This window comes from Nocardioides sp. (assembly GCF_036493135.1).
In the GTDB taxonomy this organism is placed as follows: Bacteria; Actinomycetota; Actinomycetes; order Propionibacteriales; family Nocardioidaceae; genus Nocardioides.
In genome coordinates this window covers 1-55,123 of sequence record NZ_DASXQG010000082.1, presented here as the reverse complement: position 1 = coordinate 55,123, position 55,123 = coordinate 1, and the positions used below count along the sequence as shown (strand labels likewise).

The 55,123-nt window shown below is 70.7% G+C and carries 63 protein-coding genes (1 of these 63 cut by a window edge); 38 read left to right on the top strand and 25 right to left on the bottom strand.

Annotated elements, in window-relative coordinates; genetic code table 11:
• Both VGJ24_RS15675 and VGJ24_RS15670 read left to right on the top strand, forming a co-directional pair.
• Positions 1-619, top strand: partial view of a YihY/virulence factor BrkB family protein gene (locus tag VGJ24_RS15675; RefSeq protein WP_331501567.1) — the 3' portion only. The gene continues 488 nt to the left of window position 1, outside the view; only the last 619 of its 1,107 coding nucleotides appear in the window; its start codon lies off the left edge, out of view; it ends in the stop codon at positions 617-619.
• On the top strand, positions 620-916 hold the full coding sequence (locus VGJ24_RS15670) for a DUF4235 domain-containing protein (protein ID WP_331501566.1): 297 nt from the start codon (positions 620-622) through the stop codon (positions 914-916).
• A 339-nt stretch (positions 917-1,255) separates the two neighbouring features.
• On the opposite strand, the gene VGJ24_RS15665 is transcribed toward VGJ24_RS15670, so the two are convergent.
• Complete coding sequence (locus VGJ24_RS15665) at positions 1,256-1,474, bottom strand: hypothetical protein (RefSeq protein WP_331501565.1); 219 nt, start codon at positions 1,472-1,474, stop codon at positions 1,256-1,258.
• A gap of 859 nt (positions 1,475-2,333) precedes the next feature.
• On the opposite strand from VGJ24_RS15665, the gene VGJ24_RS15660 reads away from it, so the two are divergent.
• From VGJ24_RS15660 to VGJ24_RS15635, 6 genes are all read left to right on the top strand, one after another.
• On the top strand, positions 2,334-2,951 hold the full coding sequence (locus tag VGJ24_RS15660) for an alpha/beta hydrolase (protein WP_331501578.1): 618 nt from the start codon (positions 2,334-2,336) through the stop codon (positions 2,949-2,951).
• Positions 2,952-3,230: 279 nt separating this feature from the next.
• Entirely contained in the window at positions 3,231-3,578 is a 348-nt protein-coding gene (locus VGJ24_RS15655; protein WP_331501564.1) for an isoprenylcysteine carboxylmethyltransferase family protein, read from the top strand.
• A 139-nt stretch (positions 3,579-3,717) separates the two neighbouring features.
• Complete coding sequence (locus VGJ24_RS15650; RefSeq protein WP_331501563.1) at positions 3,718-4,917, top strand: acyl-CoA dehydrogenase family protein; 1,200 nt, start codon at positions 3,718-3,720, stop codon at positions 4,915-4,917.
• A gap of 9 nt (positions 4,918-4,926) precedes the next feature.
• Positions 4,927-6,144, top strand: coding sequence for an MFS transporter (locus VGJ24_RS15645; RefSeq protein WP_331501562.1), 1,218 nt, complete (start codon positions 4,927-4,929; stop codon positions 6,142-6,144).
• Between the two features lie 58 nt (positions 6,145-6,202).
• On the top strand, positions 6,203-6,325 hold the full coding sequence (locus VGJ24_RS15640; protein ID WP_331501561.1) for a hypothetical protein: 123 nt from the start codon (positions 6,203-6,205) through the stop codon (positions 6,323-6,325).
• Positions 6,326-6,362: 37 nt separating this feature from the next.
• Positions 6,363-6,893 carry a GtrA family protein gene (locus tag VGJ24_RS15635; RefSeq protein WP_331501560.1) on the top strand — a complete coding sequence of 177 codons (531 nt, stop codon included), beginning with the start codon at positions 6,363-6,365 and terminating at the stop codon, positions 6,891-6,893.
• On the opposite strand, the gene VGJ24_RS15630 is transcribed toward VGJ24_RS15635, so the two are convergent.
• Positions 6,890-7,486 (bottom strand): nucleoside triphosphate pyrophosphatase, encoded by a 597-nt coding sequence (locus tag VGJ24_RS15630; RefSeq protein WP_331501559.1) that lies wholly within the window; start codon positions 7,484-7,486, stop codon positions 6,890-6,892. The genes VGJ24_RS15635 and VGJ24_RS15630 overlap by 4 nt on opposite strands.
• A gap of 60 nt (positions 7,487-7,546) precedes the next feature.
• On the opposite strand from VGJ24_RS15630, the gene VGJ24_RS15625 reads away from it, so the two are divergent.
• Both VGJ24_RS15625 and VGJ24_RS15620 read left to right on the top strand, forming a co-directional pair.
• Positions 7,547-8,296 carry a class I SAM-dependent methyltransferase gene (locus VGJ24_RS15625; RefSeq protein WP_331501558.1) on the top strand — a complete coding sequence of 250 codons (750 nt, stop codon included), beginning with the start codon at positions 7,547-7,549 and terminating at the stop codon, positions 8,294-8,296.
• On the top strand, positions 8,293-10,458 hold the full coding sequence (locus tag VGJ24_RS15620) for a hypothetical protein (protein WP_331501557.1): 2,166 nt from the start codon (positions 8,293-8,295) through the stop codon (positions 10,456-10,458). Before VGJ24_RS15625 ends, VGJ24_RS15620 begins: the two co-directional genes overlap by 4 nt.
• Here the strand turns inward: VGJ24_RS15620 and VGJ24_RS15615 are convergent.
• The 4 genes from VGJ24_RS15615 to VGJ24_RS15600 form a co-directional block, all read right to left on the bottom strand.
• Positions 10,450-10,878, bottom strand: coding sequence for a hypothetical protein (locus VGJ24_RS15615; RefSeq protein WP_331501556.1), 429 nt, complete (start codon positions 10,876-10,878; stop codon positions 10,450-10,452). The genes VGJ24_RS15620 and VGJ24_RS15615 overlap by 9 nt on opposite strands.
• Positions 10,879-11,097: 219 nt before the next feature.
• Positions 11,098-11,283, bottom strand: coding sequence for a hypothetical protein (locus tag VGJ24_RS15610; RefSeq protein WP_331501555.1), 186 nt, complete (start codon positions 11,281-11,283; stop codon positions 11,098-11,100).
• A 211-nt stretch (positions 11,284-11,494) separates the two neighbouring features.
• Entirely contained in the window at positions 11,495-11,734 is a 240-nt protein-coding gene (locus VGJ24_RS15605; protein WP_331501554.1) for an acyl-CoA carboxylase subunit epsilon, read from the bottom strand.
• Complete coding sequence (locus VGJ24_RS15600; RefSeq protein ID WP_331501553.1) at positions 11,731-13,344, bottom strand: acyl-CoA carboxylase subunit beta; 1,614 nt, start codon at positions 13,342-13,344, stop codon at positions 11,731-11,733. Before VGJ24_RS15600 ends, VGJ24_RS15605 begins: the two co-directional genes overlap by 4 nt.
• Before the next feature lie 19 nt (positions 13,345-13,363).
• On the opposite strand from VGJ24_RS15600, the gene VGJ24_RS15595 reads away from it, so the two are divergent.
• The 7 genes from VGJ24_RS15595 to VGJ24_RS15565 all read left to right on the top strand — a co-directional run bounded on the left by VGJ24_RS15595 (position 13,364) and on the right by VGJ24_RS15565 (position 18,612).
• Positions 13,364-14,167: a biotin--[acetyl-CoA-carboxylase] ligase gene (locus tag VGJ24_RS15595; protein ID WP_331501552.1), complete on the top strand. Its 804-nt coding sequence runs from the start codon at positions 13,364-13,366 to the stop codon at positions 14,165-14,167.
• Between the two features lie 12 nt (positions 14,168-14,179).
• Positions 14,180-14,692, top strand: coding sequence for a PH domain-containing protein (locus VGJ24_RS15590; protein WP_331501551.1), 513 nt, complete (start codon positions 14,180-14,182; stop codon positions 14,690-14,692).
• Positions 14,679-15,662 carry an adenylate/guanylate cyclase domain-containing protein gene (locus tag VGJ24_RS15585; protein WP_331501550.1) on the top strand — a complete coding sequence of 328 codons (984 nt, stop codon included), beginning with the start codon at positions 14,679-14,681 and terminating at the stop codon, positions 15,660-15,662. The genes VGJ24_RS15590 and VGJ24_RS15585 overlap by 14 nt, the downstream gene beginning before the upstream one ends.
• A gap of 114 nt (positions 15,663-15,776) precedes the next feature.
• A complete protein-coding gene (locus tag VGJ24_RS15580; protein ID WP_331501549.1) occupies positions 15,777-16,133 on the top strand; it encodes a winged helix-turn-helix domain-containing protein in 357 nt (118 codons plus the stop codon).
• Between the two features lie 22 nt (positions 16,134-16,155).
• Positions 16,156-17,364, top strand: a complete 1,209-nt coding sequence (locus VGJ24_RS15575) for a 5-(carboxyamino)imidazole ribonucleotide synthase (protein WP_331501548.1) — start codon at positions 16,156-16,158, stop codon at positions 17,362-17,364.
• 46 nt (positions 17,365-17,410) lie between these two features.
• Positions 17,411-17,929, top strand: coding sequence for a 5-(carboxyamino)imidazole ribonucleotide mutase (gene purE / locus VGJ24_RS15570; protein WP_331501547.1), 519 nt, complete (start codon positions 17,411-17,413; stop codon positions 17,927-17,929).
• A 62-nt stretch (positions 17,930-17,991) separates the two neighbouring features.
• Complete coding sequence (locus VGJ24_RS15565) at positions 17,992-18,612, top strand: TetR/AcrR family transcriptional regulator (protein WP_331501546.1); 621 nt, start codon at positions 17,992-17,994, stop codon at positions 18,610-18,612.
• A 19-nt stretch (positions 18,613-18,631) separates the two neighbouring features.
• Here VGJ24_RS15565 and VGJ24_RS15560 read toward each other — a convergent pair whose 3' ends face one another.
• Entirely contained in the window at positions 18,632-19,081 is a 450-nt protein-coding gene (locus tag VGJ24_RS15560) for a CoA-binding protein (protein ID WP_331501545.1), read from the bottom strand.
• Between the two features lie 101 nt (positions 19,082-19,182).
• Between VGJ24_RS15560 and VGJ24_RS15555 the strand changes: the two genes are divergently transcribed.
• The 3 genes from VGJ24_RS15555 to VGJ24_RS15545 are packed head-to-tail and all read left to right on the top strand — an operon-like array spanning position 19,183 to position 22,380.
• Positions 19,183-20,367, top strand: a complete 1,185-nt coding sequence (locus VGJ24_RS15555) for an acyl-CoA dehydrogenase family protein (protein ID WP_331501544.1) — start codon at positions 19,183-19,185, stop codon at positions 20,365-20,367.
• A gap of 13 nt (positions 20,368-20,380) precedes the next feature.
• On the top strand, positions 20,381-21,256 hold the full coding sequence (locus VGJ24_RS15550) for a hypothetical protein (RefSeq protein WP_331501543.1): 876 nt from the start codon (positions 20,381-20,383) through the stop codon (positions 21,254-21,256).
• Positions 21,253-22,380: a hypothetical protein gene (locus tag VGJ24_RS15545; RefSeq protein WP_331501542.1), complete on the top strand. Its 1,128-nt coding sequence runs from the start codon at positions 21,253-21,255 to the stop codon at positions 22,378-22,380. The genes VGJ24_RS15550 and VGJ24_RS15545 overlap by 4 nt, the downstream gene beginning before the upstream one ends.
• On the opposite strand, the gene VGJ24_RS15540 is transcribed toward VGJ24_RS15545, so the two are convergent.
• On the bottom strand, positions 22,355-23,347 hold the full coding sequence (locus VGJ24_RS15540) for an FkbM family methyltransferase (protein ID WP_331501541.1): 993 nt from the start codon (positions 23,345-23,347) through the stop codon (positions 22,355-22,357). The genes VGJ24_RS15545 and VGJ24_RS15540 overlap by 26 nt on opposite strands.
• A 94-nt stretch (positions 23,348-23,441) precedes the next feature.
• On the bottom strand, positions 23,442-23,576 hold the full coding sequence (locus VGJ24_RS15535; RefSeq protein ID WP_331501540.1) for a hypothetical protein: 135 nt from the start codon (positions 23,574-23,576) through the stop codon (positions 23,442-23,444).
• Positions 23,577-23,760: 184 nt separating this feature from the next.
• Between VGJ24_RS15535 and VGJ24_RS15530 the strand changes: the two genes are divergently transcribed.
• The gene (locus tag VGJ24_RS15530; RefSeq protein ID WP_331501539.1) at positions 23,761-25,011 is read left to right on the top strand and encodes a cysteine desulfurase-like protein; all 1,251 of its coding nucleotides are present in this window, start codon (positions 23,761-23,763) and stop codon (positions 25,009-25,011) included.
• Entirely contained in the window at positions 25,004-25,522 is a 519-nt protein-coding gene (locus VGJ24_RS15525; RefSeq protein WP_331501538.1) for an SET domain-containing protein, read from the top strand. The genes VGJ24_RS15530 and VGJ24_RS15525 overlap by 8 nt, the downstream gene beginning before the upstream one ends.
• Positions 25,523-25,780: 258 nt before the next feature.
• On the opposite strand, the gene VGJ24_RS15520 is transcribed toward VGJ24_RS15525, so the two are convergent.
• The 3 genes from VGJ24_RS15520 to VGJ24_RS15510 form a co-directional block, all read right to left on the bottom strand.
• Positions 25,781-26,311, bottom strand: coding sequence for a hypothetical protein (locus VGJ24_RS15520; RefSeq protein WP_331501537.1), 531 nt, complete (start codon positions 26,309-26,311; stop codon positions 25,781-25,783).
• On the bottom strand, positions 26,308-26,853 hold the full coding sequence (locus tag VGJ24_RS15515; protein WP_331501536.1) for a sigma-70 family RNA polymerase sigma factor: 546 nt from the start codon (positions 26,851-26,853) through the stop codon (positions 26,308-26,310). Before VGJ24_RS15515 ends, VGJ24_RS15520 begins: the two co-directional genes overlap by 4 nt.
• Before the next feature lie 207 nt (positions 26,854-27,060).
• A complete protein-coding gene (locus VGJ24_RS15510; protein ID WP_331501535.1) occupies positions 27,061-27,987 on the bottom strand; it encodes an undecaprenyl-diphosphate phosphatase in 927 nt (308 codons plus the stop codon).
• A gap of 133 nt (positions 27,988-28,120) precedes the next feature.
• On the opposite strand from VGJ24_RS15510, the gene VGJ24_RS15505 reads away from it, so the two are divergent.
• The 3 genes from VGJ24_RS15505 to VGJ24_RS15495 all read left to right on the top strand — a co-directional run bounded on the left by VGJ24_RS15505 (position 28,121) and on the right by VGJ24_RS15495 (position 29,792).
• Positions 28,121-28,849: a dienelactone hydrolase family protein gene (locus VGJ24_RS15505; RefSeq protein WP_331501534.1), complete on the top strand. Its 729-nt coding sequence runs from the start codon at positions 28,121-28,123 to the stop codon at positions 28,847-28,849.
• A gap of 91 nt (positions 28,850-28,940) precedes the next feature.
• A complete protein-coding gene (locus VGJ24_RS15500; RefSeq protein ID WP_331501533.1) occupies positions 28,941-29,267 on the top strand; it encodes a plasmid stabilization protein in 327 nt (108 codons plus the stop codon).
• A 159-nt stretch (positions 29,268-29,426) separates the two neighbouring features.
• Positions 29,427-29,792, top strand: coding sequence for a hypothetical protein (locus tag VGJ24_RS15495; protein ID WP_331501532.1), 366 nt, complete (start codon positions 29,427-29,429; stop codon positions 29,790-29,792).
• 30 nt (positions 29,793-29,822) lie between these two features.
• Here the strand turns inward: VGJ24_RS15495 and VGJ24_RS15490 are convergent, their stop codons facing one another.
• Positions 29,823-30,362 (bottom strand): type 1 glutamine amidotransferase domain-containing protein, encoded by a 540-nt coding sequence (locus VGJ24_RS15490; protein WP_331501531.1) that lies wholly within the window; start codon positions 30,360-30,362, stop codon positions 29,823-29,825.
• A gap of 163 nt (positions 30,363-30,525) precedes the next feature.
• Here VGJ24_RS15490 and VGJ24_RS15485 point away from each other — a divergent pair, with 163 nt between their 5' ends.
• From VGJ24_RS15485 to paaK, 7 genes are all read left to right on the top strand, one after another.
• Positions 30,526-32,007: an MFS transporter gene (locus VGJ24_RS15485; protein WP_331501530.1), complete on the top strand. Its 1,482-nt coding sequence runs from the start codon at positions 30,526-30,528 to the stop codon at positions 32,005-32,007.
• 41 nt (positions 32,008-32,048) lie between these two features.
• Positions 32,049-32,285, top strand: a complete 237-nt coding sequence (locus VGJ24_RS15480; RefSeq protein WP_331501529.1) for a hypothetical protein — start codon at positions 32,049-32,051, stop codon at positions 32,283-32,285.
• A gap of 172 nt (positions 32,286-32,457) precedes the next feature.
• Entirely contained in the window at positions 32,458-33,279 is an 822-nt protein-coding gene (locus VGJ24_RS15475) for a SigB/SigF/SigG family RNA polymerase sigma factor (protein WP_331501528.1), read from the top strand.
• Between the two features lie 75 nt (positions 33,280-33,354).
• Positions 33,355-34,299 (top strand): cation diffusion facilitator family transporter, encoded by a 945-nt coding sequence (locus VGJ24_RS15470; protein ID WP_331501527.1) that lies wholly within the window; start codon positions 33,355-33,357, stop codon positions 34,297-34,299.
• A 9-nt stretch (positions 34,300-34,308) separates the two neighbouring features.
• Positions 34,309-34,785 carry a hydroxyphenylacetyl-CoA thioesterase PaaI gene (gene paaI / locus VGJ24_RS15465; RefSeq protein WP_331501526.1) on the top strand — a complete coding sequence of 159 codons (477 nt, stop codon included), beginning with the start codon at positions 34,309-34,311 and terminating at the stop codon, positions 34,783-34,785.
• Positions 34,786-34,823: 38 nt separating this feature from the next.
• Positions 34,824-34,961, top strand: a complete 138-nt coding sequence (locus tag VGJ24_RS19565; RefSeq protein ID WP_349257102.1) for a DUF6855 family protein — start codon at positions 34,824-34,826, stop codon at positions 34,959-34,961.
• Positions 34,927-36,219: a phenylacetate--CoA ligase PaaK gene (gene paaK, locus VGJ24_RS15460; protein ID WP_331501525.1), complete on the top strand. Its 1,293-nt coding sequence runs from the start codon at positions 34,927-34,929 to the stop codon at positions 36,217-36,219. The genes VGJ24_RS19565 and paaK overlap by 35 nt, the downstream gene beginning before the upstream one ends.
• An 18-nt stretch (positions 36,220-36,237) precedes the next feature.
• Here paaK and alc read toward each other — a convergent pair whose 3' ends face one another.
• From alc to VGJ24_RS15400, 12 genes are read right to left on the bottom strand one after another with little or no spacing between them, the layout of a single operon-like run.
• Positions 36,238-37,209 carry an allantoicase gene (alc, locus tag VGJ24_RS15455; protein ID WP_331501524.1) on the bottom strand — a complete coding sequence of 324 codons (972 nt, stop codon included), beginning with the start codon at positions 37,207-37,209 and terminating at the stop codon, positions 36,238-36,240.
• A complete protein-coding gene (gene allB, locus VGJ24_RS15450; protein ID WP_331501523.1) occupies positions 37,206-38,558 on the bottom strand; it encodes an allantoinase AllB in 1,353 nt (450 codons plus the stop codon). The genes alc and allB overlap by 4 nt, the downstream gene beginning before the upstream one ends.
• Positions 38,559-38,569: 11 nt before the next feature.
• Complete coding sequence (locus VGJ24_RS15445) at positions 38,570-39,814, bottom strand: DUF6986 family protein (protein ID WP_331501522.1); 1,245 nt, start codon at positions 39,812-39,814, stop codon at positions 38,570-38,572.
• An 18-nt stretch (positions 39,815-39,832) separates the two neighbouring features.
• The gene (gene aceB, locus VGJ24_RS15440; protein ID WP_331501521.1) at positions 39,833-41,380 is read right to left on the bottom strand and encodes a malate synthase A; all 1,548 of its coding nucleotides are present in this window, start codon (positions 41,378-41,380) and stop codon (positions 39,833-39,835) included.
• The gene (pucD, locus tag VGJ24_RS15435; RefSeq protein ID WP_331501520.1) at positions 41,377-43,680 is read right to left on the bottom strand and encodes a xanthine dehydrogenase subunit D; all 2,304 of its coding nucleotides are present in this window, start codon (positions 43,678-43,680) and stop codon (positions 41,377-41,379) included. The genes aceB and pucD overlap by 4 nt, the downstream gene beginning before the upstream one ends.
• Positions 43,677-45,038 (bottom strand): 8-oxoguanine deaminase, encoded by a 1,362-nt coding sequence (locus VGJ24_RS15430; RefSeq protein ID WP_331501519.1) that lies wholly within the window; start codon positions 45,036-45,038, stop codon positions 43,677-43,679. The genes pucD and VGJ24_RS15430 overlap by 4 nt, the downstream gene beginning before the upstream one ends.
• Positions 45,035-45,499 carry a (2Fe-2S)-binding protein gene (locus VGJ24_RS15425; protein ID WP_331501518.1) on the bottom strand — a complete coding sequence of 155 codons (465 nt, stop codon included), beginning with the start codon at positions 45,497-45,499 and terminating at the stop codon, positions 45,035-45,037. Before VGJ24_RS15425 ends, VGJ24_RS15430 begins: the two co-directional genes overlap by 4 nt.
• Entirely contained in the window at positions 45,499-46,359 is an 861-nt protein-coding gene (locus VGJ24_RS15420; protein ID WP_331501517.1) for an FAD binding domain-containing protein, read from the bottom strand. The genes VGJ24_RS15425 and VGJ24_RS15420 overlap by 1 nt, the downstream gene beginning before the upstream one ends.
• Entirely contained in the window at positions 46,359-47,213 is an 855-nt protein-coding gene (gene pucL / locus VGJ24_RS15415; RefSeq protein WP_331501516.1) for a factor-independent urate hydroxylase, read from the bottom strand. The genes VGJ24_RS15420 and pucL overlap by 1 nt, the downstream gene beginning before the upstream one ends.
• A 1-nt stretch (position 47,214) precedes the next feature.
• Positions 47,215-47,535 carry a hydroxyisourate hydrolase gene (uraH, locus tag VGJ24_RS15410; protein WP_331501515.1) on the bottom strand — a complete coding sequence of 107 codons (321 nt, stop codon included), beginning with the start codon at positions 47,533-47,535 and terminating at the stop codon, positions 47,215-47,217.
• Positions 47,532-48,017: a 2-oxo-4-hydroxy-4-carboxy-5-ureidoimidazoline decarboxylase gene (gene uraD / locus VGJ24_RS15405; RefSeq protein ID WP_331501514.1), complete on the bottom strand. Its 486-nt coding sequence runs from the start codon at positions 48,015-48,017 to the stop codon at positions 47,532-47,534. The genes uraH and uraD overlap by 4 nt, the downstream gene beginning before the upstream one ends.
• Positions 48,018-48,066: 49 nt before the next feature.
• Positions 48,067-49,296, bottom strand: coding sequence for an LCP family protein (locus VGJ24_RS15400; protein ID WP_331501513.1), 1,230 nt, complete (start codon positions 49,294-49,296; stop codon positions 48,067-48,069).
• A 118-nt stretch (positions 49,297-49,414) separates the two neighbouring features.
• Here VGJ24_RS15400 and VGJ24_RS15395 point away from each other — a divergent pair, with 118 nt between their 5' ends.
• The 6 genes from VGJ24_RS15395 to VGJ24_RS15370 all read left to right on the top strand — a co-directional run.
• The gene (locus tag VGJ24_RS15395) at positions 49,415-50,848 is read left to right on the top strand and encodes an LCP family protein (protein WP_331501512.1); all 1,434 of its coding nucleotides are present in this window, start codon (positions 49,415-49,417) and stop codon (positions 50,846-50,848) included.
• A 9-nt stretch (positions 50,849-50,857) separates the two neighbouring features.
• Positions 50,858-51,145, top strand: a complete 288-nt coding sequence (locus VGJ24_RS15390; RefSeq protein WP_331501511.1) for a DUF1905 domain-containing protein — start codon at positions 50,858-50,860, stop codon at positions 51,143-51,145.
• A 276-nt stretch (positions 51,146-51,421) separates the two neighbouring features.
• Positions 51,422-52,753, top strand: coding sequence for an HNH endonuclease signature motif containing protein (locus VGJ24_RS15385; protein WP_331501510.1), 1,332 nt, complete (start codon positions 51,422-51,424; stop codon positions 52,751-52,753).
• A 46-nt stretch (positions 52,754-52,799) separates the two neighbouring features.
• Positions 52,800-53,717 (top strand): glycosyltransferase family 2 protein, encoded by a 918-nt coding sequence (locus tag VGJ24_RS15380; RefSeq protein WP_331501509.1) that lies wholly within the window; start codon positions 52,800-52,802, stop codon positions 53,715-53,717.
• A complete protein-coding gene (locus VGJ24_RS15375) occupies positions 53,714-54,619 on the top strand; it encodes a glycosyltransferase family 2 protein (protein WP_331501508.1) in 906 nt (301 codons plus the stop codon). Before VGJ24_RS15380 ends, VGJ24_RS15375 begins: the two co-directional genes overlap by 4 nt.
• A 28-nt stretch (positions 54,620-54,647) precedes the next feature.
• Positions 54,648-55,123 (top strand): NAD(P)-binding protein (locus VGJ24_RS15370; protein ID WP_331501577.1); only part of this gene is annotated, 476 nt, incomplete at its 3' end.

Genomic DNA, 55,123 nt, shown 5'->3' with positions numbered 1-55,123 from the left:
TGTCTGGAAACTCCGCCCCACGATGCTGCTGGTCACGCTGATCACCGTCGTCCTGACCGCACTCATCGCGGTCGGCCTGGTACTCACCGGCCCCGCGGCTCGGGCGGTCGGCAATGCGATCGGGCTCGGCTCGACGGCAGTCACCGTCTGGAACATCGCCAAGTGGCCGGTGCTGCTGGCCTTAGTGGTCCTCATTGTTGCGCTGCTGTACTACGCCACCCCGAACGTCAAGCAGCCCAGGTTCCGGTGGATCAGCGTGGGCGCCTTGGTCGCCATCCTCACCTGGATCATCGCATCTGCCCTGTTTGGCTTCTACATCGCCAACTTCTCCAGCTACAACAAGACCTATGGCTCCCTAGCCGGCGTCGTCGTCTTCCTCCTGTGGCTGTGGATCACCAACCTGGCACTGCTGTTCGGCGCCGAGCTCGACGCCGAGCTCGAACGCGGCAGAGAACTCCAGGCCGGTCTGCAAGCTGAGGAGACCATCCAGCTACCCGCGCGCGACACCAGGCAGAGCGACAAGGCCGCGCGCAAGGAACGAAAAGACATCGAACGGGGCCGTCGGCTCCGCCTCACCCACAACCAGGACCGAGATCAGCCCGAGGGGAAGGACAGTTAGATGCCCCAGGAGCACAAGTCCAGCAAGGCCGCGAAGATCCTGTATCGCCCCTGGGGACTGGTCGCCAGCCTTCTGGGCGGCCTGATCGCAGGGCAGATGGTCCAACTCCTCTGGAAACATCTGGACCCAGGCAGCCCCGACGACCCGCCGACGCCCTTGCAATCGGAATACCGGCTGCCAAAGATCCTCATCGCCGCCCTGGTTCAAGGCGCCATCTTTTCGGCAGTGCGGGCGCTCATCAACCGCGGCGGGGCTCGAGCCTTCGAACGCTGGACCGGAGAGTGGCCGGGAGACTGAGCACCCGGAATACGCGCCCGGCCTGGTCACGCCTCGGAGGCCGTTCCGTCGTTGTCTGGGTCGAGGTTCTTGTGACTGGCCCGGTAGACGTTCCGTGCGTGCTTGCCGTACGCCAACATCCCCTACCCCCACGCGCCGCTTCTTGACTGACTCGCTTCACACCCGCGTCCTGATCGAGACCTGTCAAGGACGACGCGAGCTCACGGCCTCTGGCGAGGCAGGTCCCCATCTCCTCCTGCGAGCACACGGCGACAAGCCACCAGCGAGTGGATGCAGGCCGTCATGCCGAGCGGGCATCTCAGCGGCAGATCCGGCGGTGCGGGCGTGGCATCGGGGGCTCTAGGAAATGTTTCCGATCATCAGCACTTGTGTGTGCTCATCGGCGAACGTTTCGCGAAAGCCGATCACCTTGACCTGGGTCCCGTCAGGTAGGACCAACCGGTCCCCCAGGTCATAGATCCGGTCGCTCTCAAACTCGTGGAGGACTTCCCCGCCCTCTCCAGTCACGAGCGCCGGATCGGGGCCAAGCCGTGCGTCGCGCACTATCACTCGGCCCACGCCTCGCTCCTGGTGGTAGGTGTGCCCCACGGCCTCATGCGGTGACCCGGCGGGCACCGCCACACCTCTGGCGGGGGCGTAGGTCGACGGTAAGCCCGGGCCGTCAAGGGTCGCCTCACCCATGCAGGCGGATTGCCCGTTCCACGAGTCTCGGACCTCGTCAGCGGGAGGGGGCTCTCATCGGTGCGGGCTCGTTGGCCGAGGACGGAAGAGACCCAATGCGCCTGGATGGGCTCCCACGCCCGCTGCCGAAACGCCAGGGCGTCTTTTGGCGTTGGGTCGGGGACGAGCCAGGCGGTCACAAGCGTCAGCCAAGAGTCGAATCCACTCTGCGTGATCGCCTGTGTAGCCCTCCGGAGCATCAACGGGCACCCGGCGATGAGCAGACGTCGGGTGACCTGGACGGCCCTCTGACACAGGAGTTCTCAAGCCTCCGATGCGTCGCGCTCGTCATCCATTCGCCGCACAAGGGAATCCTCGCACTGGATGCCCGCTCATGCCGCTGTCCGACGGACGCTGAGGGTGGCCGGATCTTCCCCTGAACGCCGAGGTCGACGTGATGGGTGGAACTCGATCGGTTGTCGTCGCGAGCTGCGCTGACGCTCAAGATACGGTCACCGGATGCCGAAGACGATTGACGTACCCCCGGACCGGTTCGTCACCCTCGACGGCATCCGCTTCCACTACCTGGACTGGGGCGGCGACGGAGGCCCGATGCTGTTGCTGGCCGGCCTGGGGTGCACTGCCCATGTGTACGCCGAGCTGGCCCCACACCTGACCGACCGATTTCGGGTGCTCGCCCTGAGCAGGCGCGGGCACGGGCTGACCGACCAGGTCCGGAGCGGTTACGCGCTCGCCGATTGCTGCCGAGGACGCGCGAGGGCTGCTCGATGTGCTCGAGATCGAGCGGGCCCACATGGTCGGGCACTCGATGGGAGGTGGCGAGGTGTCGGTCCTGGCCGTTCGCCATCCCGATCGGGTCGCCAGCGTCGTCTACCTCGACGGGGCCTACGACTGGGCTGACCGCACCGAGTCCGGGGAGGTGGAAGAGGACGAGCCCGCGAGCCCGGATCGGTTCGCGTCGTACGAAGAGTTCGCCGAGTTCGTACGTTCGCTGGATCCCGAGTTCGAGAAGATCTGGGGACCCGCCTTTGACGCGATGTGCCGCGCCCTCGTGGACACCCATCCGGACGGCTCTGTGACAGAGAAGCTCTCCGACGCAGAGGCGGCACCGTTCGACGAGGCCCTGCGAGAGTTCCGGCACCCATACGCCGACATTGCCGCACCCGCCCTTGCCATCTACGCCGTCGGTGACTCATCGAAGAGCAGCGCGGCGACGTGGCGGGCCGACTGCCGTCACCGCTTTGCTGCGGAGATCGCCAACGGCCAGGTCCTCGAGATCCCGGACGCCACCCACTACCTGTTCCTCGACCACCGTGACGACGTGCTCCTGGCGATACGGACGTTCCTCTCCTAGGCCACCGGTCGCATGGGAGGCGGAGAACATGTGTACGAGTGCGCCGCCGACTCCGCCCCAGGGGAGCAAGCCAGCACTCGTATGGTCACCAACGCAAATTCCCTGAAGCGAGCTTGCGGGGCGCACGGCGAGCTGTCCCACCCACGGTGATACCCATGACTCGTGACATCCGACCGCGGTCCGGCTTTCCGGATGTGGCCGCCCGTGGCGGTAGGCGGGCCCCTCGCGCTGGGCCTCCTCATCTCAGCGCTGGCGGGCGATCCACTCGACGCTTCGCCGGTGACGGCCGCGTTGGGGTGGCTGCTCGTCGCCGTCTTCGTGGTCTGGAACGGATGGGCCCTGGTGATGATCGCGAGGCACCGGACCGCGCTCCTGCCCGGCGGCGCGAGCACGACCGTGATCGAGACCGGGCCCTTCGCCCTGTCGCGCAATCCGCTCTACGTCGGTCTGCTGGTCGCCTCCGCGGGCGTGGCGCTCCTGGCTGGATCGCTGTGGGCCCTGATCGCGCTGCCCCTGGAGTGGGCGCTGCTCACCTGGGGCGCGGTCCTGCCCGAGGAGCACTACCTGGAGGCGAAGTTCGGGTCGGGGTACACCGACTACGCCGGCCGGGTCCGGCGCTGGCTCTGACCGGGCACACCCCCAGGTGCGTGGACCAGAAGTCCTGGGGGACGTCGGGCACCGTCGAGACCCTGCCCCGCGGAAGCAGGACGGCCAGCTTCCCCAGCGATGGTTAGCGATCGTTAACCAACGCCGCTACCATGTGCGCATGACGTTCGAGCTGTCGCGCGAGCACGAGGAGTTCCGGCGCGTGGTCCGCGAGTTCGCCGAGGGCGAGATCGCGCCGCACGCCGCGCAGTGGGACCGCGAGCACCACCTCCCGACCGACGTGGTGCAGAAGATGGGCAAGCTCGGGCTCATGGGCCTGACCGCACCGGAGGAGTACGGCGGTGCCGGCGAGGACGGCGACTTCACCAGCCTCTGCGTGGCGATCGAGGAGATCGGCCGGGTCGACCAGTCGATGGGGATCACCCTCGAGGCGGCGGTCGGTCTCGGGATCAACCCGATCCTGACCTTCGGCGACGCCGAGCAGAAAGAGCGGTGGCTCCCCGACCTCGTCGCGGGTGAGGCGTTGGCCGGCTTCGGCCTCACCGAGCCCGGTGCGGGCTCCGACGCCGGCGCCACGCGGACGCGGGCCGAGCTGGTGGCCGGCGAGTGGGTCGTGAACGGCGCGAAGCAGTTCATCACCAACTCCGGTTCCGAGCTGACCTCATGCGTCACGGTCACGGCGCGCACCGGCACCACCGTCGGCTCGTCCGGCGACGAGCGGGCGGAGATCTCGGCCTTCATCATCCCCGCGGACGCACCCGGGTTCACCGTGGAGCCGGCGTACGACAAGCTCGGCTGGCACGCCTCCGACACGCACCCGCTCACCCTCGAGGACGTCCACGTCCCTGAGGAGAACCTGCTGGGGGAGCGGGGCCGTGGCTTCGCCCAGTTCCTGGCGACCCTCGACGACGGTCGGATCGCGATCGCCGCGCTCGCGGTCGGCTGCATCCAGGCCTGCCTCGACGCGTGCCTGAAGTACGCCGGGGAACGGCAGACGTTCGGCGTACCCATCGGCCGCAAGCAGGGCGTCGCGTTCCAGGTCGCCGACCTCGACGTGATGCTCCAGGCGAGCCGGCTTCTGGTCTACAAGGCGGCGTCGATCAAGGACGCCATGCGCGACGGTGCCGGACCGAAGCCCAGCGAGCTCCGGCAGGCGGCCTCCGTCGCCAAGCTGTACGCGACAGAGTCGGCCGTGACCGCGACCCGCATCGCCACCCAGGTCTTCGGCGGCTACGGCTTCATGGAGGAGTACCCCGTGGCCCGGCTCTACCGCGACGCCAAGGTGCTCGAGATCGGTGAGGGCACCTCCGAGGTGCAGCGGATGCTGATCGCACGCGGTCTCGGCCTGCCGGTCGAGTAGCGTCGCGGGGTGCGCCTGTTCCGCGACCTCCCACCCGAGGTTCGGGCGCTGACGGGGGTCGCCTTCATGGTGGCCCTGGGCTTCGGTCTGGTCGCGCCCGCGCTGCCGCTGTTCGCGGCCGAGTTCGGAGTCGGCAGGGCGGCCGCGGGGGCTGTCGTGAGTGCCTTCGCGCTGATGCGCCTGCTGATGGCGCCGTTCGTCGGCCGTCTCGTCAACGCCTTCGGGGAGCGCCTGCTGCTCGCCGCCGGCATCGGCGTCGTCGCGGTGAGCAGCGTGCTGGCCGGTCTCGCCCAGTCCTACTGGCAGCTGCTCGTCCTGCGCGGCGCCGGAGGCGTCGGCTCGATCATGTTCAGCGTGAGCGCGGCCAGCCTCCTGGTCCGGGTCACGCCCAACCATCTACGCGGCCGGGCCCAAGGGGTGTGGGCGGGCGCCTTCCTGATCGGCCTGGTCGCCGGGCCGGCGGTCGGCACCGTCGCCACCTTCTCGCTCCGCCTCCCGTTCTTCCTGTACGCGGGCACGCTCGTCGTCGCCGGCCTGCTCGGTCTCGGTGCGCTGCGACACAGCGAGCTGGCCGCCCGCCAGTCGGACCGGTCCGAGCCGTTGGCGCTCAAGGTCGCTCTGCGCAACCGGGCCTACCTGGCCGCCCTCGCGGCGGCCTTCGCCGGCGAGTTCGCGCTGATCGGCGCCCGGTCGGCGATGGTGCCGCTCTACGTGCGGGACGCGCTCCACCTGTCGGCCAGCTGGGCCTATGCCGCGTTCCTCATCGTCAGCGTGGTCAGCGGCGCACTGCTGCTGCCGACCGGCAAGATCGCGGACACGGTCGGGCGGCGGCCGGTGATCGTGCTGGGTCTGCTCGTCGGGGCGCTGGCGTTCGTGCTGCTCCCGACGCTGCCGGCCATCGCCGGGCTGGTGACCGCGACCGTACTGATCGGTGTGGCGGCCGCGTCCGACTCGGTGGCGCCGGGTGCGGTGATGGGCGACGTCGTGGCCGGCCGGGGCGGGACCGTGGTCGCGGTCTTCCAGATGGCCGGCGACCTCGGCCTCGTCCTCGGTCCGATCGTGACCGGCTGGGTCGCGGACGCGGCCGGGTACTCGCCGGCCTTCATCCTCTGCGCGGTGGTCTGCGCTCTGCCGGTGCTCGTCGTCCTGGCTGCACCCGAGACGCTCCAGCCGGACCGCTCGGTCTCGGCCCTGGCCGCGGAGGACGCAGCCCGCGACGCCACCTGACGGCAACCGTGGGTACGGCGACCCGTTCGCCCACCAGGATTCCCCTACCTTCGACCCGATGTCCCTGGACGTGGCAGTGACCACTCGGTCGGTGACGAGCTACGCCCAGACGCCCGACGAGTGGGACATGGTGGCCTCGGCCGACGGCGGCGCGACCTGGATCTCCGTACCAGCGCGCTGATCGCGGATCGCGCGGGTCCCTTCCTTAGACTGCCCTCGTGCCCTCCCGTCTGCCCCATCTCGTCGTCGAGATCGGGCGCTTCATGGTCACCGGCGGGTTGTCGACGATCGTCTCGATCACGATCTTCAACTTCCTGGCCCACGGCCTCTACCTGACCAGCGACCCGTGGCTGGGGGAGCAGCCCCTGTCGGCCCTGGTCCTCGCCAACCTCGTGGGCATGATGGTCAGCTATCGGCTGAGCAGATCCTGGACGTTCCGGCACCGACCCCCCGTGCACGCGGACGGCGGACGCACGGCCTTCTTCCTGATCAACCTGGTCACCCTGCCGCTGTCGGTCGGGTCCCTGTGGTTCAGCCGCCACGTGCTGCACCAGACCGATCCGCTCGCCGACAACCTCGCCGGCAACGTGATCGGCGCGCTGATCGGGCAGGTGGCGCGCTTCTACCTGTTCCGCACCTACGTCTTCCGGAAGCCGGTCACCGCGACCGAGGTCGCGCACCACCCGGTGTCGTTGCTCGGGCCGGCGGGTCTGGTGATCGACCCCGAGGCGACCTCCGAGGCGCCCTAGCGTCGGCTCCAGAGGTCGGTCCAGCGGTGGCCGAGCTCGATCACGAGGTCGCGCAGCAGCGGCAGGCTCAGGCCGACCACGTTGTGGTGGTCGCCCTCGATACGGGTGACGAACGCGCCGCCCAGGCCGTCGATGGTGAACGCGCCCGCGACCTGCAGCGGCTCGCCGGACTCGACGTACGCCGTGATCTCGTCGTCGGTGACGTCCGCGAAGTGCACCACGGTCGACCCCGTCCCGGTCGCCTGAACGCCGGATGTGGTGTCGCGCAGGCAGTGGCCGGTGTGGAGGATCCCGCTGCGCCCGCGCATCGCCCGCCAGCGGCGTACCGCACCGTCCGGGTCGCCGGGCTTGCCCAGCGCCTCTCCGTCGAGCTCGAGCACGGAGTCGCAGCCGAGCACGAGTCGACCGCTCCCGACCTCGTCCGCGACGGCGGCGCACTTGAGCTCGGCGAGGCGCTGGGCCAGACCGGCCGGGGCGAGGCCGGTCACCTGCGACTCGTCGACGCCGGAGACGACGACCGACGGTTCCAGGCCCGCCGCCCGGAGGGTGGCCAGGCGCGCAGGAGAGGCCGACGCGAGCACCAGCGAGATCACCGGGCGAGTCTCGCAGAGCCGGTGGGCGAACGATCAGGGAGCGGCCGTTACCCTTCCCCGGTGCCCGGCCCGACGCCTGCGACCCCGCACGGCGGCTCCCCGTCGATCCACCAGCCCGACTACTGGTGGTACCGGGCGCGGGCGGAGATGCTGCGCACCGTCCTCGAGCCGTACGTCGGGTCGCCGCAGCGGATGCTCGACGTCGGCAGCGCCGACGGCCCCAGCGTCGGTTGGTTGACGGCGCCACAGAAGATCTCGCTGGACCTCGACCCGCGCGGTCTGCGCCCGCCCGAGGGCGTCTGCGGATCGGTACTGGCCCTGCCGTTCGCGGAGAACAGCTTCGAGGTGGTCGGCGCGTTCGACGTGGTCGAGCACTGCGACCCGGAGGACCACGCCCTCGCCGAGCTGCGGCGGGTGCTCCGGCCCGGCGGACGGCTGCTGCTCTCGGTGCCGGCGTACCAGTGGGCCTGGTCCGACCACGACGTCGCGAACGGTCACGTCCGACGCTACACCAGGCCGCGTGCGGTCTCGGCGGTGGAGGACGCCGGGTTCGAGGTGCTGCGCGCAACGTACGGGTTCACGGCCGTGTTCCCCGCCTTCGTCGCCGAACGAGTCGTGCGGGGCGTGCGCCATCGACTGGCGCGCGACGACAGCTCCGCGGGCCGACCCGCCGACGTCGTCGACGTACCCCTGGTCGGGCCGCGCGTCGAGCGCGTGCTGCTGGGCCTGTGCCGGTGGGACGAGCGCGTGCTGGGACACCGCGACCTGCCGTTCGGCTCCTCGGTCTTCCTCGCGGCGGCCAAGCGGTGACCCGACCCGAACTCGGCGGCGCCCGCGCCGACGTGGCGTGGTCCGGGGCGGCCGTCGGCACCGTGCTGGTCGCGCTCGGGCTGCTGCTGGTCGGGAACCACCACTACTTCTGGTACGGCGACACCCCGGCGGCGTACTACGGCTGGTGGTACCACCTCGGCGAGCTCGTCCGGCACGGGCAGTGGAGCACCCTCGACCCGCACGCCTGGCGGGCCGGGAACCTCGCCGCCGAGGGCCAGTGGGGGCTCTGGTCGCCGCTGACGATCGGGATCGGCTTGCTGGCGACGGTCGTCTCCGACCTGCTCCTGGTGACCGCCGTGGTCAAGCTGGGACTGGCCGTCGTCGGTGTGCTGGGCGTCTACCTGCTGGTCCGCTCGTACGACGCGCCCCCGGCCGCGGCGTACGTCGCCGCCCTGCTGGCGCCGATGGGCGGCATGACCCAGTACCTCGACCTGCCGTCGTGGGCGGCCGCGGAGATGATCTGGGCGCTCTTCCCCTGGGTCTGGTGGGGGCTGCGGCGGATAATGCTGCGCGGCGCCAACCCACTGCCCGCCCTGGCTGCCGGCTACCTGCTGGTGACCGTGGGCTACGTCTTCGGCACGATCATGCTGGTCGTCGCGATCGTGGCCTGTCTCGTGGACGGGTTGCTGGCACGCGACCGGGGCGCCGTCCTCCGGGTGCTGGGGGCGGGCGTCCTGCTCGGGCTGGTGGCGGTCACCGTCTACCTCCCGGGCGTGCTCACCGCGTCGGTCACGGCACGTGAGACCGGGTACGGCGGCTTCGGCGGCAAGTTCACCACGGACCCGCTGGCCCTGTTCGCGTCGGTGCTGCCCACGGCCGCCGTGACGGGCACGAGTGATCACGTGCTGCCCTACGCCTACCTCTTCTGCCTGCTGCCGGTCTTCTGCTGGGTGGACCTCCGCCGCGCCCGCGAGGGTTGGCGGCCGCTCGCGGGGCTGCTGCTGTTCACCGTGGTCGTCCTCGCGATCGTCGACGGGCCGTCCCAGGTCGGTCCGCTGCGGTGGCCCCTGCGGCTGCAGCCTTTCCTGGTGCAGGCACTGGCGGTGCTGCTGGTCGTCGCCTGGACGCGGTTCGGGCTCGCGCGACCGTCTCCGTTCCGGCTCGGGCTGTCGCTGGGGTGGGTCGTCCTCGCCGGAGCCCTGACGATGATGCGGACCTCGTCGGAGCGGGCGGGGGACCTGTGCTCGGTGGCACTCGTGGCCGCGGCCCTGACGTTGCTCTGGTGGCTGGTCCGTAGCGGGAGGCGCACGTGGCTGGCGCCGGTCGCGGGAGCGGTCACCCTGGCGGCGTTCGGGGTGCAGCATGCGTTCTACCCGACGCCTCCCTCACCCCAGCGCAACGCGCCGACGGATCTCGCGGCCTACCAGAGCCTCTATCCCGGGGCCGCCGGTGACCTGCTCAAGGTGGGGGCGACCGACCTGCTCGTGCAGTCGGACCCGGCCGCGGCCCGGCAGCTGCCGATCGGGTCGGCGTGGTACCTCACCGGCCTCCGGTCCCAGAACACCTACACGGCCATCAGCCAGGCCGTGTACAAGTCCCGCTACTGCATCTACTACCAGGGCGACACCTGTCCCGCGCTGCTCACCGAGCTGTTCAGCACCGAACCCACCACGGGGGAGAAGCGGGTCGACCTGCTGGGCGTGAGCTCGCTGCTCCTGGTGCGCCACGACTTCAGCAGCGCCCGGCTGTCCCAGCCGCCGGCGGGGTGGCGAGTGGCCGAGCGCACGCCGTACGTCGTCCTGTGGACGCGGCGGACGTCGCTGCCCGGGGCAGGGAGTGTGGCCTGGACGTCGCCGGGAACGTCGGTCTCCGCGGTCGACGCCGGGGCGACCGGTACGTCGTTCCGTGTGGACCGGGTTCCCGCTGCGGGTGGGACCGTGGTGCTGCGGCTGCTCGACTGGCCCGGCTACTCGACCTCGCCCGGGTCGATCGGGGATCCGGTCGACGGGTACCTGCTGACGGTCCACGTACCGGCGACCGCCACCGGTCAGACGGTCGACGTCGCGTTCCACCCGCCCGGCTGGACGACCGAGGTGGCTGCGTGGCTGCTGGCCGTGGTCCTGGGTGCCGCCTGGTCGGTGGTCGCCGCGGTCGGCCGGTCGCGTCGTACCCCCGTGAGCAGGACCGGTGGCTCAGTGTGAGACGAACGTGGCGACCGGGTCGCCGTCCTTGTCCTTGAACGTCAGCTCCTGGCCGTTGCCGTGTGCGTCGACGTCGACCCGAGTCGCGTCCGTCAGCGACGCGCGCAACGACCGACCCGGGCAGTGGGCCTTGATCCGCGTGGTCGTCCTCTCGAACGCGAAGGCGTGGTCGACGTGGATCGAGTAGCCGCCCAGCGTCTCGTGGCAGCGCACCGTCATCAGGCGGCCGTCGTCGAAGCGCACGCGGTCGGCCCGCATCCGCCGGCCGTGGTCGAGAGGGGCCCAGGTCTTCGCCTCGACCTTCGCGGGAAGCCCCGTGTCGATGGCGTGGTGGATGACCGAGTCGGCCTTCTCCTTCGCCCAGCTGACGCCGAACCCGGCGACGACGGCCACGACGACGAGCGCCAGGATCACCTTCATGCCTCTGAACCTTTCCCGGACGGATTCGAGGAGAGGCTAGGCGGTCGCGGCGCGTGCCGTCCGGCGAACGCGCCCATCGGCCACCAGGACGAGCGCACGGCGGTCATCGCGCGACAGGCAGGCGGTGAGAGGAAGGGGTCACGCGGCCCCTTCCTCGCAGTGGACGTCAGGCGGTCTCGAGGAACCGGATGCCGGTGCCCAGAGGTGCGCGGGTCCTGCTCAGCTGGCGACCGAGGTCTGTTCGGCGTCCGCCGCCGCGCTGAGCCGGTGACGCGGCTCGTACTCCTCGGCGTGGATGCGCGCGATCTGACTGAGGACGCGGAATCCCCGGCCACGCGGGTGTGCCTGCACCGGTCGCTCGGCCGGCGTCTCTCGGGCGAAGGTGTCGAGCGAACGATCGTCCATCACCATTGAGCTCATCGCGATCCCCCCGGAATCGTCGTTGGCGGCCCCCCATTGGCCCGCCGTGACGGTGGCCCAGTCCACCGTTGTCGACCATGGTGAGCCGTCGGCGGGGCACAATCCAGGCTTTCTCCGAGATTTTACGCAGTCGTCAGCCACGGATCCGAGCGCCGACGGGTGCCGACGCCACCGGTTCCGTCAGCCGGGCCGACGTTCAGCGGGGCAGTCCGGACGCTCGCCAGCCCCCGGGTCCGTGCGGGTGGACGACGCGGTGGAGCCGGCGCGGTGCGTTCCACTCCGGCGTACGCCGCAGCGGTGACGGGGCCGGGCCGCCCAGCGACGCGAGTACGCCGACCAGCGCGGCCAGCTCCTCGGGCGTCGGGTCACCCTTGACCACGCGCAGGAACGGCGTGGTCCCGACCGACGCCACCACCGGTCGATCCGGATCGCTCACAGCGGGATGTTCCCGTGCTTCTTGCTCGGCAGCAGCTCGCGCTTGGAGCCGAGGAGGCGCAGCGCCTTGACGATCTCGATGCGCGTCTCGTGCGGCGGGATGACACCGTCGACGTACCCGCGCTCAGCGGCGACGTACGGGTTGGCGAGCGTGTCCTCGTACTCCGTGATCAGCTCGGCCCGCCGCGCCTCGGGATCGGCGGCGTCCTTGAGCTCGTTGCGGTACAGGATGTTCACCGCGCCCTGGGCACCCATCACCGCGATCTGCGCGGTCGGCCAGGCGAGGTTGAGGTCGGCGCCGAGGTGCTTGGAGCCCATCACGTCGTAGGCGCCGCCGTAGGCCTTGCGGGTGATGATCGTGACCAGCGGGACCGTCGCCTCGGCGTAGGCGTAGATGAGCTTCGCGCCCCGTCGGATGATGCCGTTCCACTCCTGGTCGGTGCCGGGCAGGAAGCCGGGTACGTCGACGAACGTCAGCACCGGGATGTTGAACGCGTCGCAGGTGCGCACGAAGCGGGCGGCCTTCTCCGACGCGTCGATGTCGAGCGTGCCGGCGAACTGCATCGGCTGGTTGGCCACGACACCGACCGACCGGCCCTCGACGCGGCCGAACCCGACGACGATGTTGGGCGCGAACAGCGCGTGCACCTCGAGGAACTCGCCCCTCTCGTCGTCCTCGGTGTCGAGGACGGCGGTGATCACCTCGTGCATGTCGTAGGGCTGGTTGGCACCGTCCGGGATCACCGTGTCGAGCGTGCGGTCGAGGGCGGTGATCTCGAGGTCCGCCGGGCTGTCGTACGCAGGCGCCGGGTCGAGGTTGTTCTGCGGCAGGTAGGAGATCAGCGCCTTCACGTACTCGATCGCGTCCTCCTCGTCGGCGCCCATGTAGTGGGCGTTGCCCGACTTGGTGTTGTGGGTGCGCGCGCCGCCGAGCTCCTCCATCGTGACGTCCTCGCCGGTGACGGTCTTGATCACGTCCGGGCCGGTGATGAACATGTTCGAGGTCCCGTCGACCATCACCGTGAAGTCTGTGACGGCCGGGGAGTAGACGTGCCCGCCGGCGCAGGAGCCCATGATCAGGCTGATCTGCGGGATGACGCCCGACGCGTGCACGTTGCGGCGGAAGATCTCGCCGTACAGCCCGAGGGAGACCACGCCCTCCTGGATGCGGGCACCGGCCCCCTCGTTGATGCCGATGATCGGGCAGCCGGTCTTCATGGCGAGATCCATGACCTTGGTGATCTTCTCGCCGTACACCTGGCCCAGCGAGCCGCCGAAGATCGTGAAGTCCTGGCTGAACACGCACACCTGACGACCGTCGACCGCGCCGTAGCCCGTCACCACCCCGTCGCCGTACGGTCGCCGCTTCTGCAGGCCGAACGCCGTCGAGCGGTGTCGCGCCAGCTCGTCGAGCTCCACGAACGTCCCGTCGTCGAAGAGCATCTCGATCCGCTCGCGGGCGGTCTTGCGGCCCTTCGCGTGCTGCTTCTCGACCGCCTTCTTCGACGACGCGTGCACCGCCTCGTCGAGCCGCCGGTGGAGGTCCTCCAGCTTCCCGGCCGTGGTGTGGATGTCGATGCCGGAGCCGGGGTCGGGGACGTCTGCGCTCACCTGCACGACACTAGTGCCCGTGAACGCCCCCTCTCCACGGGCTCCGCTCGACCTGGCCGCCCTCCAGGTTGCCGCCGGTCCACCATGGACCGTCCGCCTGCACGAGGCGGCCGGATCGACGAACGCCCTGGCGGCAGCGGCACCCGAGCGCGGCCTCGTCCTGGTGGCCGACCACCAGACCGCGGGACGTGGTCGGCTCGGCCGCGAGTGGGTGACGCCGCCAGGAGCGGCCCTCACGTTCTCGGCCGTGGTCGACCCGGTCGTCGACGACGAGTGGTGGCCGCTGGTGCCGCTCGTCGCGGGGTACGCCGTGGCCCGCACGGTCCGCGGCTCGCTGAAATGGCCGAACGACGTCCTGCTCGGTGAGCGGAAGGTCTGCGGGATCCTGGTCGAGCGGGTCCATGTCCGGGCTCACGGGGGCGAGAAGCCCCTCGCTGTGATCGGTATCGGCATCAACGTCGACCAGGCCGAGGGCGAGCTGCCGGTGCCGACCGCGACGTCCCTGGCCCTGGCCACCGGTCCGGTGGACCGGACCGTGCTCCTCGGCGACGTGCTCCGTGAGCTGAGGCGGTCCCTGGGCGTCCTCGCGTCGTCCCCACACACCTTCGTGGCGGGCTACCGGCCCCTGTGTACGACGCTCGAGCGCGACGTGCGGGTGGACCTGCCGGACGGCTCCGTGCTGGAGGGTCGGGCGACCGGGATCGACGACCACGGCCGCCTCGTCGTGAGTCCGCCGTGGGACGGGAGCCCCGCTGAGCCTGGAATGGTCACCGGGGTGGCCGTCGCCGCGGGCGATGTGGTGCACGTGCGATCCCAGAAGTGACAGACTCACGCCGTGGCCATCTCACCCAAGCTGCTGACCGACGGCGAGACCGTGGTCGTCGACACCCGCACGCACCCCAAGGCACTCATCCTGCCGATCGTCGTCCTGGTCGTCCTGCTCGCGGCGGCGATCTACCTCGACCGCAAGACCGGCAACGGCACCGTGAGCCTCGGCTACTGGATCGTGGCGTTGCTCGTGTTCTTGTGGTTCGTGCTGCGCCCGTTCCTCACCTGGCTCACCGCGACGTACACGATCACCACCAAGCGGCTGATCACGCGTGAGGGCCTGGTCGCCCGACGGGGGCACGACATCCCGTTGAACCGGATCAGCGACGTCGCCTACGACCAGGGCATTCTCGACCGGATACTCGGCTGCGGCACCCTCGTGATCAGCGACGCCAGCACCCATGGCTCGGTCCGGTTGCACGACATCCCGCGGGTGGAGCAGGTGCAGCGCCAGCTCACCGAGCTGCTCGGTGGGTCCGGTGGGCACAGCACCGACCGACGGGACGATGACGGAACCTGAGGAGAACCCCGCCCAGCAGCTGGAGCAGGCCATCCTGGGCGAGGACGTCGTCTTCAACGCCCTCGAGGTGGCCGCCGAGACCGGCGCGAGCATCGAGCAGGCGCAACGTCTGTGGCGCGCCCTCGGCTTCCCCGACCGGGGCAGCGAGCGGGCGTTCACGCACGCCGACGCCGACGCGGTCTCCACCCTGCTGCGGCTGGTCGACGAGGGCGCGATCGACTTCGACATGGCCGTCGACCTCACCCGCGCGGTCGGCCAGACCATGGCCCGCCTCGCCGACTGGGAGGTGGCCACGCTCGTGCACCGCGTCCAGGAGATGGAGGCGGGTGACGACGCCACCGGCTCCCGCGCGACCGCCGCGCTCCGGCTCCTCGACGCGCTGAACGGGCCGTTCGAGGGCCTTCTGGTCTACGTCTGGCGCCGTCACCTGGCGGCGGCCGTCGCCCGCGTGGAAGCGCTCGGAGCCGACGACGCCGACCTGCACACCACGCAGCTGACCGTCGGCTTCGCCGACATCGTCCAGTTCACGGCGCTCACCAACCGCCTGGACCACGACCGGATCGGCGACCTGGTGGAGATCTTCGAGTCCCGGTGCGCCGACGTCGTCGCGGGTCAGAACGGACGAGTCATCAAGAGCCTGGGCGACGCCGTGCTGTTCGTGAACGAGGACCCGATCCGCGCCTACGACACCGCTGAGGGCATCATCGCCGTGGTCGGCCGCGACCAGCGGATGCCCGACGTCCGCGTGGGCCTGTCGACCGGATCGGTGGTGATGCGGCTCGGTGACGTCTTCGGGCCGCCCGTGAACATGGCCGCCCGCCTGACGGCCGTCGCACGGCGTAACCGGATCATCGTCGACGGCGCCACGGCGGGCCGCCTCCCCGAGGACCAGTTCGAGGCTCGCGCCCTCCCGGCGCGGCCCGTCAGAGGGTTCGGGCTGGTGGAGCCAGTGGCCGTTCGACGTCACTAGCGGATGGCCCGAATGGCCTATACGGGCGACAAAACCCGAGGAATTTACCCTCGTGGACCCGCGAGTTGAGCCATTCCCCGGCGCGAGAGGGTGTTCGCTACCTATTTTCAATGTGTGCTCAAGGTCCAGGACGTCGCCGTCGACCCGGTTACCCGCCGGGTCTGGCGTGATGAACGCGAGATCGTGTTCTCGCGCAAGGAGTTCGACCTGCTGCATTTCTTGATGCAGCGGGCTGGTTCTGTCGTGTCCCGCGACGAGCTGATGCTGACCGTCTGGAACACCACCTTCTGGACGTCGTCGAAGACGATCGACGTGCACCTGGGCTGGGTGCGGCGCAAGCTCGGCGACGACCCCAGCTCACCGAGCCTGATCACGACGGTCCGAGGTCACGGTCTCCGCTTCGAGCTCCACGCGCCCGGCACCCCCGACGCCCTGCGCGACTCTGAGCCGGCCGAGGCCCGCACCGCCTGACCGGTTCTCTACGCTGCTCCGGGTGAGTCCCGGCCAGTCGCGCACGCCGTACGACGGCACGCCCGTGGTCGCGCCCGTCGTTGCGCCCGTCGTGGCGATCGTCGGCGGCGGTCAGCTGGCCCGGATGCTGGCAGAGCCGGCCGCTGCCATGGGCGTCCCGCTGCGTCTGCTGGCCGAGGCGCCCGGCGTCTCCGCGGCCCAGGTGATCCCGGACCACGTGGTCGGTGACTACACCGACCTCGCCACGCTCCGGGACCTCGTGACCGGCTGCCGGGTCGTCACCTTCGACCACGAGCACGTCCCGACCGACCACCTGCACGCGCTCGAGGACCTCGGCGTCGCCGTCCGTCCCGGCCCGGATGCTCTGGTGCACGCCCAGGACAAGGTCGTCATGCGAGGGGCCCTGGCCGGTCTCGGGGCTCCCGTGCCGCGTTTCCGGGTGGTCACGGACACCGACGAAGTCGTGGACTTCGGCCTGCCGTGCGTCCTCAAGACCGGCCGCGGCGGGTACGACGGCAAGGGCGTCTGGTTCGTCGGTACGCCGGACGAGTGCGCGCCGGCGTTCGAGGCCGCGGCCGCTACGGGGGTGGCGATCCTGGCCGAGGAGCGCGTCGACTTCCGGCGCGAGCTGTCCGCCCTGGTCGCACGCAGCCCCAGCGGCCAGGCTGCGGCGTACCCGGTCGTCGAGTCGGTGCAGCGCGACGGCATCTGCCATGAGGTCGTGGCGCCGGCACCCGGCCTGCCGGACCACCTCGCGACCCGGGCCCAGGAGCTCGCGCTCCGGATCGCCCGCGAGCTGGACGTCACCGGGATCCTGGCCGTGGAGCTGTTCGAGACCGTGGACGGGCGGATCCTCGTCAACGAGCTGGCGATGCGCCCCCACAACACCGGCCACTGGACCCAGGACGGCGCGGTCACCTCGCAGTTCGAGAACCACCTCCGCGCCGTGCTCGACCTGCCCCTCGGATCACCCGTGGCCCGCGCCCCCTGGACGGTGATGGTGAACATCCTCGGCGGCCCGGCCGATGTGGGGGGCCGTCTGTACGACGGGTACCCGCACGCGCTCGCCCGCGACCCTGGGCTCCGGGTCCATCTGTACGGCAAGGAGCCGCGCCCCGGACGCAAGGTCGGTCACGTCAACGCCTACGGCGACGACCTGCAAGAGTGTCGGGAACGCGCCCGCCATGCCGCTGCGTGGTTCGCCGGAGAGCTGGGAGACGAGAGCGAATGAACACCACGAGACCGCTCGCAGAACTCGCGCTGCCACGGGGCTCGGCATGAGTGACGCACCCCGAGTGGGCATCCTGATGGGCTCCGACTCCGACTGGCCGGTGATGGAGGCGGCCGCGGAGGCGTTGAAGGAGTTCGACGTCGCATACGAGGCCGACGTCGTGTCGGCACACCGGATGCCCGACGAGATGCTCGCCTACGGGCGCGAGGCCGCCGACCGTGGGCTGTCGGTGATCATCGCCGGCGCCGGGGGAGCGGCGCACCTGCCCGGGATGCTCGCCTCTGTCACGCCGCTGCCGGTGATCGGCGTCCCGGTGCCGCTCGAGCACCTCGACGGCATGGATTCTCTGCTCTCGATCGTGCAGATGCCCGCCGGCGTGCCGGTCGCCACCGTCGCTGTCGGCAACGCCCGCAACGCCGGGCTGCTCGCCGTACGCATCCTGGCCGCGGCCGACGCAGACCTGCGGCAGCGGATGCTCGACTTCCAGGCCGACCTGCGTCGTACTGCCCAGGAGAAGGGCAAGAAGGTCCGCGCGTCGTCCGGTGGCCGGAAGCTGGGCTTCTAGCACGCGGCCCCGCCGGTGTGCGGCTCCGCCCTAGACTGCCGTGGAGCCGAGGAGGGTACGCCGTGAGCACCGATCAGCCGGCCACGCTGCGGGTGGCCGAGCCGGACCCGGAGGAGTCCGAGGGCCGCCGGGAACGGATCCTGAGCGCCGCCGCGGAGCTGTTCGCCGCCCAGGGCTTCGACGCGGCCCCGACGTCTCGCATCGCCGAACAGGCCGGCGTCCCCAAGGGACTGCTCTTCTACTACTTCCCGCGCAAGCGCGACATCCTGACCACGCTCCTCGAGGAGCGGATCCCCGAGACCCCCGGGCTCCAGGCCGCCCAGGCCGTGGTGGCCGGAGACCCGGCGGCGAGCCTGGTCAGGCTGGCCGACCTGGTCGGACTGTCGCGGCACGAGTCGGTGGTGCTGCGGACCATCCTGTTCCGCGAGCTCGGCACCCTGCCCGAGATCACGACGTACGTCGAGCGCCTCCGCCGCAACCTGCTGACGCTGACCGAGGACGTCGTCATGGGCTCCGCGGCGCGCCCGATCCCGCGAGAGACCGCCCACAAGATCGCCCAAACGTTCGTCGCGGTGCTCCTCGACGACGCCAACACCCAGCGGTACGGCGGTGAGGGACCCGATCTGCGAGCGGCCGCAGAGATCATGGCGCTGGCGGTCGACCGCTGCGCCGCACCCCTCTGACCCGAGCCCCGCCGCCGGGTCAGGCCGAGCGCGGATCGTCGCGTCGACGCCACTCGATCGCCGGGCAGGTGTCCATCACCATCGGCGTGCCGGCCTTGGTCGTGCGCCGGAACGCGTCGACGTCGACGACGCCGAGCTGGAACCACACCCCCTTCGCGCCGACCGCCATCGCCTGGTCGGCGAACTCGCCCGCCGCGTCCGACCGGCGGAACACGTCGACCACGTCGATCGGGAAGGGCACGTCGGCCAGCGTGGCGTAGCCCTGCTCGCCGAGCACCTCCCCGGGCTCGTCGCCTGGCTCCTCGGCGAAGCGCGGGTGGATCGGCACGATCCGCTTGCCGCGCCGTTGCAACAGCTCGGCGATGGAGTACGCCGTACGCCCGCGGTCGCCCGACAGGCCGATGACCGCCCAGGTCCCCAGGTCGTCCAGCATCAGGTCGACCCACTCGTCGCGCTGCCACTCACCCATGTCGCCAGCCTAGGCACGCACGCATGACCTCAACCGACGTGCCGAGCCCGGTGGGCAGAGCCCCCTCCGGTGCGCCGTTACCCGAAAGTAGAATCCGTCCCATGGCAGACGAGTTCCCGCTCTTCGCCCTCTCGGAGGAGCATCGCGCGATCCGTGAGGCGATCCGCGACCTGTGCGAGGCGAAGGTCGCGCCGTACGCCGCGGAGGTGGACGAGGAGGGCCGCTACCCGGAGGAGGCCGCCCAGGCTCTGCAGCAGGCAGACTTCCATGCACCGCACGTCCCGGAGGAGTACGGCGGCGCCGGGGCCGACGCGCTGGCCACGGTGCTCGTGATCGAGGAGATCGCCAGGGTCTGCATGAGCAGCAGCCTGATCCCGGCTGTCAACAAGCTGGGCTCGCTGCCCCTGATCATCAGTGGCTCGGAGGAGCTGAAGAAGAACTACCTCACCAAGCTGGCCTCGGGCGAAGGCGGCTTCTCCTACTGCCTGTCCGAGCCCGACGCCGGGTCCGACGCGGCCGCCATGAAGACCCGGGCCGTGCGCGACGGCGACGGGTGGGTGCTCAACGGCGTGAAGCGCTGGATCACCAACGCCGGTGTCAGCGAGTTCTACACGGTGATGGCCGTGACCGAGCCGGACCTGGAGCCCGACAAGCGCAGCCGCGGCATCTCGGCGTTCGTGGTCGAGAAGTCCGACGAGGGCGTCACGTTCGGCGCCAAGGAGAAGAAGCTCGGGATCAAGGGCAGCCCCACCCGCGAGGTCTACCTCGACAACGTCCGCATCCCGGCCGACCGGATGATCGGGCCTCCGGGCACCGGCTTCGAGACCGCGATGAAGACGCTCGACCACACGCGGGTCACGATCGCGGCACAGGCCGTCGGCGTCGCCCAGGGCGCGCTGGACTTCGCGCTCGGCTACGCCCGGGAGCGACAGCAGTTCGGCAAGCCGATCAGCGAGTTCCAGGGTCTGCAGTTCGTGCTCGCCGACATGGGCATGAAGGTGGAGGCCGCGCGGCAGCTCACGTACGCCGCGGCCGGCCGCTCCGAGCGGGGCGACGCGGACCTCACGTTCTTCGGTGCCGCCGCCAAGTGCTTCGCCTCCGACGTCGCGATGGAGGTCACCACGAGCGCCGTCCAGGTGCTCGGCGGCTACGGGTACACCCGCGACTACCCGGTCGAGCGGATGATGCGCGATGCGAAGATCACCCAGATCTACGAGGGCACCAACCAGGTACAGCGGATCGTGATCGCGCGTCAGCTGCTGGCGGGGGTGCAGTCGGAGCTGTGAATAGGATCCCTGCGTGAGCTTGCCCGACAAGAGGTTCGTGTGCCACGTCGGTGCCCACGTCACCGGCGCACGCCAGGTGCAGCGGTATCTGCGAGACAACGTCGACCAACTGGAGAGACAGGGACTGCACTGCGTTCCTCGCGCACTGATGGGCAAGCTCGTCGGCTGGGGCCCGAAGCTCGTGGCTGATCCCGATCGTTTCGCACAGGAGCTCGGGAGTGCCTGGCGATCACCCGGGATCGACGGCGTTCTCGTCTCGCACGAGAACACGATCGGTCGGCCGTTCGGCGACGGCGGCGGGGGGCTGTACGCCGGTGCGCTGCCGACGCTCGAGGCGCTCGCCGGGGTGTCCGAGCCCGCTCAACGCACGGTGGTGCTGTCGGTGCGACCGCAGGCGGACTTTCTCGAGTCCTACTACCTACAGACCATCAGCGAAGGTGCGTGGCACACCTTCGACGACTGGCTGGGCGCGCTGGACCTGGACGACATCTCCTGGATGCCGCTGCACGAGCAGCTCATCGCGACGTTCGGCGTCGACGCCGTCCGCGTGCTCGACTTCGCCGAAGTCGGATCCGACCCGGTGGCCCACGTGCGCGAGTTCTTCCGACTCATCGGCGTGGACCTTCCGGCCGACCTCCATGTCTCGCCGGTCCACCACCCCCGACCTTCCGAGAAGGGCATGCGCATGGTCCTGGCCGCGAACCCGTATGTCCGGACCACCGACGAGCGCATGGGGCTTCGCGCCTTCCTGCAGAAGAACTTCTCGGACCGGGACTACCCGTCGCCCACCCTGCTCACGGTCGAGCAGAGGGCTGAGTTGAACGACCGCTACGGCGACGAGTACCGCCGACTGGTGGCGGCGCAGCCGGTCGGCGAGGCCCGACCATGAGTCGGTACGACCTGGTGCTGCACGTCGGCATGCCACGCAGCGGGGCGGTGCTGCGAAGGGCTCTGGTCCGGCTGCGTCCGCAGCTGCGCACGCATGCGGTTGCCTTGGTGGGCGGTGCGCAGATCGACGGTCTGCAGCACGCGGCCGGTTGGCAGTGCGGCCGCGGTGCGCGTGGGCGGGACGCGTCGATGTTCGAGCGCGAGCTCGCCGCTGCCGTGACCGAGGAGCAGCGGCATGCGGCCGGGATCCGGGGCCGGCTTCCCGTGCGCACGGTCGTCTCGAGCAACCGGCTGCTGGGCATGGGGCCGGTGGGGAGACGGGACGCCGAGCAGTTCCGCCCGTACGCGACCATGGCCACGGCCCAGGTGGTCAAGGCGCTGTCCGCGCGTCGGGTCCAGGTCGTGCTGTACACGCACCGCCAGGACCGGCTGATGGAGCTGTCCTACCTGAAGCGGCTCCGGTCGGGTCAGCAGGTCGCCTTCGAGGACGAGTTCCCGAACCGCTTCGAGCCGGTCCTCGACTACCTGGACCTCATCGACCGGCTGCGGGCGGTGCCGAACGTGTCCGACGTCGTGGTCCGACCTCTCGAGCTGGTCGACGCCGGGCAGCACGCGTTCGTCAACGACTTCCTCGGCCTGTTCGGCCTCGAGAACGCGCTGGACCTCAACGCCATGGGCATCGACCCGCTGCCGTACCCGTCGGTGTACTCAGCGCGCGCCGCTCAGCTGGCGCTGGCGCTGGTCCCGCTCACCGACACTCCGGCAGAGCGTCGTCGCGTCGGCGCCTACGTCTGGAAGCACTACCAGGCGAGCGAGCGATACCCCACCGACCTGCTCGGCCGGGACGTGCGGCAGCGCATCCTCGACTGCTACGCCGACCGCAACCGCGAGCTGTTCCGTACGCACCTTCCGGACCTGCCCGCGGACAGCTACTCCGACGACCCGAGCACGTTCGCACTCGGCAACGTGCTCAGCCAGCCGGAGCCGACGTCGGCCGGGTCGGCCCCGGTCTGGACGGCCGCGACCCGCGCCGCGACGGATGCGGTGGCCAAGCTCGAACGGCGAGCGCGGCCGGTCGCGGACCGGGCGCGACGGACGATCAGCCGCGCGCAGCGCTCCCGCTGATCTGAGCGACCCGCTCCGAGAGCCGTCGTACCAAGCGCGCGCGCTCCTCCCGCCCGTGCGGCCGGTATCTCGGCGGCGGTCGCGTCGAGTCGCGGCGTACCGGCCTGGCGGTGTCCGCGAGGCACTCGGCGATGGCGGCCCGCCATCCCTGGAATGCCTCGTGGAACCGGTCGTTCAGCGGTCCCGGAGTGAACAGCCAGTCGCGGCCGTGGTGCGGGATCTGGTTGACGATGTCCTCCGCGCTGCACTCCAACCACCCGTCCTCGCGCAGGAAACGGTGCAGGCGGTAACCGAGGCGTTCGAGGGCATCGAGCGCGGCACCGGTCTGTTCCGGCTCTGCGGCCGGCAGCATCTCGCAGACGATGGAGGCGTGCGACTGCTCCAAGGTTGCGAGTGCACCGAGCAGGACCTGGGACTCGAGGGTCTCGACGTCGATCTTGACGACGTCCGGCCGGATGCCGCGCTCGGCGCAGTAGCTGTCGACCGAGACCGTCGGCACCGAGAAGGAGTCGGTCGCGGGTCGGAACCCCTCCGCCAGCGAGTTGGAGGTGTCCCACGGCGAGATGTAGAGCTCCGCCGTCCCGGCCTCGGCGGCGACGGCGCATCGCTCGATGCGGATCGGGAGCTGATTGGCTGCCGCGAGGGAACGGAAGATCGATGAGGTGAGCGGGGTGGGCTCGAACCCCGTGGCGTGCACGGTGTCGGCCGGGTAGGCGGTCGCGATCAGCAACGAGTGCATGCCCACGTGCGCGCCGATGTCGAAGAACTCGACCGGTCTGCGAACGGCTGCGATCTGCACCAGTGCGAGGAGCGTGGCCTGCGTCGACGGCTCGAACCCGGACAGCCCGTTCTTGACGATCCCGCTCTGCAGCGACGTGCTTCCGTCCCCGACGTTCAGCGCGCTCGGGTAGGGACCGAACTGCCGGAGCACGCTCTCGTTGCGCGGCATCTGGACGAACGACGGCACCCGATTGCTCCTCTCGCCGCCCTACGCGGTGACACGACCGAGCCTAACGGCCCGGCCGGGCACGGCTGAACAGGACCGGGGGCGGTCGGCCGGGTCAGGCGGCGTGGGTGGCGGTCGAGGTGCCGATCTCGCCCTCGACGATCCAGCGTGCCTCGAGGTGCTCGTTGCCCTGCTCGTCGGTGACGATGATCCACCGCTGGACGAGGGTGGAGCGCTCTTCCTTGCGCATGTTCATCTCCTTCACGTTCACCGATCGTTTACCTTGAGTTCACTTTAGCCTACCGACCCCACCTGAACCGTCATTTCCACGACATTTCGCGCCGATCCCCCCACCTGGGCCGTTGATCGGCCACCACGGACCCGCCACATCCCCCACCTGAGCGCGAGTTCGGCCACCGCAGCACAATGGGCGGGTGACCGACACCGTCTCGCCGACCTCGACCGGCACGTCGTACGACGTCGCGCGCGTGCGCGCCCACTTCCCGCAGCTGCGCGAGGGGGAGGGTCTCGGTGCCGCGCACTTCGACGGTCCGGGCGGCATGCAGACACCGGACGTCGTCGCCCAGGCCGTCTACGACACGCTGACCGCGCCCCTGGCCAACGACGACACCGTGACGTCGGCCGAGCGCAACGCGTCCCTCGCCCTGACCGAGGGGCGGGCCGCCATCGCCGACCTCCTGCAGGTCGCCGCGGACGGGGTCGTGTTCGGCCGGTCGATGACCCAGCTGACGATGGACCTGGCGCGGACACTCGCCCAGGGCTGGGGGCCTCACGACGAGGTCGTGGTGAGCCGGCTCGACCACGATGCCAACGTCCGCCCCTGGACGATCGCGGCCGAGCGGGCGGGGGCGACCGTGCGCTGGGCGGACTTCGACCCCGAGACCGGCGAGCTCGACGTGGAGCAGGTGGCGGCGGTCCTCTCCGACCGCACCCGGCTGGTGGCGGTCACCGCCGCGTCCAACCTGATCGGCACCCGACCCGACGTCCCGGCGATCGCCGAGCTGGTCCACGCGGCCGGGGGCCAGCTCTACGTCGACGGCGTCCACCACACCGCCCACGTGGCCGTCGACATGGCCGCGCTCGGGGCGGACTACTTCGCCTGCTCGCCGTACAAGTTCCTCGGCCCGCACTGCGGCGTCCTCGCTGCGCGCCCGGAGGTCCTCGAGCCGCTGCGTCCCGACAAGCTGGCGCCGGCGAGCGATGGCGTGCCGGAGCGGTTCGAGCTCGGCACGCCGGCCTACGAGCTCCTGGCCGGCGTCACCGCGGCCGTGGACTTCCTAGCCGATCTGGTTCCGGGCAAGGGCCCACGGCGTGAGCGGCTGCTCGTGTCGCTGGCCGCCGTGGAGGAGCACGAGGACCGGCTCCGTCGCCGCGTCGAGGACTTCCTGGTGTCGACCCCGGGCGTCGTCCTGCACTCGCGGGCCGCACGTCGTACGCCGACGCTGCTGGCGACGTTCGCGGACCACGATCCCCAGGACGTCCGCCGCCATCTCGCCGCACGCAACGTCAACGCCCCGGCCGGCTCGTTCTACGCCTACGAGGCGGCACGCAGGCTCGGGCTCGGCACGACGGGTGGGCTGCGGATCGGCCTCGCGCCGTACACCGACGACCACGACGTCGACCGGCTGCTCGAGGCCCTGGCCGAGAGCGTCGGCGGTGCGTGAGCCCGAGCCGGAGTGCTGGCTGCATCCGGGCGTGGAGGTCCGAGCGTCCGACGTCGCCGGCCGGGGCCTGTTCGCGCGGGCCGACCTGCCGGCGCTCACGCCGGTCTCCCGACTCGGCGGGCGCCTGGTCGACACCGCGACGGTGCGCGACCTGATCGCCACGAGTGCGGACTCCGTCGAGACCGTCGTGGTCGACGAGGACACGCACCTGCTCGTGGCCGCCGGCGACAACCGGTTCGGCAACCACGCCTGCGACCCCAACCTCGGCTGGGTCGGCGAGTACACCCTGGCCACGATGACGGACGTCGCGGCAGGAGCCGAGCTGCTCACCGACTACGCGATGAGCACCGTCGACCCCGACTGGATCATGGGTTGCCACTGCGCCAGCTACCGGTGCCGGCAGATGATCGAGGGCACCGACTGGAGGATCCCGCAGCTCCAGGAGCGGTACCACGGCTGGTGGGCGCCGTACGTCCAGCGGCTGGTCGACGCCCGTGACATGAACCGGTGACATGAACGGGTGACATGACGCGGTGACCTGAACCGGTCACATGGTGAAGGGCCGGGTCGCGGGGTGTCCCCCCGGTACGCCGCGACCCGGCCCTGCACGCCGGCTGATGAATCAGGTGCGGCGCTCTCCCTCTGGGGCCGGGGGCGCTGTTCCCCCGAAGCAGCGATCCCCGGCCTCCTGAACCTGAGGAGCGGTCCGGTTTCGTCCTGATACAACGTCGACGAAGAAGATCCCGGCCGATGTCAGCCGAGGAGGGCGTCAGACCAGGAAGGCCGGCGTGACGAACGGGGGTGCGCCGTCACTGTCTCCGTCACCGTCTCCGTCACTGTCTCCGCGCCGGGTCTGCGGGAGCAGCCAGAGCCGCACCTCGCCTCGGATCGACGTGGGGAACTCGAAGCGCCCCTCGCGATCGGCGTACGCGCTCTGCCGGGTGTGGGCGAGCGCGTCGCTCTGAGGGCCGAGGAACACGCGCATCGGGAGCGCGGGGACGACCCACCCGTCGAGCCGGCGTGCGCCGTCTCCCGCTTCGCTGATGCGCACCAGGACGCGGTACGTCGTACCGGCGAACTCGAGCGCGACCGTCGCGCTGGTCTCTGGCTTCTCGATGCCCTGGCGCGTGCCGACCCGGGTGTCGACCGACCGCACGAGCGTGAACATCTCGAACTCGGTCTCTAGGTCCTCCACCGCGAGCCGCGCGAGCACCCCGTCGGCGATGTCGGCCGGAGCCGGGTCGAGCTCGGCATAGAGGTGAGCCACCGCCAACAGAAGGTCGTCGTCGGACACCGTCATGCCAGTCCTCCCAGCTCGAGCCGAAGCTTGTCCAGACAGCGCCGACGGGTCGGGCCGATGCTGCCGACCGGCATGCTCAGGGTGTCGGCGACCGAGGAGTAGTCCGGCCGGGGCTCCCAGGCGACGATGCGGAGCAGCCTCTGGCAGCGCTCGGGAAGCTGCGAGAGCGCCTGCCAGAGCTGCGCGTTCTCGTCCTGCGCCACGACCTCCGACTCCGGCGAGGTCTGCGCCGGCATCCGGGCGTCGATCACGTCGTCCTCGACCGGCCGGGTGCGCGACGCCGCCTTGCTGACCCGCCACGCCTCGCGGCGCGCCGCGGTGCACAGCCAGCGGGTGATGGCCTGCGCGTCGCGGACGGACTCGGCCGAGCGCACCAGCGTCAGCCAGGTGTTCTGTACGACGTCCTCGGCGGCCTCACGGTCGAGCCCGGTCGCACGGACGACGTGCCAGAGCACCGGGCTCATGATGCGGACCAGGTCGTCAAGGGCGGGGTCGTCGCCCGTGCGCCACCGGCGGAACGCGTCCGTCGCGGCGTCGTACAACGCAGAGGAGGTGGGACCTCCTGGTGCGCCGTGCGCGGCCATCACACCCCCACAGGAGTCGCGCCCGAGCGGTCCTGATACATCGTCGTAGCTGGTCGGACAGGGCTACGAACCTATCGCGGGCGCGCCGGTCCGTCATGCCGTTTCGAGTGGTGTCCGAGTGGTGCCCGAGTGGTGCCCGAGTGGTGTCCGAGTGGTGTCCGAGCCTCAGCGGACGGCGAACAGGACCAGGCAGGCGGTGCCTGCGGCCAGGCAGTACCAGCCGAACGGACGCAGCGAGTTCGTGTGGACCCAGCGGGTGAGCCATCGGACCGAGATGTACGCGCCGATCCCGGCCAGCAGGGAGCCGACCAGCACCTGCGGCCGGACGCCGTCGCCCAGGGGACCGAAGAGGTCGGGGAGCTTCAGGACGCCCGCGGCCAGGATCACCGGCGTGGCGAGCAGGAACGAGAAGCGCAGGGCGTCCTCTCGTCGTATCCCCGCGCCCATGCCGGCAGCGGTGGTCGCTCCGGACCGCGAGATCCCCGGGGCGAGCGCGAGGACCTGCACGCTGCCGATCGCCAGCGCCTTGGCGAAGGACATCTGTGAGAGGCGGGCATCCGCGGCGACACCGTCGGCGATCCGATCGCCCGGCACCTCGGCCGGGACGGCATCCATGGCGTGCTCGCGGGCGGGCGAGCGTGCGACGTACCACTCGATGCCGAGCAGGATGAGGCCGTTGACGATCAGGAAGCAGGCGGCCGGCACGGGCCGTCCGAGGTGCGTACGCAGCCAGTGCTCGAAGGTCAGGCCGACCAGCCCGACCGGGATGGTGCCGACGACGAGCTGCCAGATCAGGCGTTCGTCGGGGGTCGCCATGCGGCGATGTCGGATGCTGCCGAACAAGCCGCCGATGAGCCGCAGCCAGTCGCGCCAGTAGAAGGCGATCAGCGCCAGGGCCGTCGCGACGTGCGTGCCCACGATGAACGCCAGGTACGGCGACTCGGGCGACGCGACGTCGAGGTCACGTGCCCAGCTGCCGCCGATGACCGCGGGCAACAGCACGCTGTGTCCGAGGCTGGAGACCGGGAACAGCTCGGAGACGCCTTGCAGGAGGCCGACGACGGCGGCTTCGAGCCAGCTCAGGTGTTGCACGCAGGGCCTCTCCAGGGACGGGTCGGGCCCGTCCATCGTCGGGGCGCGAACCTGACCAGAACCTGACTGCACCCCGATCGGCCCGCTCCCGGATCGACACCGCTTGGTTGACCGCCCGGTCTAACGTGAGCGCGTGAACCTCATCGAGATCCAGACGCCCGACGGACCGGCCGAGGCCTACCTGACCGGTGGCGGCCCCGGGGTGCTCCTCTTCATCGACGCGATCGGGCTCCGCCCACAGATCGCCCAGATGGCCGACCGCGTCGCGGGCTGGGGGTACACCGTGCTCGCGCCCAACGTCTTCCACCGCGTCGGCACGGCCGAGGAGACCTCGCCGACCGGTGACCTGCGGCAGCCCGGTGCGCGTGAGAAGTTCTTCGCCTCGATCGGCTCGCGGGCCTCGGACCTGACACCGGAGCTCGCCCGCCGCGACATCCCGGCGTACCTGGGCGTGCTGCGCGAGCACGCCGACGGCGCGCGGGTCGGTGTGGTCGGCTACTGCATGGGTGCCCGGCTGGCCGTGCGCGCGGCAGCGCTGGACGACGACATCGTGGCCGTGGCCGGCTTCCACGGCGGCGGCCTCGCCGTCGAGGGCGACCCCGCGAGCCCGCACACCCTCGTCGGCGGCACGCACGCCGAGTACGTCTTCGGTCACGCCGACCAGGACCGGGGGATGGACGAGGCCGCGGTCGCCCGACTGGGCGCGGCTCTGGACGCCGCCGGCCTGATCGCGAAGAACGAGGTCTACGAGGGCGCCCCGCACGGCTACTCGATGGACGACACCTCGATGTACGACGAGCGCGGCGCCGAGCGGTCGTTCGACGAGCTCCACGCCCTGCTCGACCGGACTCTCCGCGAGTGACGATCAGCCGCCCCGACCACGTTTCGGCATGCCGAGACAATGCCCGGGTACGGGTCGGCGTCGACGACGTACACATGACCTGGAGGGACAGATGCCCCAGCGAGCCTGGAACAAGAAGCGAGAGCGGCAGTACGAGCACATCAAGGAAGGACTCGAGGAGCGTGGCCGCAGCGAGGACACCGCCGAAGAGATCGCGGCCCGTACGGTGAACAAGGAGCGGGCCCGTGCCGGAGAGGCCCGCGAGTCGAGCCGCACCTCGACCGATGACATCTCGTCGTCGCGACGTGGCGGCCTCCGGTCGCACTCGGGCTCCGGGGGCCGGACGAAGGCGCAGCTGTACGAGGAAGCCAAGCGGAAGAATGTCAAGGGCCGTTCGTCGATGTCGAAGTCCCAGCTGGAGCGCGCCGTCGGTCGCTGAGCGTCTCCTTGTTTGCGGACTGCCGCCATGGGTACTGATCCGCCGCGGCCCGGTCCGGTCAGCTCGCGTGGCGAGACCGGACCCGGGCCGGCCAAAGCGGGCACCGGTTCGACGGTGCCCAAGGACAGGGCCGAGGGAACTGGACCGGAGGGTGGTGCCATGCGCGTCGTGGAGTACCGACGGGCGGAGTCCAGGTCAGGTTCCACTCCAACGGTCGACTGCGCCGACCAGACCCGACGCGTCCTCACCCACGACCTGCTGCTCCGTGCGAGCCACGCCTGTCCCGGCGAGGCGCGGGCCCTGGAGTTTCGCGCCTTGCACCTCAACCTGCCGCTCATCCGCGAGGTGGCCGAGGGCCTGGCACTGACCGACCACCAGCGCGCCGCCGTCGAGCACGACGCCCTCGACGGCCTCCACGAGGCAGTGCGTCGGTTCGACCCGTACGGCGACGTCGACTTCACGGAGCTTGCTGCGGCGTGCGTCGAGGACCAGATCCGACGGCACGTGCCGGCAGAGGCGCCGTGATCGCCGGCTCCCGTACCTGAGGACCCCCGGTCAGCCGGCGAAGAGCTCCACCATTGCCTCGTTGAAGGCAGGCAGGTCGTCGGGCTTGCGGCTGGTGACCAGACGACCGTCGACCACGACCTCCTCGTCGACCCACTCGGCGCCGGCGTTTCGCAGATCGGTCTGCAGGCTCGGCCACGACGTCATCCGGCGACCACGGACCACGTCGGCCTCGGCCAGCGTCCACGGCGCGTGGCAGATCGCCGCCACCGGCGTGCCCGAGTCGACGATCTCGCGGACGAACGTGACGGCGTCCTGGTCGGTGCGCAGGGCGTCGGGGTTCGCCACTCCTCCGGGTAGCACCAATCCGTCGTAGGCAGCCGGATCGGCGTCCGCGACGACGACATCGACGTCGAAGGTGTCCGCCTTCTCGAGGTGGTTGAAGGCCTGCACCTTCCCCGACTCCACCGACAGCAGTCGCGGGGTGCCGCCCGCCTTCTCGACCGCCGACCACGGCTCGGTCAGCTCCACCTGCTCGACGCCCTCACCCGCCATCAGAAAGGCGATCGTCTTGCCGGTCAGGTCCGCCATGTCGGCTCCTCTCGTGTGCCTCGCTCGATCTCGATATCGGGTGCGTACCCGACGGGCCCTGTCGCATGCCGCTCCGTTTCCGGGCGCATGGCGTCGCGTCCGCGCGGGTACGTCGAATCGCGCGGGTGCGAGGCGAACGCACCCCGGCGGACCAGGAGGAGACATGGCAAGCGGCGTCCAGACCGGCCAGATCACCACCGACATCCCGGCAAGACTCGACCGCCTGCCGTGGGCCCGATGGCACTGGATGATCGTGATCGGGCTCGGCACCGTCTGGATCCTGGACGGCCTCGAGGTCACCATCGTCGGCTCGATGTCCGACGCCCTCAAGCCCGCGAGCACGGGCCTGGGGCTGAGCAGCTCCGACATCGGCTTCGCGGGCTCGGCGTACGTCGCGGGCGCCTGCCTCGGCGCGCTGTTCTTCGGCCAGCTCACCGACCGCTTCGGTCGCAAGAAGCTCTTCATGATCACCCTGGGCTTCTACATCTGCGCCACCGTGTTGACGGCCTTCTCGATGAGCCCCCTCTGGTACTTCGCGGCGCGCTTCCTGACCGGCGCCGGCATCGGGGGCGAGTACGCCGCGATCAACTCCGCGATCGACGAGCTCATCCCCGCGAAGTACCGAGGTCGCGTGGACATCGCGATCAACGGCTCGTTCTGGGTCGGTGCCGTGGCCGGGTCGCTGCTGACCATCCCGTTGCTGGACCCCACGATCGTGAGTGCCTCCGTCGGGTGGCGTCTCGCGTTCGCCCTCGGCGCGGTACTCGCCGTGGGCGTCCTTCTCGTCCGGCGCCACGTCCCGGAGAGCCCGCGCTGGCTGTTCATCCACGGTCGCGAGGACGAGGGCGAGGAGATCGTCCGTGACATCGAGCAAAGCGTCCACGACGAGACCGGGCGCGACCTGCCGAGTGTGAAGGAAAGGATCACGGTCCGTCAGCGCAAGGCGATCGGCATCGTCCTGATCGCGCGGACCGTGTTCACGATGTATCCCAAGCGGACCGTGCTCTGCTTCTCGCTGTTCGTCGGTCAGGCCTTCCTCTACAACGCCTTCTTCTTCACCTACGGCGACACCCTCACCACGTTCCTCGGAGTCGGCCAGACCGGGTGGTACCTCGCTGCCTTCGCGGCGAGCAACTTCCTGGGAGCGTTGCTCCTCGGTCCACTGTTCGACTCGATCGGTCGGGTCCGGATGATCACCGGCACGTACATCCTGTCTGGTGTGCTGCTCGCGGTGGCCGGGTTCATGCTCGGCGGCCTCAGCGCCATGAGCCTGACCGTCTTCGGCATGGTGATCTTCTTCTTCGCCTCGGCCGGGGCCAGCTCGGCCTACCTGACGGCGAGCGAGGTGTTCCCGATGGAGACGCGCGCGTTGTGCATCGCGTTCTTCTACGCCATCGGCACGGCGGCGGGCGGGATCAGCGGACCCCTGTTGTTCGGGCACCTGATCGACAGCGCGTCCGCGAGCGGTGACATCACCGGCATCGCGCCCGGCTACTTCCTGGGGGCCGGGCTGATGATCGCGGGCGGCGTCGTCGCGGCCTTCCTCGGCGTCAGGGCCGAGGGTCAGTCCTTGGAGCACATCGCCACACCGCTGACCGCCGAGGACGTCGAGAGTGGCGAACAAACGGCCTCCACACCCGCCTGACCCGACCCGCCCGGGGACCACCGAAGGAGGAGCGAGCACCGATGCCGATGCCACCACCGAAGGCGACCACCGAGAGCCCACGCGACCGCCAGGTCTTCCACGAGATGGGACAGATCGTCCGGGCTCTGGAGCAGCAGGGGCCGCAGCCGCTCGACGACGTGTCGCGCCTGGTCGGGGCGCCGTACTGGGAGGGCGGGCGGTTCGACCGCGCCGTCTCCTTCGCGGTCGCCGACGGGCTCGTCGTACAGGATGCGGACGGGCGACTGCACGCGGTGTGACCTGCGCGGGCGGGGCAGGGATGGGGACACCCCTCGGAAGAGGTTCGGTTCCTACGCCCATGAGGGTGTGGAACCCACCAGATCCGGAGTGGTAGACCGGTAGCCAGTGGTTGACGTCGCGAAGCCACACCGTCAACCGGCACCGGATCCCAGACCCCGAAAGGTGCACACAGTGGCAAGCGTCGTCTCCGAGTCACCGCTCCGACAACCGCCCGAGCCCCGCGACACCGTCGATCTCGCACAGCTCTCGCGACGCGAGGCCACCGAGCGCCTGCTGGCGCTCGCCGCAGTCGCGACCGACGACGAGGAGCGTCAGCGTCTCCAGGACCAGGTGGTCGAGGTCAACCTCCAGATCGCTCTGGACGTCGCGCGTCGCTACCGGTCGCGCGGCGTCGCGATCGAGGACCTCGAGCAGGTGGCCTGCCTCGGCCTGGTGAAGGCGGCCCGTGGTTTCGACGCCGAGCGCGCCACCGACTTCCTGAGCTACGCCGTGCCGACCATCCGCGGCGAGGTGCGCCGCTACTTCCGCGACCACGGCTGGACGGTGCGGCCGCCCCGCAGCGTGCAGCAGGCTCAGGCACGGATCACCGCTGTCGAGTCCGATCTGTGCCAAGACCTCGGTCGTGCTCCGCGACCCAGCGAGATCGCCGAGCGGCTCGGACTCGACCTCGATCTCGTGGTCGAGGCGCTCGCGGCCAACGGCTGCTTCTCGCCGACGTCGCTCGACGCCGTGCCGACCGACTCCGAGGGCGGCATCGGCGACCGGCTGGGCGATGACGACGCCTCCTTCGACAGTGCCGAGGCACGGGTCGCGCTGAAGCCCATCCTGGCCCATCTCGACCGTCGCGAGCGGATCATGCTGGAGATGCGCTTCTTCAAGGGCGCCACGCAGTCCGAGATCGGCGAGGTGCTCGGGATCACCCAGATGCAGGTGTCTCGCCTGCTCTCCGCGTTGCTCGCACGGCTGCGGGACGAGCTCGGCACCACGACCTGAGCCCGACGCGGATCGCGCGGGAGCATCGCCTGGACGGGTGAGCCGCGGCCCGACGCGCTCGGGTACACAGGATCAATGGCAGAGGACGAGTCCACCTGGACCGTGCTCGTCGCCGGCACAGCGAACCTGCTCATCGCCGTCGCCAAGCTGGTCGCCGGTCTCGCGTCCGGGTCGTCGGCGATGCTGTCGGAGGCCGCGCACTCGCTCGGCGACACCATGAACCAGGTGTTCTTGATGGCGGCGCTACGACGGAGCCGGAGGCCTGCCGACGAGGAGCACCCGTTCGGCTACGGGATGGAGCGGTACTTCTGGTCGCTGCTGGCCGCGCTCGGGATCTTCGTGCTCGGGGCCGGTTTCTCGGCGTACCAGGGGATCTCGGCGCTCATCGAGGGCGGCGAGCCGGGCCCGGCCACCTGGGCCTTCGTCGTGCTGGGGGCTTCGTTCCTCTTCGAGGGCGGCTCTTTCGTCAAGGCGCTCGTGCAGCTCCGCGGCAACGCGGGCGGTGCGGGTGTGTCGATGCTCCACCACCTCCGGCACGACGCCGACCCGACGCTGCGGGCGGTGGTCTGGGAGGACGGTGTCGCCCTGGTTGGGCTGCTGCTCGCGGCCGCCGGTCTCGCCGTCGACGAGGTGACCGGGGGCCGGACGTGGGACGGTGTCGCGTCGCTGGCGATCGCCGTCCTGCTGGTCGCCGTCGCGTACGGGCTGGCCCGGCAGAACCAGCAGTACCTCATCGGCAAGGCCGCCTCGCCGGACCTACGCCAGGGCATCAGCGACGTGATCCGGGAAACCGAGAGCGTGGACGCCGTGCTCGAGCTGCTGACCATGCGGCTGTCGCCGGATCAGGTGCTGGTCGCGGCCCGGGTCGACCTCGCAGACCACCTGAGCCCCGAGGAGCTCGAGCACGCGGCGGACGACGTGGACGCGCTGATCCGCGAGCGTTTCCCCGAGGTGCGGCACGTCTTCCTCGACCCGACGCCGGACCGCACCGAGGACTCGGCCGGCGATCCGCGTGGCTAGCCTGGCCGCGTGACGCCGGAGGAGATCGCCCAGGAGGTCGCCCAGGAGATGGATCAGCAGACGGATCAGCAGACCGACCAGCAGATCGCAGAGCGCAGTGCCGAGGCGATGTGGGCCGGCGACCGGGCGAGCACGGGGCTGGAGATGAGCCTCGACGCGGTCGGCCCGGGAACGGCGACGCTGTCGATGACGATCCGCGAGGACATGGTCAACGGCCACGCCATCGGCCACGGCGGGTACACCTTCACCCTCGCCGACAGTGCGTTCGCGTTCGCCTGCAACTCCTACAACCGGTCGACCGTCGCGGCCGGGGCCGAGATCCGCTTCCGCCGGCCGACCCACCTCGGCGACCGGCTCGTCGCCTCCGCCACCGAGCGCTCCCGTGACGGTCGCGAGGGGGTGTACGACGTCGTGGTCACCGTGGGCGACGAGGTCGTCGCGGTCTTCGTCGGCCGGAGCAAGGAGATCGGCGGGTCCCTCTTCTAGCTGTACAAGTCAGCGGTGCGCCGGGCGAGCCCCGCGACGTGGCGCCGCCGGTGCTCGAGGCGCTCGGGCTCGCCGAGGTCGAGCACCACGCCCGCAACAACCGGATCCGTGCGCTCTGGACAGACGTCCTAGATTCACCGCATGAGCGGAGAGATCCCGACGTTCGACCGCAGTGAGCTCGAACGGAGGCAGCTCGAGCGGCTCCGGGACACGCTGGGTCGGGTCTATGCGCACGTACCGCACTACACCCGCGCCTTCGACGAGGCCGGCGTGAAGCCGGACGACCTGACCGCGCTGTCCGACCTCGCCCGCTTCCCGTTCACCACCAAGGCGGACCTGCGGGCGAACTACCCGTTCGGCATGTTCGCGGTGCCGCGGGACCAGGTGAGCCGCGTCCATGCCAGCAGCGGTACGACGGGCAAGCCGACCGTGGTCGGGTACACCAAGGACGACCTCGACACGTGGTCGGAGCTGATGGCCCGCTCGATCCGGGCGGCCGGCGGTCGTCCGGGCGACCTCGTGCACGTCGCCTACGGCTACGGGCTGTTCACCGGCGGGCTCGGTGCCCACTACGGCGCCGAGCGGCTGGGCTGCACGGTGATCCCCGTCAGTGGCGGGATGACCGAGCGGCAGGCTCAGCTGATCGTCGACTTCCGGCCACGGATCATCATGGTGACGCCGTCTTACTTCCTGTCGATCCTCGACGAGCTCGAGGCCCAGGGCGTCGACCCGATGGACACCAGTCTGGAGATCGGGATCTTCGGTGCCGAGCCGTGGACCGACGAGATGCGGCACGCCGTCGAGGCTCGCACCCACCTCAGGGCCGTGGACATCTACGGGCTGTCGGAGGTGATGGGGCCGGGGGTCAGCCAGGAGTCCGGCGAGACCCAGGACGGTCTGCACGTCTGGGAGGACCACTTCCTGCCCGAGATCGTCGACCCGCTGACGATGGAGCCGGTCGCGGACGGCGATGAGGGCGAGCTGGTCTTCACGAGCCTGACCAAGCAGGCGATGCCGGTCATCCGGTACCGCACCCGCGACCTGACCCGCCTGCTGCCGGGCACGGCGTACCCGGCCTTCCGGCGGATGCAGAAGGTCACCGGTCGCACCGACGACATGATGATCGTGCGCGGGGTGAACGTGTTCCCGACCCAGATCGAGGAGCAGATCCTCGCCGTCGACGGGCTGGCACCGCACTACACCTGCGTGCTGACCCGGCCGGGAAACCTCGACGAGCTCACGGTGCGGGTCGAGTCGCTGGTGGAGCTGTCGGGCGAGCCGGACGACGCCGCGTCGGCGTCGCTCGGATCGGCCCTGGCCGAGCGGATCAAGAATCGGATCGGCGTCACCGCCGGGGTGGAGGTGGTCGCCCCGCACAGCCTCGAGCGGTCGACCGGCAAGGCGCGGCGGATCGAGGACCTGCGCCGCGGGTGACCTCGAGCAGATGAGGTGTCAGGCGAGCTCGCCCCAGACCCGCATCCGGGCCATCCCACCGTCCGGATAGACGTCCAGCCGGACATGGGTGACCGGTCGCGTCTCCCCGACGATGAACCGGTGCCGGGTGTCGGGCTGCGCGGGCCGGCGTACGACGAGGTCGAACCACTCGTCGTCGGTCGGCCCGTCCGGTAGCGGGTCTCCCCCCGGGAACGCGGCCCCCGAGAGGCCGACCCAGCCGGGTGCGTTGCCGAGGAAGTACGACGTGTCCAGCTCCACGTGCCGCACCACCCCCGCGCCGGTGAGCGCGAACACCGCCCAGTCGTGCCCGTCGTCACGGCGCCGCGCGTTCTCCCAGCCCTCGCCCATGTGCCGCGCCCGACCGGGCAGGATCAGGTTCGCCGGAGACCCGTAGAAGGCGTCCGAGCACGCGATCAGCCGACCGCCGTTCTCCGCCGCGGCCAGGTCGATGGTGCCGGTGAGGAATCGGCGGTCGGGGACGGGGATCCCGTGGACGCGGAACCGGGCGACCCCGCCATCGGGGTGGATGGTCAGCCGGACATGGGTCCAGACGCGGTCGTTGCTCAGCTCGAACGCGTTCGCCGCGTCGCCCGCGACCGGAGACCTCTCGAGCAGCGTCTCCCACGCCCGATCTGGCAGCTGGTCGGCAGGGGGGTAGCCCTCGACCGACGCCGCCTCGACCGACACGAACGGCGGATAGTTGCCGGCGAAGTACGACGTGTCGACGACGACACCCTTGACGACACCGGGCACTCCCAGCCGCACGATCGCCCAGTCGACGCCCTGCTGGCGGCGACGGCGGGTCTCCCAGCCGTCGTACTCCTTGCCCTTGTGGCCGAAGGTGTGCACCGCCGACGGGGGCTCGGGCCTGATCAGGTTCTCCCGCGCGGCGAAGAACTCGTCGTTGGCGGCCACCACGCTGCCGGTCAGCGCTCGCGAGGCCAGATCGGGCAGCTCGGTGAAGCTCACGGTGATCCCTTCCTCAGCAGATGCCCGTGCGGGCTCCCGCTCACGATCCCATCCCGGACGACTCGTCCGCCGCGACACCACACGGTGCGCACCCGGCCGGACAGCGTCGTTCCGGCGTACGGCGTGACCCGGTGCCGGTGGTACAGCTTGTCCGGCTCCACCACGAAGGACTCGTCGGGTGCGAACACCACGAGGTCGGCGTCGCGGCCCACCGCGATCGCCCCCTTGCTGGTCAGCCCGGTCAGCGCCGCCGGCCCGGCCGACATCCAGGCCAGGACCGTCTGGAGACCGATGCCCCGCTCGCGGGCCGCGGACCACACCAGCGGAAGGCCCAGCTGCAGGGACGACACGCCTCCCCAGGCCTCGCCGAAGTCGCCGGTGTCCAGGTGCTTGAGGTCGGCGGTCGAAGGGGAGTGGTCGCTCACGACGCAGTCGATCACCCCGGTCGTGAGCGCGTCCCACAGAGCCTCGCGGTTGGCCGCATCGCGGATCGGCGGACAGCACTTGAACTCCGTGCGTCCGTCGGGAACCTCCTCCGCGCTCAGCGTCAGGTAGTGCGGACAGGTCTCCACACTCACCCGCACCCCGGACGCCCGGGCCTCGGCGAGGCGCGGCACCGAACCGGCGCTCGACAGGTGCAGCACGTGCACCCGCGCATCGTGCTTCGCGGCCAGGTCCAGGACGCGTGCGATCGCGACATCCTCGGCCTGGTGGGGCCGCGAGTCGACGAAGCCGGCGTACGACGACCCGGAGCAGCCGGGCGCCGCGGCGAGCACACCGGGATCCTCGGCATGCACGATCAACAACGCGTCAAGGTCGGCCACCTCGGCCACGGCCCGCTCGAGCTGGACGTCGTCCAGCGGCGGGAACTCCGGTACGCCGCTGTCGACCAGGAAGCACTTGAAGCCGAACACTCCCGAGGCGGCCAGGGTGTCGAGGCTGCCGAGGCTGCTCGGCACGGCTCCGCCCCAGAAGCCGACGTCGACGTAACACTCTCCCTCCGCGACGGCACGCTTCGTGGCCAGCGCGGCCACGTCGACGGTCGGGGGGATCGAGTTCAACGGCATGTCGATGATCGCGGTGACACCACCTGCCGCGGCCGCTCGCGTCGCGGAGGCGAAGCCCTCCCACTCGGTGCGGCCCGGCTCGTTGACGTGGACGTGGCTGTCCACGAGGCCCGGGAGGAGCACCTCGTCGTCGCCCAGCGTGACCACCTCCGCGGCGTCGACCGGGGCGCCGGGTGCCTCGATCGCGACCACGCGCCCGTCCGCCACCGCGACCACGGCCGGCCGGAGCTGCCCGTCGACGAGCGCGGTGCCGATGACGGCCAGGTCCACGGTGACATCCATGGTCGCCACCCTCACACCCGGCGCAGGGCGAGGTCGTCGAGCGCCGCCACCGGTGCGCCGGTGAGGTCGGTGACCTCGGCGGGTGTCACGGCGCCGCACCGGACCGCGCGGCGGAGGAAGCCCGCCAGCGCCTTCGCCGTCGCGGGCTCGTCGAGGACGGTCGTCGACTCCTCGGCGAGGTACGCGCGAAGCCGCGTCGCGGCCGTGTCGAGACCTGACCTGAAGAACAAGAAGGTGGCCAGGTAGCGGGTGGGCAGCTGCGCCGGATGCAGGTCCCACCCCTGGTAGAGCCCACGCTCCAGTGACCGGAGCACCAGCCGGAAGTGCAGGGCCCAGCCGGCCCGCACCTGCTCCCGGCCCCCCGCCGGCAGCACGTTGGTCGAGCCGTCCGAGACCGGCACCCCCGTCCCGGAGGCGGCCAGCAGCATCACGTTCTTCGCGTGGTCGGCGACGGGGTGGTCCATGGACTGCTGGGCGGCCGCGATGCCGAGGGCGGCCGTGTAGTCGTAGGTCCCGAAGTGCAGCCCGTCGCAGCGTCCCTGCGCCGCGTGCACCAGCCGCGCGACCGTTGCCGTCCCGTCCGCACCGAGGATCACCTGTGGCGTCTCGACCTGGACCTCGAAGCGCAGTCGCCCCGTCGCCAGTCCGTACGCCGTCTCCAGCCGGCCGCAGGCCTCAGCCATCGCCGCCACCTGCTCGACCGAGGTCACCTTGGGCAAGGTCAGCCGGAAGCCGTCGGGCAGCGGGCCGGACTCCAGCGCGGCGCCGAGCACGAGGTCGAGCGTGCGCAGACCGCGGGCCCGCGTGGTGGACTCGAAGCTCTTGAAGCGCACTCCCCAGAACGGCGGTGGCGCGCCGGCGACGGCACGCACCGCCGCCAGGGCGTCGGCGTCCTCCTCGCTGTCCGAGTGACCGCGGTAGCCGTCCTCGAGGTCGATGCGGAGATCCTCGACCGGCTCGTCGTCGAGCTTGCTGAGCAGACTCGTCCAGACGTCGCCGACCGACCCGGGATCGGCGCCGACGACTCGGGCCAGCGCCTCGGCGTCGGGCGCGTGCTCGTCCAGAGCCGCCCGCGCGGCTGCGCCGTACTCAGCGGTCAGTCCCGGCCGGACCCGGTCCGCCGGGACGTAGACGGTGTGCACCGGCTGCCGGGCACCCGAGTCGCCGGGATAGGCGGCGGCCAGGGCGAGGTCCGCCGGCGTCATGATCGCCTCGACCGCGGCGAGGTCCGCCGGGGTCAACCGGGGGTCGGTCACTCGGCCCTCACTCTGCCTTCACTCGACATAGTCCGCGTAGGCCGGGGTCGTCAGGAAGTCGAGGTACTCCTCGGCCAGCACCACGCGCGCGAACAGGTCGCGTGCCTGCCGGAGCCTGGCGCGCGTCGTGTCGTCGAGTCCCTCCGAGATCGACGCGGCCTCGGCGGCGAGAACGCCCTCGACGTACGCCCGGTCGATCACCCGCCCCCTGTCGGTCTCGGTGCCGTGCCGGATCCACTGCCACAGCTGGCTCCGGGAGATCTCGACGGTGGCGGCGTCCTCCATCAGGTTGTCGATGGCCGCCGCGCCGTCGCCGCCGAGCCAGGAGGCCAGATACCGAAGAGAGACCGAGACGTTGGCGCGGACGCCGGCCTCGGTGACGTCGCCGTCGGCGGAGGCCAGGTCGAGGAGGTCGTCGGCGCTGACGACGGTGTCAGGGAACTGGCGGTCCAGCTGGTTGGGCCGTTCGCCGAGCACGGCGTCGAACTCCTCGCGACAGATCGCCACGAGCCCGGGATGGGCAACCCAGGAGCCGTCGTACCCGGCCGCCGCCTCGCGCGACTTGTCGGCGCGGACCTGGGCGAGAGCGGACTCGTTGGTGACGGGGTCCTTGGTCGGGATGAACGCCGCCATCCCGCCCATCGCGAACGCGCCGCGTCGGTGGCACGTCGCCACGAGCAGGTCGCTGTACGCCGCCATGAACGGCGTCGTCATGGACACCGCCGACCGGTCGGGCAGCACGAACTCGGGGCCGGACTCGCGGAAGTTCTTGATCAGGCTGAACAGGTAGTCCCAGCGCCCCGCGTTGAGACCCGATGCGTGCTCGCGCATCTCGTAGAGGATCTCGTCCATCTCGAAGGCGGCGTTGATCGTCTCGATCAGGACGGTGGCCCGGATGGTGCCGTGCGGGATCCCGAGCGCGGCCTGGGCGTGGCCGAAGACGTCGTTCCAGAGCCGCGCCTCGTGGTGGCTCTCGAGCTTGGGCAGGTAGTAGTAGGGGCCCTCCTCGCGCGACACGAGCTCCGCCGCGTTGTGGAAGAAGTGCAGGCCGAAGTCGAGCAGGGCACCCGCCATCGGCCGGCCATCGACCGGCAGGTGCTTCTCGTCGAGGTGCCAGCCACGGGGGCGTACGACGACCGTGGCGAGCGGCCCGTCGTCCAAGGAGTAGTGCTTGCCCTCCGGTGAGGTGAACTCGAGGCGGCGCCGGGCGACGTCGTACAACACCTGCTGGCCCTCGAGCACGTTGTCCCAGTGGGGGGTGTTGGCGTCCTCGAGGTCGGCCAGCCACACCTTCGCGCCGGAGTTGAGGGCGTTGACGGCCATCTTCGGCCGGGTCGGCCCGGTGATCTCGACGCGACGGTCCTGCAGCGCCGGGGGAGCAGGGGCGACCTGCCAGTCGGCGGCGCGGACGTCCGCCGTCCCGGGCAGGAAGTCGCGCGGCGGACCGGTCCTCCGGCGGGCGGCCAACAGCTCGTCGCGACGGGGTCCGAAGCGACGCTGCAGGTCGGTGACGAAGGCGATCGCGTCGTCACTCAACAGGCGGTTGCTCTGAGTAGAGGTGGTCATCGGGTTCCCGTCACATCCTCCGGTCGGATCGGCACACGGCGGAGGTCGAGACCGGTCGCCGCCCGGATCGCCGCTGCGACCGCAGGCCCGGACGAGATGGTGGGCGCCTCGCCCACGCCACGCAGCCCGTACGGCGCGTGGGGGTCGGCGTACTCGAGGACCTCGATCGGCATCGGCGGGGTGTCGAGGATCGTGGGGATCAGGTAGTCGGTGAACGACGGGTTGGTGATCTTGCCGTCGACGATCTGGATCTCCTCCATCAGCGCGAGCCCCATGCCCTGAGTGCTCCCGCCCTGGATCTGGCCGACCACTGCCTGGGGGTTCATCGCCCTGCCGACGTCCTGGGTGCAGGCGAGCTCGACCACCTTGACCAGCCCGAGCTCGACGTCGACGTCGACCACGGCCCGATGGGCGGCGAACGCGTACTGGACGTGGGCGTCCCCCTGCCCGGTGTCCGGGTCGATCGGGGACGTCGGCCGGTGTCGCCACTCGACGGTGTCCTCGACGTCGTCGTCGCCGAGCAGGTCCGCGAGCGGGACCGAGATGCCCAGCACCCGGCTGACGACTTGCTCGCCCTCGAGCCGGAGGTCCTCGGCGTCCAGACCGTGCTGCGCGGCCCTGGCGAGGACGAGGGCGCGCACGCTCTCACAGGCGGCCTTGACCGCGCCGCCGGTGACGTACGTCTGGCGGGAGGCCGAGCTGGACCCCGCGGAGCCGACCTGGGTGTCCTGGGGCGCGACCACCACCTGCTCGACCCCGAGCTCGGTGCGGCAGATCTGCTGCTCGATGGTGACGAGTCCCTGGCCGACCTCGGCCGCGGCGGTGTGGACGGTGACCACCGGGCGGCCCTCGACGATCGAGAGGCGGACCCTCGCCGTGGAGTAGTCGTCGAAGCCCTCGGAGAACGCGACGTTCTTGTAGGCGACCGCGTAGCCCACGCCGCGACGTACGCCCTCGCCGTGGGTCGTGTTGGACACCCCGCCCGGCATCTCCCTGAGATCGGTGCCCCTCGTGATGCCGGGGAGTGGCATCGCCTGCAGCCGCTGGACCAGCTCGGCCACCGGCGCGGCGCTGTCGATGACCTGCCCGGTCGGGGCGTGGGAGCCCTCGTGGTAGCCGTTGCGTACCCGGATCTCGACCGGGTCGAGGCCGACCGCGTCGGCGAGCTTGTCCATCAACGCCTCGACCGCGAACGCGGTCTGCACCGAGCCGAAGCCGCGCATCGCTCCGCACGGCGGGTTGTTCGTGTAGGCGCCGTAGCAGTCCATGTGCAGATGAGGGATCTGGTAGGGGCCGAAGCCCATCGTGCCCGCGTTGCCGACCACCGCCGGGGTGCTGGACGCGTAGGCACCGCCGTCGAGGTGGACGGTGGCGCGCGCGTACACCAACGTGCCGTCGCGGTCGGCGCCGTACTCGTAGTGCAGCTTCGCCGGATGCCGGTGCACGTGCCCGAAGAACGACTCCTCGCGGTTGTAGACCATCTTGACCGGCTTGCCGGTGTGCAGCGCGAGCAGGCAGCCGTGCACGTGCATGGACAGGTCCTCACGCCCGCCGAACGCGCCGCCGACGCCCGCGAGCTGGAGCCGGACCCGGTCCGGCGGGAGCCCGAGCGCCGCGCAGACCTGGCGTTGGTCGACGTGCAGCCACTGGGTGGCGACGAAGAGGTCGACACCGCCGGTGCCGTCCGGAACGGCGAGCCCGGACTCCGGTCCGAGGAACGCCTGGTCCTGCATGCCGACCTCGTAGTCGCCGGCGACGACGACGTCGGCGACCGGGTCGGCGTCGCCGGTGCGGATCTTGACGTGCCGCACGAGGTTGCCGTCGGGGTGGAGCCTCGGGCTGTCGGGCAGCAGCGCCTTCTCGGCATCGACGACCGGCTCGAGCACGTCGTACTCGACCGCGATCTTCTGCATCGCCCGGCGTGCCGTCTCGGGGTGGTCCGCGGCTACCAGGGCGATCGGCTCGCCCTGGTAGCGGACGACGTCGATCGCCAGGACCGGCTGGTCCTGATGCTCGAGACCGAAGTACTTCTCGCCTGGTACGTCGTCATGGGTGAGGACCGCGAACACCCCGGCGGTCGCGAGCGCCTCGGTGATGTCGACCCTCGTGATCCGCGCGTAGGGGTGCGGGCTGCGCAACGTGACGCCCCACAGCATGCCGTCCATCCAGAGGTCGCTGCCATAGGCGAACTCGCCCATCACCTTGCGGATCCCGTCCGGCCTCTGGGGGGAGTCTCCGATCCCACCCGGCGTCGTGGTCCCGGCTCGGGTGTCCGTCCTCGTGTCGGCCCTGCTCGTCATCCGCCTACCGCCTTCCCTGCCAGCGCTTCTGACGCGGCGCCGACGTCGATCGCCAGGCGATCCTCGTCGAGGTCGACCATCGCGTCGTTCCGCACCACCGCTCGACCCTGCACGAGGAGCAGCTCGAGCGGTGGTGGTGTGCCCAGGACCAGGGCCGCGACCGGGTCGGGGATGCCGGCATGGGGTGCGGTGTCGATCCGCCACAGCGCGATGTCGGCGAGCTTGCCGGGCTCGAGCGACCCGATCTGGTCGTCCCACCCGAGCACCCGGGCACCTCCCAGCGTGGCCAGCTCGAGGCCGTCTCGCACGGTCAGCGCTCTCGGTCCACCGACCGCACGGGCGAACAGCACCGAGTGCCGGAGCTCCTCGACCAGCGAGGCTGCCTCGTTGGAGGCGGCACCGTCGACCCCGAGCCCCACCGGCACCCCGGCCGCATGCAGGTCGCGGGTGCGGCAGATGCCGGCGCCCAGCCGGGCATTGGATGAGGGACAGTGGGCGACGCAGGTCTGCGACGAGGCCATCGTGGCGATGTCGGAGTCGCCGAGGTGGACTCCGTGGGCGAGCCAGACGTCGGGACCGAGCCAGCCGAGGGACTCGACGTACTCGACGGGGCCGCAGCCGAACTTCTCGCGGCAGAAGTCGTCCTCGTCGACGGTCTCGGCGAGGTGCGTATGGAGCCGCACTCCCTTGTCGCGCGCGAGCAGGGCGGTCTGCTCGAGCAGGTCTGCGGTCACCGAGAACGGCGAGCACGGGGCGACGCCGACCCGCAGCATCGAGTCGGGGGAGGCGTCGTGGTGTCGGTCGATCGCGTCGGCGGTCGCGGTCAGGATCTGGTCGAGGTGCTCCACGACGTGGTCGGGCGGCAGACCACCTTGGCTGGCTCCGAGGTCCATCGACCCTCGGGTGGGGAGGAAGCGCAGCCCGACCTCCCGAGCCGCCTCGATCTCGGCGCCGAGCAGGTCGCCGCCGTCCGTGGGGAAGACGTAGTGGTGGTCGGTCGTCGTCGTACAGCCCGTCCGCGCCAGCTGCACGAGGGCCCCGGTCGCTCCGATGCGTACGGCGTCCTCGTCGAGGCACCCCCACACCGGGTAGAGCGTGGTCAGCCACTCGAAGAGCGTGTGGTCGACGGCCACGCCGCGGGTCAGCCACTGGTACAGGTGGTGGTGCGTGTTGACCAGGCCGGGCGTCGCCAGGCAACCCGACCCGTCGACGTACGTCGCGTCGTCGAGGCCACGGGGCGCCCGCCCGGAGGCGACCGCCACGATCCGGGCATCTTCGACCACGACGTGCCCGACCGCGTGCTCGGAGCGGTCGCCGTCCATGGTGACCACCGCGCAGCCGTCGAGGACGATCGTCATCGCAGCTGATCCGCGGCGCGGTGCACCGCTTCGATGATCTTCTCGTAGCCCGTGCAGCGGCACAGGTTGCCGGCCAGGGCCTCTCGGATCTCTGAGTCGTCCGGGTCGGGGTCGCGGGAGAGGAGATCATGGGTCGCGACCAGCAGGCCCGGCGTACAGAAGCCGCACTGCACGGCGCCGGCGTCGACGAACGCCTGCTGCACCGGGTGCAGTGCGTCGTCCGACCCCAGGCCCTCGACCGTCTCCACGCGGCGACCGTCGGCCTGGCCGGCGGCGACCAGGCACGCGCAGCAGGTGACGCCGTCGAGGTAGACGGTGCACGAACCGCACTCGCCCTGCTCGCAGGCGTTCTTCGACCCGGAGAGGCCCATCCGCTCGCGCAGGACGTAGAGCAGACTCTCGCCCTCCCAGACGTCGTCGGCCTCGTGCCGCTGGCCGTTGACCGTGATCGTGACCCGCATCAGCTCGCTTCCTCCCGGTGTGCCGTCCACGCCCAGCCCAGACATCGCTGCGCCATCACGGAGAGCGCGTACAGCCGGTACGCCGCGGTGCCGCGGACGTCGTCGATGGGGGAGGCGGCCGTGCCGACCAGTCTGCCGAACTCCGCGGACACCGACGCAGGGACCGCGCCGCGGGACTCCCAGGGCAGCTCTGCTGCCAGGAACGCCTCGGCCTCGGGGGCGCGCCTGGGTGTCGGTCCGGCCGATCCGATGCCCGTGCCGACCGTCCGGTGCTCGGGGTGGAGGGCGAACCCGAACGCGGCAACCGCGATCACCATCGCGTTGCGAGTGCCGATCTTGCTGAACTGCTGGGGGCCCGACGCGCGCCGTACCCAGACCGCCGTGACCAGCTCGTCCGGGCGACCGATGTGCTTCTTCACGCCGGCATAGAACTCGTGCGCCGGCACTCGGCGCACGCCCTCGGCGGACGACAGCTCGACGTCCGCGAACGCCGCGAGCAGTGCGGGGTGTGCGTCGCCGGCCGGAGATGCGGCGCCGAGATTGCCGCCGACGGTGCCGCGGTTGCGGATCTGCGGCGACCCGACGGTCCGTGAGGCCATCGCCAGTCCGGGCAGCTCCGTGCCGAGCTCCTGGATCACTCGTGTGTAGGACACGCCGGCGCCCAACCGGATCTCGCCGTTCGAGCGCTCCCAGGTCGAGAGCTCGGGGACCCGGGTGAGGTCGAGCAGCACGGGCGGGCGGCGCCGGTCGAAGTTGAGCTCGACCATCACGTCGGTCCCGCCCATGATCGGGACGGCGTCGGGATGCTCGGCTCGTGCGGCCAGGGCTTCGCCCAGCGACGACGGCGAGAGGAACTCCATCAGTCGTCACCGTCCCGCTGCACGGTCACCTCGATCAGCCCGTACGGCCGGTCGGTCACGTGGAACACCTCGCCGGGGTTGTCGAGCCCGAAGGGGCTCAGGTCGACCGCGACGTGGTGGATGTTCGGTGCGACCAGCTCGATGGACGTCAGGTCGGGCTGCGCCTCGAGCGCCGCCTTCCCCATCTCCCACAAGGACTGCTGGAGCGCCAGGGAGTGCACGTTCGCGAAGCGGTCGAGCAGGGCGCCGCGCACCGCGTCGTACGCCGCCGCCCAGTCGACCCCGCGCTCGACCGCGGTCGCCGAGTAGGACCAGGTCGCGGTGAGCGACGTGGCGAGCACGCGGTCATGGGTCGGCGGCAGCGTGGTGTAGTCGTCGACCAGGAAGTCGGCGAACTCCGACCCGGTCGACTTCAGCAGCACGAGGTCTCGCGCGCCGCTGACGATCTGCGCATCCCTTGAGTCGGCCGTCACGCACGTGGTGCGCACCTCGGCGCCCGCCTTGCGGAAGGCGTGGTCGTGGTCGGAGATCCGTTCCCAGCCGAACTCCTCGATGCGGACCTCGGCCGAGGTCACCGGCGCCACGTCGTCGACGAAGTGGCGGGCCAGGGCCAGGGCGAAGTCCTCGATCTGCGCGATCCCGACCGACCGCGCGAACGCGAACACCGTGTTCTTCTGCGAGTCGGTCGGCAGCACGTGGGCCTGGTCGCCCACCAGGTGGGCCGCGGTGAAGTCGCCGGTCAGCGCGGTCGAGACGTTGAGGTCGCGGACCACGTGCCGCCGGTCGTCGCGGACGATCCGGAACAGCCGCGTCTCCGCCTTGCCGTAGTGGTTGGCGCCCAGCACGATCCCCATCTCAGCTACCCCGGTACGTCGAGTAGCCGAAGGGACTGAGCAGCAGGGGGACGTGCAGGTGGTCGGTGTCGCGCACGACGAACGCCACCACGACCTCCGGGAAGAAGCCGTCAGTGCCCGTCTCCGCGGCGTATTGCCCCGTGTCGAAGCGCAGCCGGTACGTCGCCGGGTCGAGTCGGTCGGGTCCCAGGTCGGTGATCCGTCCGTCGGCGTCCGTCGATCCCCGTGCGAGTACGCCGCCCCGGCCCTCGAGCGTGACCGTGACGCCGCTCGCCGGCCGCCCGGTCGCCGTGTCCAGCACGTGCGTGCTCAGGTGGCTCATTCGACCACCTGCTGGAGTCGCAGCACCGCGATGTCGCGGAGCGCACGGACGGTCTCCGCACGCTCGGTGACGTCGTCGTTGCCCAGCCGTCGTTGCAGCTCGGTCAGGATCTCGGCACTGCTGCGACCGGCGGCCCTGATCAGGAACACGCGGCCGAACCGCTCCTCGTACGCCGCGTTCCCCGCGCGGAGCCGTGCCTCGTCGGTCGGGTCCACGCCGGCCTGCTCGGTGCGCGAGTGCGCGGCCTCGGCGTTGTCGGCGTCGGACTGCTCGCCGATCCGAGGGTGCCGGGAGATCGCCGACGCGAGCTCGTCGTCGCTGAGCTGGTCGGCCGACGCGCCGCCGCGGTCGAGGAGCGTCTTCCGGTCCTGGTAGGGCCGGCCGGCCACGACCTCCTCCACCCAGCGGGGCACGCCGAGGCAGCCCGTCACTCGCGCCGCCGCGTCCTCGGCGCTGAGCTGGTTGAACTCGATGACGTCCACGACGTCACCCTAGAGCGACACCGGCGCGAGGTGGCCGTGGCCCGAGGCCTCATTGCTGGGGTGGCAGGCCCGACTTGGTGCAGAGGTTCTTGCCGATGTCCGAGGTCTGGTCCTCGCGGATCAGCTTGAACATCTGCTTGGACCGCGTCGGGTCCCAGGTCACTGCCAGGTTGCTGATCGGGACCGGGCAGGTGAGGTCGCTGTGCGTCATCGCCCAGCCGAAGCGGCCCATGGCCAGGACGCTCATGTCGTCGTCGACGATCAGGTTCTCGGTCGTCGACGTCCAGAGGTTCCAGTAGCGGAACGGGTTGAGCACCGTCCACGGTGACAGCGCCTTGTGCCCGACCGCGGCCATCACCTCGCGCTGCTGGCCGCCACGGGCGATGTCGCCGAGCTGCGGGTCAGCGTGTCGGGACCGGGCGTAGGCGAGTGCGACCGTGCCGTCGGCGTGCTGGCAGCCCTTCTTCACATGGAGGTTGGCCAGCTTGTCGTTCATGGTGTGGTTCGGGCAGATCGTGACCCCGCCGACGGAGTCGACGATGTTCACGAAGCCACCGAGCCCGATCTCGACGTAGTGGTCGATGTGGATGCCGGTGTTCTGCTCGATCGTCCGGATCAACAGCTTCGGGCCGCCGAACGCGAAGGCCGCGTTGATCTTCGTCGTGCCGTGACCCGGGATCGGCACCAACGAGTCGCGCGGGATCGACATCGTGAGCGTGGGGCCGCTCCCGTCGTGGACGAGCACGATGGTGTCGGTGCGCTGGCCGGCGGCATTGCCGGTGTGGAGCTGCTTGCGCTGCTCGGCGGAAAGACCCGCGCGTGAGTCGCTGCCGACGAGCAGGTAGTTGGTGCCGTCCTGGTCGGGCGGGCGGTTGCCCGCGGGGAAGGCGTTGATCTTGTCGACCTTCGACCACGCCAAGAACGGGACCGCGATCAGGTAGACCAGCCAGAGGGCGAGCAGGATCCACAGGTAGCGGAGCTTGAACCGCGGCTTCGGCACCCGCCCGAGGCTGCGTCGTACGCCGTCGAGACCGCCGCCCACGGTGCGGCCCGACGAACCCGGCGGGGGAGGTGCGGGGGTCTCGCGGGGTGACCGTGCGGCAGCTTGCTCTCGCGAGATCGTGGGCATCACGCGGGTCTCGTCGGGCCCGGGCTCCCTCGGTTCCCTGGGTTCCCTGGGTTCCCTGGGCACGGGGCGGGTGGCATCGGGATCCTCCCCGGGGTCCCCGTCCTGCCGACCGCCCGGCGAACGGCCGCCGAACAGCCAGTCGTCGGACATGCCGGCGAGGGTACCGGCCGGCGGCCAATGGGCCCGATTCGGCGCGTCGGTCCGCCGTGTGGCCGGTGTGACTGGTGATACTGACGGGGCTACTTCCCCAGCACAGAGAGTCCTGCCCATGGGGCCGCCCCTCACCGCTCGCGCCACCGCCGTGGATCGGGCCGCACGCGTGCGGTACCGGCGCGCCCTGATGCTGATGGTGATGACCCTGGTCGTCCCGGGCTCGGCCCAGCTCGTGGCCGGCGACCGCCGGATCGGCCGCCTCGCCACCCGACTCTGGGCCGCGCTGCTCGTGGCGGGTCTCGTCGGCGTGCTGATGGCGGCGTACCACCACCAGTACGTGTTCTGGTTCGTGTCCGACACGACCGCGCTCGGCGTCGTACGGCTCGGCCTGATGCTGGTCGCGATCGGCTGGGCCTTCCTGTTCCTCGACGCGTGGCGGATCGGGCAGCCGCTGTCGCTCTCGCTCGGGCACCGGCGGGCCGTGGTCGGGCTGAACGGGATCCTGTGCTTCTCCGTCGCCGGCACGCTGCTGTTCGGCGCGCACCTGGTCGGGGTCCAGCGCGACTTCATCCTGACCATGTTCTCCGGCGACACCGTGCACGGCGCGAACGACGGTCGCTACAACGTCCTGCTCGTCGGCGGTGACTCCGGCGCCGGTCGCTGGGGCCTGCGCACCGACTCCATGACGGTGGCGAGCATCGACGCGACGACGGGGAGGACGGTGCTGATCGGCCTGCCCCGCAACCTGACCAACTTCCCGTTCGCCAAGGGCTCGGTGATGCACAAGGCGTGGCCCCACGGCTTCGACTGTGGCTACCCCGACTGCGAGCTGAACGGAGTGAACACCTGGGTCGGCGACCACCAGAACCTGTTCAAGGGCGTGAAGGACCCCGGCATGGACGCCACGATCTCGGCGATCGAGGGCATCACCGGGCTGAAGGTCAACTACTGGGCGTTCGTGAACCTGGCCGGCTTCCGGGGGCTCGTCGACGCCGTCGGCGGCGTGACCCTCGACGTCCGGCAGCCGATCCCGGTCGGCGGACTCGGTGCCGACGTCACCGGCTACATCAAGCCCGGCGTCCGCAAGCTCAACGGCTTCGACACCCTGTGGTTCGCGCGGTCGCGCGACAGCTCCGACGACTACTCGCGGATGGCCCGCCAGAAGTGCGTGATGAACGCGATGCTGCACCAGATCAGCCCGGAGACCGTGCTCACCAACTTCGAGAAGATCGCCAAGGCGTCCTCGCAGATGGTCTCCACCGACATCCCGGCCAGCGAGGTCGACACGTTCATGGGGCTGGCGCTGAAGGCCAGGAGCGCGCCGGTCGCGACGCTGTCGCTCGTGCCGCCCCTCGTGAACACCGCCGACCCCGACATCGGGCTGATCAAGCGCAAGGTGAAGGCCGCGATCGTGGCGTCGGAGCACCCGCCGGCGGCGTCCGCGCACCACCACCGGAAGAAGGCGTCGACAGTCACCGGAGGCTCGATCGGCTCGCTGAAGGCCGGGTACGCCGCCAACGAGTCGAGCAACCTCGGCGCCGTCTGCTGAACTACCCGCATGGACGTCGAGTTCACCGGGCCGGTCTTCGAGTGGCGCGGGCCCGCGCCGTACCACTTCGTCGCCGTACCGGAGGACGAGGCCGACCAGATCCGTGAGACCGCGGCATTCGTCACCTACGGCTGGGGGATGATCCCGGTCCGCGGCCGGATCGGCGACACCGACTTCACGACGTCGCTGTGGCCCAAGGACGGCGGGTACGTCGTACCGATCAAGGACGCGGTCCGCAAGCCCGAGCGGCTCGCGCTGGGCGACCAGATCACCGTGCGGCTGACCATCGACATCTGATCCCCGGCGGTCGCTGAGGTCAGGGACCCGTCCTCCGTGTCGGCGCTTCGGGTCCGGGGTGGTTTCGAGACAGGCGCCAGGGCGCCTTCCTCAACCACCGAATGACAGGTCGCCCGGCCCGGTGGTTGAGGAGGTCGCTCTGCGACCGTCTCGAAACCACAGGAATAGTAGGTGCTGGGAGATCTCCCAAAATGTCTTCAAAGTTTTTCTTCAAAACAGGCAATATTGCTGTGGATAACCGGGTCGAGTGTCGGTGGTCAGTGATTGGCTATTCCCATGTCGATCTCGGACCTCCGCCCCCAGCACCCCGGCGCTGGCGCCAGCCCGGCCGCGTTATTGGCCGAGGCGGTGGCGTCGGCGCGGGAGGCCGCCGGAGCGTTCTTCGCCGCCCAGTGCGACCAGGACCTGATCGCGACCGTGGAGCTGACCGAGCAGCTGCGGGCGGTGACCGCCGCGGTCCAGGCCGGGGCGGTGGCCGAGGCAGACGCGCGGGACCTGGCCAAGCAGCAGCTGGCCTATGGCTCGACCGGGGACTGGCTGACTCACACCGGGGGCCTCCGCAAGGGCGAAGGCCGCCGGGTGGTGGCCCGCGCGCACGCCCTGACCGGGGCATTAGCCGACACCCGGGAGGCGCTGGCCGCCGGGACCGTGTCCCCCGAGCAGGCCGACGTGATCGTGAAGTCGATCGAAGCGCTGCCGTCGGGTGCGGCGGTCCGTGCCCGCGGTCAGCAGGTGTTGGTGGAGCAGGCGGGGAGCCTGGATGCCACCGACCTGGCCCGGACCGGGCGGCACCTGGTCCACGTGGTCGACCCCGACGCCGAGGACCGGCGGCTGGAGCGGCAACTGGCCCGGGAGGAACGCGCCGCCCACCACGTCCGCTACCTGTCCATCACCGCCGACGGTGCCGGCGGGGTCCGTCTCAAGGGTCGTGGGTCCGCCGAGGACGGCGCGTTGTTGAAGGCCGCCCTGCTGCCGCTGACCGCGCCGGCCCCGGCCGTCGACGACGAGCACGGTGATCTGGTGCACGACCCCCGCGACCATGGCGCCCGCCTGTGGGACGCCCTGGTGCAGGTCGCCCAGCACGGTCTGGACGCCGACCTGCCGCCGGAGTCCCACGGCGCCCCCACCCGACTGATGGTTACCGTGACCCTGGACGCGCTGAGGTCCGGGCTCGCCGAGACCGCGGCCACCACCACCACCACCGAGACCGGGCTCTCGATCGCCACCATCCGCCGGCTGGCCTGCGACGCGGAGGTCATTCCCGCGGTCCTCGGCGCCCACGGCGAGCCGTTGGACGTCGGCCGAGCCAAGCGGCTGGTCACCGCCGCGATCTGGGTTGCCCTGGTGCTGCGCGACCGGCATTGCGCGTTCCCGGGCTGCGATCGGCCACCGGTGATGTGTCACGCTCACCACATCCGGCACTGGATATTCGGCGGCGAAACGAAACTGTCGAATCTCGTCCTGTTATGCGGCCACCACCACCGGGTTATCCACAACACACCCTGGGATGTCCGACTCAACCCCGACGACCACCAACCCGAATTCCGGCCACCACCCAAACCCGGAATAGAAACACAATGGATCCGGCAACGACCACGACGAGAGTGACGTGACCGCTTCACCCTCGTCGGTGGAGGTTCACTAGAGTTCCCGGATGCCCTCCGACGACCGCCGCATCGCCGCCGTCGTGGTCACCTACAACCGCCTGGAGATGCTGCAACGACTGGTCAAGACGCTGGTCGACGTGCCGGGTCTGGACGAGGTGCTGGTCGTCGACAACGCGTCGACGGACGGCACGGGGGAGTGGCTGGCGGCCCTCGATCGGGGTCGCGTGCACGGTCGCACCCTGGCCACCAACACCGGTGGCGCGGGCGGCTTCCACGACGGCCTGGCCTGGGCCGTGGAGCGCGGCGCCGACCTGGTCTGGCTGATGGACGACGACGGCACGCCGGAGCCGGGCTGCCTCGAGATGCTGCTCCAGCACGCCGAGGGGCTCGACTTCTGGGGACCGGTGGTCGTCGACCGGGCCGACCCGGAGCGCCTGGTGTTCCCGATCCGGCTCCCGGGGGGCGCGCGCGTCGTACACGCGATGACAGACGTACGACGCGCGGCCGACGACGGACTGATCCGCGGCATCGTCATCCCCTTCAACGGCGTGCTGGTGACCCGCGAGCTGGTGGAGCGGATCGGCCTACCGCGGGCGGAGTTCTTCATCTGGGGCGACGACCACGAGTACCGCCTGCGGGCCGAGCGCGCCGGCGCCCGCATCGCCACCGTCGTCGACGCCCGCGTCCAGCATCCGTCGGTCGGAGCGCTCGGGACCCCGATGGCGTTCGGGCGCACGACGTACAACGACACCCCGAGCGACCTCAAGCACTACTGCATGGCGCGCAACAACCTGGTCAACCTCCGTGAGTACGGCGGCACGATGCACGCGCTGGCGTTCGTCGCGAAGACCCTGTGGTTCTACACGTTCACCCGACGCGACCCGGCCCGGGTCCGGCTCAGCATCGGGGCCTGGCGCGACGCGTTGCGCGGGGACTTCACCGGGCACGAGAGGTTCCTGTCGTGACCGAGAGCGTCGCGGTCGTCGTCGTCACCTACAACCGCGCCGACCTGCTCGGGCGGACGCTCGACGGGCTCGCCGCGCAGACCCACGAGCCCGACGCGGTGATCGTCGTCGACAACGCCAGCACCGACCACACGCGCGAGGTGCTCGACGCCCACCACGGCCTGCATCTCCAGCGCATCCACCTCGACGAGAACACCGGCGGCGCCGGTGGGTTCCGGGCGGGCGTGGAGTCGGCCTACGACCAGGGCTTCGACCGGATCTGGCTGATGGACGACGACGTCGTGCCGGCCCCCGACTGCCTGGCGGTCCTGATGGCGCAGGACGACGCGTTCGTGATGGCGGTCCGTGAGGACACCCACGGCCGGCTGGTCGAGAAGGCGGCGACCGACTTCGACCTCACGCACGCACGGTCGATCCGGCCGAAGCGGCGCACCGTCGAGACCGACTTCGGCGACCGCCTCGTGATGCCACCCCGGGTCGAGCTGCACAACGTCGCCTTCGAGGGGCCGCTGTTCCGTCGTGAGGTGGTGGAGGCGATCGGCCTGCCGGACGCGTCGTACTTCATCTTCTACGACGACGTCGACTTCGCCCTGCGCGCGCGCCGAGCCGGCTACCGGATCTGGGCGATCCGCGACGCGGTGCTGGTGCGCCAGCTCGAGTTCAGCCAGCAGCACGACCTGGCCGGCTGGAAGGGGTACTACATGTACCGCAACCTCTTCGCGGTGCACTTCCGCTACGGCGCCAACCCGCTGGTCCGGGCCAAGCCGTACGCGATCGCCGCGACGGTCACCGTGCTCAGCCCGATCCGCGGCGGGAGGGCGGAGGCGCGGAACGTGATCCGCGCCATCCGGGGCGCCCGGAGGATGCGCTCGATTCCAGGTTCGGGCCCCTCCGCTCGCTAGACTGGCGGGCCTCGACCGATCAGGAGTTCTGACCTTGTCCCAGCCCGACCTCGTCGTCGTCGGGTCCGGTTTCTTCGGCCTCACCATCGCAGAACGGTGCGCCAACGAGCTGGGCCTGAACGTCCTCGTGCTGGAGCGGCGCCGCCATCTCGGCGGCAACGCCTACAGCGAGGCCGACCCCGAGACCGGCATCGAGGTGCACGTGTACGGCGCGCACCTCTTCCACACCTCCAACGAGCGGGTCTGGGAGTACGTCAACCGCTTCACCGGCTTCACCCACTACCAGCACCGCGTCTTCGGCCAGTACGACGGGCAGGTCTACTCCCTGCCGATGAACCTCGGGCTGATCAACCAGTTCTTCGGCCGCAGCCACACCCCTGACGAGGCGCGCGAGCTGATCGCCAAGCAGGCCAGCGAGATCGACACCGAGCACGCGGCGAACCTCGAGGAGAAGGCGATCAGCCTGGTCGGCCGCCCGCTCTACGAGGCCTTCATCAAGGGGTA

Coding starts and splice junctions, on each gene's coding strand:
- VGJ24_RS15670 (WP_331501566.1), top strand. CDS start 620: ATGCCCCAGGAGCACAAGTCCAGCAAGGCCGCGAAGATCCTGTATCGC.
- VGJ24_RS15650 (WP_331501563.1), top strand. CDS start 3,718: ATGACGTTCGAGCTGTCGCGCGAGCACGAGGAGTTCCGGCGCGTGGTC.
- VGJ24_RS15640 (WP_331501561.1), top strand. CDS start 6,203: ATGTCCCTGGACGTGGCAGTGACCACTCGGTCGGTGACGAGCTACGCC.
- VGJ24_RS15615 (WP_331501556.1), bottom strand. CDS start 10,878: ATGAAGGTGATCCTGGCGCTCGTCGTCGTGGCCGTCGTCGCCGGGTTC.
- VGJ24_RS15610 (WP_331501555.1), bottom strand. CDS start 11,283: ATGGACGATCGTTCGCTCGACACCTTCGCCCGAGAGACGCCGGCCGAG.
- VGJ24_RS15585 (WP_331501550.1), top strand. CDS start 14,679: ATGACGGAACCTGAGGAGAACCCCGCCCAGCAGCTGGAGCAGGCCATC.
- purE (WP_331501547.1), top strand. CDS start 17,411: ATGAGTGACGCACCCCGAGTGGGCATCCTGATGGGCTCCGACTCCGAC.
- VGJ24_RS15560 (WP_331501545.1), bottom strand. CDS start 19,081: ATGGGTGAGTGGCAGCGCGACGAGTGGGTCGACCTGATGCTGGACGAC.
- VGJ24_RS15555 (WP_331501544.1), top strand. CDS start 19,183: ATGGCAGACGAGTTCCCGCTCTTCGCCCTCTCGGAGGAGCATCGCGCG.
- VGJ24_RS15545 (WP_331501542.1), top strand. CDS start 21,253: ATGAGTCGGTACGACCTGGTGCTGCACGTCGGCATGCCACGCAGCGGG.
- VGJ24_RS15535 (WP_331501540.1), bottom strand. CDS start 23,576: ATGCGCAAGGAAGAGCGCTCCACCCTCGTCCAGCGGTGGATCATCGTC.
- VGJ24_RS15520 (WP_331501537.1), bottom strand. CDS start 26,311: ATGACGGTGTCCGACGACGACCTTCTGTTGGCGGTGGCTCACCTCTAT.
- VGJ24_RS15500 (WP_331501533.1), top strand. CDS start 28,941: ATGCCCCAGCGAGCCTGGAACAAGAAGCGAGAGCGGCAGTACGAGCAC.
- VGJ24_RS15495 (WP_331501532.1), top strand. CDS start 29,427: ATGCGCGTCGTGGAGTACCGACGGGCGGAGTCCAGGTCAGGTTCCACT.
- VGJ24_RS15490 (WP_331501531.1), bottom strand. CDS start 30,362: ATGGCGGACCTGACCGGCAAGACGATCGCCTTTCTGATGGCGGGTGAG.
- VGJ24_RS15485 (WP_331501530.1), top strand. CDS start 30,526: ATGGCAAGCGGCGTCCAGACCGGCCAGATCACCACCGACATCCCGGCA.
- VGJ24_RS15480 (WP_331501529.1), top strand. CDS start 32,049: ATGCCGATGCCACCACCGAAGGCGACCACCGAGAGCCCACGCGACCGC.
- VGJ24_RS15470 (WP_331501527.1), top strand. CDS start 33,355: ATGGCAGAGGACGAGTCCACCTGGACCGTGCTCGTCGCCGGCACAGCG.
- paaK (WP_331501525.1), top strand. CDS start 34,927: ATGAGCGGAGAGATCCCGACGTTCGACCGCAGTGAGCTCGAACGGAGG.
- allB (WP_331501523.1), bottom strand. CDS start 38,558: ATGGATGTCACCGTGGACCTGGCCGTCATCGGCACCGCGCTCGTCGAC.
- aceB (WP_331501521.1), bottom strand. CDS start 41,380: ATGACCACCTCTACTCAGAGCAACCGCCTGTTGAGTGACGACGCGATC.
- pucD (WP_331501520.1), bottom strand. CDS start 43,680: ATGACGAGCAGGGCCGACACGAGGACGGACACCCGAGCCGGGACCACG.
- VGJ24_RS15430 (WP_331501519.1), bottom strand. CDS start 45,038: ATGACGATCGTCCTCGACGGCTGCGCGGTGGTCACCATGGACGGCGAC.
- VGJ24_RS15425 (WP_331501518.1), bottom strand. CDS start 45,499: ATGCGGGTCACGATCACGGTCAACGGCCAGCGGCACGAGGCCGACGAC.
- VGJ24_RS15420 (WP_331501517.1), bottom strand. CDS start 46,359: ATGGAGTTCCTCTCGCCGTCGTCGCTGGGCGAAGCCCTGGCCGCACGA.
- pucL (WP_331501516.1), bottom strand. CDS start 47,213: ATGGGGATCGTGCTGGGCGCCAACCACTACGGCAAGGCGGAGACGCGG.
- uraH (WP_331501515.1), bottom strand. CDS start 47,535: ATGAGCCACCTGAGCACGCACGTGCTGGACACGGCGACCGGGCGGCCG.
- VGJ24_RS15400 (WP_331501513.1), bottom strand. CDS start 49,296: ATGTCCGACGACTGGCTGTTCGGCGGCCGTTCGCCGGGCGGTCGGCAG.
- VGJ24_RS15395 (WP_331501512.1), top strand. CDS start 49,415: ATGGGGCCGCCCCTCACCGCTCGCGCCACCGCCGTGGATCGGGCCGCA.
- VGJ24_RS15390 (WP_331501511.1), top strand. CDS start 50,858: ATGGACGTCGAGTTCACCGGGCCGGTCTTCGAGTGGCGCGGGCCCGCG.
- VGJ24_RS15385 (WP_331501510.1), top strand. CDS start 51,422: ATGTCGATCTCGGACCTCCGCCCCCAGCACCCCGGCGCTGGCGCCAGC.
- VGJ24_RS15380 (WP_331501509.1), top strand. CDS start 52,800: ATGCCCTCCGACGACCGCCGCATCGCCGCCGTCGTGGTCACCTACAAC.